This is a genomic window from Asanoa sp. NPDC049475 (assembly GCF_040676915.1).
GTDB lineage: Bacteria > Actinomycetota > Actinomycetes > Mycobacteriales > Micromonosporaceae > Asanoa.
This window is the reverse complement of record NZ_JBFAPY010000004.1, coordinates 56,332-114,002: the sequence shown is the minus strand read 5'-3', so window position 1 is coordinate 114,002 and position 57,671 is coordinate 56,332. Positions and strand designations below refer to the sequence as shown.

Genomic DNA, 57,671 nt, shown 5'->3' with positions numbered 1-57,671 from the left:
ATCAGCATCGCGGCCCGGGCGGTCGCCGTCATCACCGTGGTGTGGACGATGCCCGCCAGGGTCGCCGGGTTGTGCTGGAACTGGTTGTTGCCGATGTGGACGGCCATCAGCTCGCCACCGGCACGAACCTGCGCCGACACACCACCGTCGGCCGAGCGCGCGGTCGCGGTGAGGTCGGCGAGCTCGGCACGCAGCTGTGCGTACCCGGCGAGCTGCCGTTGAGATTCCTCGCTGACCCGCCGGAGCACCTGGTCGGCGCGCCGGGCGTCGTCGTCGGCGGGGCCGTCGCTCGGCATGTCGTCGAACGTCGGTCGGTCGAGCTGGGGCACCTCGGGCAGCGTCCCGCCGAGCAGGCCGGGCAGGTCGGGCGGACCGGAAAGGTCGGACCGGCCGCGCCGCCGGTGGAGGCTCGGACCGCGGTGGTCGCCGTCGCCGCTATCACCGTCGCGCCAGCGGTCACCGGGTGTGTGACCGCTTTGGACGTAGCCGCTGTGGCCGTGGTGGCTTTGGTCCTGGCGACCGTGGCCGCCCTCGCCGCTGCGGCGGTGGTCGAGACCGCTATGCCCGTGGTCGCTCCGGCCGTGGCCGCCCTGGCCGTACTGGCCATGGTCGCCCTGGCCGCTCTGGCCGGGGCCGTCGTGGTTGCGGCCGTTGGCGCTGTGGCGGCCTTGGCGGACCGTGCGGACCGCTTCGGTAATCGAGCCGGTGGCCTGCGCGGTCGCCTCGCGCGCCGTGTCGACGACGAGCGCGCCGAGCCGTTCGGGGCTGTAGCGGTAGGCCGCCCGCCCGAAACCAAGCCCGACGATGGCGTTGCCGGGACCGGCGGTGACTTCGACGGCACCGTCCGGTGTGGAGACGGTCGCGGTCGAGGCGGTCACAGCCTGCCGGAGCGCGTCGACCGCGTCCTTGAGCTCCGCCGGTGGCATTGGCTTAGGCATCGCGTCGAAGGCGCTCATCAGACCCCCCCATATTCCGAGCGCGCCGGAAGGCCAGACCCTAGCACCGATGGCGATTGTTGTTCAGCTTCCGTGCGCCCGTTGCGCGCCCTCCCTTTCCGCGAAGGCCCGCAGGTCATGCCGCTGGATCGCGGCGGCCATCAACTCCGGGAACATGTCCGGTGTGCACGCGAAGGCCGGAACACCGAGCGAGCCGAGCGCGGCCGCGTTGTCGTGGTCGTAGCTCGGTGCGCCGTCGTCGGACAACGCCAGCAGAGCGACCACCTGCACCCCGGCACCGACCAGATCGGCGACCCCGCGCAGCATCTCGTCGCGTACGCCACCTTCGTAAAGGTCGCTGACCAGCACGAAGATGGTCTCCCGGGGCCGCGTGACGAGCCGCTGGCTGTAGGCGATGGCGCGGTTGATGTCGGTGCCGCCGCCGAGCTGGGTCCCGAACAGCACGTCGACGGGGTCGCTGAGGTGCTCGGTCAGGTCCACCACCGAGGTGTCGAAGACGACGAGCGAGGTCCGCAGCGTACGCAAGGAAGCGAGCACGGACGCGAACACTCCGGAGTAGACAACCGAGGAGGCCATCGACCCGGACTGGTCGACACAGAGGATCACGTCCCGCTGTACGGCGTTGCCGCGCCGCCCGTACCCGATGAGCCTTTCGGGCACGACCGTCCGGTAGGCCGGTTGGTAGTGGCGCAGGTTCGCACGGATGGTGCGGTTCCAGTCGATGTCGCCGTGCCGTGGCCGCTCGATCCGGCTGGCGCGGTTGAGCGCGCCGGTGACCGCGGCGCGGGCCTTCTGCGCGATCCGTTTCTCCAGGTCGTCGACCACCCGGCGGACCACCTGGCGGGCCAGGTCGCGGGTCTTGTCGGGCATCACCGAGTTGAGCGAGAGCAGCGTGCCGACCAGGTGGACGTCGGGCTCGACCGCCGAGAGCATCTCCGGCTCGAGCAGGAGGCGGGTGAGGTTGAGCCGCTCGATCGCGTCGGTCTGCATGACCCGGACGACGCTCTGGGGGAAGTACTCGCGGATGTCGCCGAGCCAGCGCGCCACCCGTGGTGCGGAGGCGCCCAGGCCGGCGCTGCGGTTCCTGCCCTCCTTGGCTTCGCCGTTGCCTTCACCGTCCGGCCCGCGGTCGTAGAGCGCGGCCATCGCGGCGTCCATGGCGGCGTCGCGCCCGTTGGGCTGCCCCAGCGACTCGTCGGCGGGCTCACCGAGCGCCAGACGCCATCGCCGGCGCCGTTCGTCGTCGGCGGTCATTCGATCCTCCTTCCCAGGAGCGCACTCAAGGTCGGCAGCGACAGCGCCGCGGTCTCGTGGTCGAGGACCGCGGTGGTGCTTCTCGCGCTGGTGCCGCCACCGGCGACCCGCTCGCCGATGCCGCGGCGCTCGCCGGTCGCGAAGGTGCCGAAGGTGCGGCGGAGCAGGGGGAGCACCTCGGTGAAGGCGTCCGGCGGGATGCCCGCGAGCCAGTCGTCGACGAGGGACAGCAGGCCTTCGTCGTGCATCAGGAGCAGCCCGCCCCCGGCGAGGAAGCCTTCGACCCAAGCGGCCCCGGTCGTCGCCGGTACGCCGGCGGTCAGCGCGCGACCGAGCCGGAGCGCCGCGTCGCCGGTCGACAGCCGGCCGGCGTCGTGCAGCAGGCGCGTCAGCCGGCCGGCGAGCAGGCCGTGCAGGTCGTCGCGGGTGGTCAGGGCGGTGAGAGTGTCCAGCCACCTGGTGCGCTCGGCTTCGTCGCCGAGCAGCGCGACCGCGGTGTGCACGGCGTCGATGTGGTCGCGCAGACCGGCTGCGGCCTCGTCGGAGAGGCCCGAGGCGGCGGGCGGCAACGCGGCGTAGACGCGGGCCAGCAGGCCGCGAACCACGGCGGCGACGGCGGCGACGTCGGAGCGACGGACGTCGCCGTAGCGGACCGTACGGGCTAGGGCCGGGATCGCGGCCATCAGGTGGGTGACGTCGGCGTCCTCCGCGGCCCGGGCGTCGAGAGCGCGCAGCACCGCCGACCGGGCGCCCGGCAGGTCGGCGAGCAGGCAGGTCTCGAGCAGCGCGGTCACCTCGGCCAGGGTCGTCGCCTTGGCCGCCGCGGCCGAGACCTGCGCGGTGGCGGCCGCGACCACGGTGGTGCCGTACCCGCTGGCCTCCACCAACCGGATCGAGAACTCGGGCTGCCAGCGCAGCGCCCACTCCTCGCGGAAGGTGCCGGTGCTGCCGCGTCGCTCCTCGGGCTCGCCCCAGGGCACGTCCAGGCAGCGGAGTTGGTGCAGCAGGTGGCTCCGCGCGAGGTCGGTGTCCTTGCGCAGGTCGAGGTCGAGCGCCCGGTCGAGCGCCGACGGCTTCAGGCGCGCGGCCCGCTGGCGGGCCTCCAGATCGCGGGCGAGGGGGACGGTCGGGACACCCTCGGGTACCTCGCCGAGTCGCTCGCCGACGACCAGCTTGCGCCCGATCAGTTGTAGCCGGAGGTCGTCGCCCTCGCAGAGCACGGCGCCTGCCGCGTCGGTGACCTCGGCCAGGCCGGCGAGCGGACGCCCGCGCATGGTGGCCAAAGCTTCGGCCAGCCGGGTGGCCTCGATGACATGGGCGGGGGAGGTGTCGACACCTTCGTCGCGAAGCACCCCGGCCGCGCCGACGAGCCAGCGCGGCACGACCTCGTCCGTGGTGGTGAAGAGGTGGTGGTACCAGCCCGGCGAGTCGACCCCGGCCCCGTAGCCCTGCCACGAGGCCAGCCGCCCGTACGTCCAGGGCACCCAGGTGAACCGGACCTTCCCGCGTCGCCTGCCGCCCTTGAGCAGCGCGGTGTCGTGGGCAGCGGTGACTTTCGCGCGCAGCGCGGGCACGTGCCACGCGCCGCAGACGACCGCGATCTCGTTGTGGGTCCGGCGCACCTGGCGCAGGACGGTGCGCATGTGCGCCTCGCGCACGAGGTCGTACGGGTCCTCGAGCGCACCAGCTCGGACCTCGGTCATGGCCTCTTCGATCGCTTCGAAGGCCGGGGCTTGACGGTGCTCGACGACGTCTTCCCACCAGCGCTCGGGGTCGTCGTAGCCGGCGGCGGCGGCGAGCTCGCCGATCGGGTCGACCGGTCGCAACTCGGGAGCGGGCGGCCCCGGCATCGGCCCGTCGTCGTCCAACCCATCCGTCTGTGCGGAGTCCGCGCCGGGTCCGTCCGCACCAGAACGATTCGAGTCGCCTCGTCCGACGGTGGAAGGTCTCTGGGCGCTCGGACCGTCCGCGTCGGATCCGTTCTCGCCCGCGGCGCCGCCGCTCGGTCCGGCTGGGTCTGGCGTTTCGGCGGGGGGCTCGAACTCGTTCGCCTGGTCCAATGTGGGCTTGTCGGTCGGCTCGTCGCCGTTGGTGGCCGGTTTGCGGGCGGTCAGGCGGTGGGCGAACGGTAGGTCGAAGAAGCGGACCGGCACGCCATTGGCTACCGCCCACTTGATGGCCTGCCACTCCGGGGAGAAGACGGCGAACGGCCAGAAGGCCGCGCGGCGCGGGTTGTCGGCGGCGTAACCGAGCAGGGCCACCGGCGGCTGCAGCCGGTCGTCGGCCACCCACTGGATCAGCTCGTCGGCCTCGGGCGGGCCTTCGACCAGCAGGATGTCGGGTCGCTGCTCTTCGAGGGCGCGGAGGACCGCACGGGCGGAGCCTGGCCCGTGGTGGCGGATGCCGTAGTAGCGCTCAGGCATCGCGGGCGGCGCGGTAGAAGTCGGCCCAGCCGGGGCGTTCGCGGACTACCGTCTCCAGGTATTCGCGCCACACCACGCGGTCGGAGACCGGGTCTTTGATGACGGCACCGACGATGCCGGAGGCTACGTCGCCGGCGCGGAGCACGCCGTCGCCGAAGTGCGCGGCCAGCGCCATGCCGTTGGTGACGACCGAGATCGCCTCGGCGGTCGACATCGTGCCGGTCGGTGACTTGAGCTTGGTGCGGGCGTCGTCGGTCTGGCCGTCGCGTAGCTCGCGGAACACCGTGACCACCCGGCGGATCTCGTCGAGCGCCGTGGTGGTCTCGGGCAGGTCGAGGGAGCGGCCGAGTTGCGCGACCCGGCGCGTGACGATGTCGATTTCTTCGTCGAAGGTCGCCGGCACTGGCAGGACGACCGTGTTGAACCGGCGCCGCAGCGCGCTGGACAGCTCGTTGACGCCGCGGTCACGGTCGTTGGCGGTCGCGATCACGTTGAAGCCTCGCTGCGCCTGGACTTCCGTGTTGAGCTCGGGCACCGGCAGCGTCTTCTCGGACAGGATGGTGATCAGCGCGTCCTGGACGTCCGAGGGAACCCGGGTGAGCTCCTCGACCCGGGCGATCGCACCGGTCTCCATGGCCCTCAGCACCGGGCTCGGCACCAGCGCCGCCGGCGACGGGCCTTCGGCCAGCAGCCGGGCGTAGTTCCAGCCGTAGCGGATCGCCTCCTCCGGAGTGCCGGCGGTGCCCTGGACGAGCAGCGTCGAGTCGCCCGAGATCGCGGCGGCGAGGTGCTCGGAGACCCAGGTCTTGGCCGTGCCCGGCACACCGAGCAGGAGCAGCGCGCGGTCGGTGGCGAGGGTGGCGACCGCCACCTCCATGAGCCGCCGGGACCCGACGTACTTCGGTGTGATCTTGCGGCCGTCGCCGAGCAGGTAGGTGACCACCGCCTGCGGTGACAACCGCCAGCCGGGCGGGCGCGGCCGGTCGTCCTCGGCGGCCAGCGCGGCCAGCTCTTCCGCGTAGAAGTCTTCCGCGTGCGGACGCAGGGCGGTCATGCGAACTCCTCGATCATGTCGTGGCGGAAGCTGAGTACGGCGGCTAGTTGCGCGAGGTAGCGGGCGGAGCGGCGACCTTCCGGCAGCCCCTCGAGGGAACGGATCAACGTCTCGACCCGGCCGACGAACGACGTGGGCATGGCAGGCATCGCGAGCCGACACAGTTCGGAGAGCTGCCAGGCGTTGTCGGGCGCGAGCACGGCCATCGCCCGCAATGCCGCCAGGGCCAGGTCCTCTGACCAGTCGCCCGCGCAGAAGTGCAGCAACCGGATGCCGGCCGCGGTGTCGCGCCGCAGTGCGGCGGCGACGCGGCGGCCCCGCTCGCCAGCGGGCATCACCTCGAGCAGGGGCCAGGTCAGCCGGTCGCCGAGCCCGTCGCCCGCCAGTTCGGGAGACGCCGCGTCGGCGAAGTCGAGCAGGGCGGCGGCCCACGCAGGCTCGTGCTGGGCGGCGGTCGCCCGGGCGAGCCCGCGGAGCAGGACCGGCTGCCATCCGTCGGCTACGGGTGAAGCGAGCACACCGCCGGGGTCGCGGCCGGTCAGCGTGGTCCAGAACTCCAACGGTGTCGCCGAGACGATCTCTTCCAGAAGCCAGGCGCCGAGACCGACACCGCGTGGCGGCGACGGATCGATGTCATCGCGAAGCATCGCCGCGTCGATAGTGGACGGTGCCGTGACCACCAGGGCACTGTCGGCGAAGTGGACGCTGGCGGCGGCGCGGGTCGCCATCCGCCGGCCCAGCGCGGAGCCGGGCAGCTTGCGCAGCAACTCGGCCGCGACCTGGCGAATCTCGCGCCGTCGGTCGTCGAGCGCGTGCTCGATCAGCGCCTCGTCCCGCAGGTCGAGACCGGTCTCGAGTGCGCCGAGCAGCAGGACCCGGTCGTGGGGCGGCTCGGCGTCGAAGGTCTCGGTGAGCAGTTCGAGCCCTTTGGCGGGATCGCTGGCCCGCAGCGCGACGAGGTAGGCGAGCCGTTCGCCCGGCGTGCCGGTCAACCAGTCCTGCGCGTCTGCGGCGGCCGCTTCACCCCCCACGTCGCGGAAGTAGCGCCAGTCCGCCTGCCGCTGCGCCAGCCAGTGGCCGCGCCGCCCGGCGACCGCGCCGAGCGCCGGCCGCAGCCCGGTGTCGCGCCGGCCGAGGTCGAGCAGAATCGGCAGGGTCTCCGGCGGCGCCAGTAGTTGGCGCTTGCCCGCCTCGACCAGCCACTGCCCGAGAACGGCGCGCTGCGCCGGCCCGCCCCACCCGGTAGCGCCCTCGGTGAGCAGCATGTCGAGCCGCTCGGCGGCCGGTGGCGGCACCACCGGACGGATCTCGTCGGGCGCCGGAGCGATCGTGGGTCGACCGGGCAACGGCGTCTCCGCCGCACGCCGATAGGTGAGGGCGACAGCCGCCGCTTCGAGCAGTGCCCGCGCCGACCCACCCGAACCACCACCGAGCCCGTCCCCAGAAGCCCCACCGATCGAAGCAGCGACCGCCGGGTCGCCGATCGAGGCCTGGTCGACCCCGCCGCCGTTCGACGCCCGGCCGGCCACGTCGCCGCGCACGGGCTGGTCGGCCGCGCCGCCGTTCGACGCCCGGCCGGCCACGTCGCCGCCCACGGGCTGGTCGGCCGCGCCGCCGCTTCCAGCCCGGGGACCGGTCGTGGCGTTCACGTCGGGCGACGCGTCGGCCGCTTCGGTGTGGAGGCTCCCGGGGATCGACAGGGAGAGGCGGTGACCACCGCCCATGTCGAGCCGGTCCGCCGACCAGGGGCGACGGGCCGTGCCCACCAGCGCGGCCGACAAGAGATCCGGCGGTAGCTCGGGACCGCCGCCCAGGGCCGCCCGTGGCTCGCCCGGCGTCGCCGGAACGTGGCGTCCCTCGGGCCACGCGGCAAGAGGCCGGAAGCCCGTGTGGCCGTATTCGCCGGCCACCACTACCGGGCGCGCGCCCGCGGCCGCGATGAGCCACCACGGCTGGTGGTCGTCGGGATGCAGGGCGACCGCGTCGCCGGCCGGGTCGACCAGGTGGCCGTCGTCGGTCGGGGTGACGTCGGCGAGCAGCATCGGGGTCGACTCGCGCCACGGCTCGGCGGCGACCGCGCGGGCGTGCTCGGCCACCGCGGCACGCACCGGGACCGCGCCGGACGGTGTGGTGTAGGCGGGTTCCGGCTCGCCGTAGCGGGCCTTGACCAGTGCCCGGCGGGGGACCGCGGCCGGATAGAAGCAGAGGCCCGCGTCGACAACGGTGCCGGGCTCGAGGTCGGTCGGCAGCGTCTGGCCGCCGGCCGCGAAGGCCAGGACCAGCGCGAACCGCCCGCTCCGCTCGCCGCGTAGCCAGGTGCGCCGGCTGGTCAGCCGGTCGTCGGCGGTGTCGAAACGGCCCAGCACCTCCCACCGGTCGCGGACCTCGGGCTCGGCCAGCACGTCGTCGGTGGCCACGGGGTAGCCGACCCGGGTGCGTACGGTGGCCGCCAGACCCGGTGGCAGCACCGCCAGCCGGCCGTGGGCGACGATCAGCAGACGGAGCAGGGCCAGCTCGCCGAGCAGCCGGTCGGCCCAGTTCGTGCCGACGCCGACGACCCAGCCGAGCCGGCGGACCGCGCCGGCGATGCCGGGCGCCTGGGCGTCGACCAGTCGGGCGGCCATGGTCTGGAAGGGCCGGTAACCCGCCTGCTCGGCCGCCGCGAGACCCTGCTCGACCTGGTCGGTCAGCCAGCGATCGAGCTCGATCAGGCCCGCCTCGACCCGGTCGGCCCGTTGTTGGGCCCGCCTCGCCGCGGCCGCGGGATCGGCCAGACCCTCGCCTGGGGCGCGTGGTGCCCGCGCCGCGGTCGAGACCCGTTGGGCGCGTGTCGCCTGCCACTCGGTCGCCCACTCGGGTGGCGAAGCGTCCTCGGGAACGCCGCCGTTGGCCCAGCGCAGCAGCAACCCGAGGGTGTGTTTGCAGGGGATCTTGCGGCTCGGGCAGGTGCACCGATAGGCCGGACCGGTCAAATCGACACAGACCTGATAGGGCCGGCTGCCTGAACCCCGACACAAACCCCACAGCATGTCGTCGAAGTGGCCCTGACCAGCCCAGTGGGCAGCGGTGATCAGACCACGGCCGCTCTTGGCCGCGCCCTGGTCGGGCGCGAGCGAGAGCACCTTGTCGGGAGACCAGCGTTCGACGGACACGCGCAAACCTTAGAACTCATGTACGACGAATTTCGGCGGCCTGTGGATAACCGCGAGACACCAAACCTTATCCACAGGCTGGGGGTGCGGGCTTCCGCCACCAACCAGCCCTGCGAGAATCGACCGCGCAACGCCGTACCCAATGTCGAGGAGAGCGACCGTCGTGATCCGTACCCATGATGCCGGAAGCCTGCGTGCCACGGACGCGGGCAGCGCGGTGACCTTGGCCGGGTGGGTGGCCCGCCGCCGTGATCATGGTGGGGTCATCTTCGTCGACCTCCGTGACGCGTCCGGTGTGGTCCAGGTGGTCTTCCGCGAGGAAGACGCACACCACCTCCGCAACGAATACTGCGTCCGGGTCGAGGGTGAGGTCGCCGCGCGCCCCGCCGGCAACGAGAACCCCGACCTGCCGACCGGTGAGATCGAGGTCAACGCGACCGTCCTCGAGGTGCTGTCGGAGGCCGCGCCGCTGCCGCTGCCGGTCGACGACAACATCGACGCGGGCGACGACATCCGGCTTCGCCACCGCTACCTCGACCTGCGCCGCAGCGGGCCGTCCAACGCGCTCAAGCTACGCAGCAAGGCCAACCAGATCGCGCGCCGCGTGCTGCACGACCGCGACTTCAACGAGATCGAGACGCCGACCCTGACCCGGTCGACGCCCGAGGGTGCCCGCGACTTCCTGGTTCCGGTGCGGTTGCAACCAGGCAGCTGGTACGCGTTGCCGCAGTCGCCGCAGCTCTTCAAGCAGCTGCTGATGGTGGCGGGCATGGAGCGCTACTACCAGATCGCGCGCTGCTACCGAGACGAGGACTTCCGCGCCGACCGCCAGCCCGAGTTCACCCAGCTCGACATCGAGATGTCGTTCATCACCCAGGACGACGTGATCGACCTGGGCGAGGCGATCGTCGGTGCGCTGTGGGAGGAGCTGGCCGGCCACCGCATCGACCGCCCGATCCCGCGGATCACCTGGCACGACGCGATGGCGCGTTACGGCTCCGACAAGCCTGACCTGCGCTACGGGGTCGAGCTGACCGAGCTGACCGACTACCTGCGTGGCACCGAGTTCCGGGTGTTCGCCGGTGCGATCGAGGCCGGCGGCTACGTCGGCGCGGTCGTCATGCCCGGCGGCGCGGCGCAGAGTCGCAAGGAGCTCGACGGCTGGCAGGACTGGGCCAAGGCGCGCGGTGCGCGTGGCCTGGCCTACGTCGTGCTCGACGCCGAGACCGGCGAGGCGCGTGGCCCGGTCGCCAAGAACCTCAACGCCGCGCACCTCGGCGGGCTGGCCGACGCCGTCGGCGCGAAGCCCGGCGACGCCATCTTCTTCGCGGCGGCCGCCGAGGCGCGCGAGGCGCAGGAGCTGCTCGGCGCCGCCCGCATCGAGATCGCCAAGCGGGCCGGCCTGGCCGACCCCGACGCGTGGGCGTTCTGCTGGGTGACCGACGCACCGATGTTCGAGAAGGACGACGAGGGCGGCTGGACGGCCGTCCACCACCCGTTCACGTCGCCCAACGCGGAGTGGATGGACAAGTTCGAGGAGGCGCCGGACCGGGCGCTCGCCTACGCCTACGACATCGTCTGCAACGGCAACGAGATCGGCGGCGGTTCCGTCCGTATCCACCGGGGTGACGTGCAGCGCCGGGTCTTCACGCTGCTCGGCATCAGCGACGACGAGGCGGCCGACAAGTTCGGCTTCCTGCTCGAAGCCTTCAAGTACGGCCCGCCCCCGCACGGCGGCATCGCGTTCGGCTGGGACCGGGTCTGCATGCTGCTCGCCGGCGCCGACTCGATCCGGGAGGTGATCGCGTTCCCGAAGACGCGTGGTGGCTACGACCCGCTGACCGGCGCGCCGACGCCGATCACCGGGCAGCAGCGGCTGGAGGCCGGCGTCGACGCCAAGCCGAAGCCCGCTCCGGCCGCACACGTCGGCACGGCCGGGGTCGCGCTACCGGTCGAGCACACGCCATGACCGGGCGGGGGCCGGCGGAGCGATGACGCTGCTGGTCTTCGGCGGGAGCGGCTACCTCGGCGGTGAGGTGTGCCGCCAGGCGGTCACGGCGGGGTTCGACGTCGCGGCGACCTACCACCGCGAGCCCGGTGCGGTCCCGGGCACGCGATGGCACCGGGTCGACGTGCGCGACCGCGCCGCCGTAGACCGGCTCGTCGACGAGGTGCGGCCGCGGGTTGTGGTGGTGACGGCCTACGCGTACGCCGAGTGGGCCGTCACCGCGACCGGCGCCGCACACGTGGCGGCCGCGGCCGCCCGGATCGGCGCGCGGCTGGTGCACGTGTCCAGCGACGCCGTCCATGGTGGACGGCCGGAGGCCTACGGTGACGAGGTCGACCCGACACCGATCTACGCCTACGGGGCGGCCAAGGCGGCGGCCGAGACCGCGGTCCGGCTCGTCGCGCCTCAGGCGGCGGTGGTCCGCTGCTCGCTGATCATCGGGTCGGACGCCCGGTCGAAGCAGGTGGCGCTCTGCCTCGACGCCCTGGCACCGGATTCCGGCATGCGCCTGTTCACCGACGAGATCCGCGTCCCGGTCGGAGCCAGCGACCTGGCGGCGGCGCTGCTGGAGCTGGCGGAAGGCGACTACGCGGGCGTGCTCAACGTGGCCGGTCCCGAGGCACTGAGCCGGCTCGAGCTCGGCGAGATCGTCGCCCGTGCGCACGGCCTCGACCCGGCGGCCCTGCGCAGCTCGACGATCGCCGAGTCGGGCCTGACCCGCCCGGCGACGGTCGTGCTCGACACGACCCGAGCACGCGAGATCCTGAAGACCAGGTTCCGACCGGCCACCGAGATCCTCGCCGCCGCGAGGCGTTGAACAACAGCCAGCCCCAGGTGGTGCTAGGCCAGACCGACGCTCGTGCGCGGGAGCGAGGAGGTGTAGCCCAAGCGCGCGTACATCGTGTTCGCCGGGACGTTGTCCGTCATCACGCCGAGGGCGGCGATGCCGAACTCCTTTACCAGATTTCGGGTCAGGGCCGCCGTCAGCGCCGCTCCGAACCCGCGGCCGCGGGCCGAAGGGTGGACCGCGATGCCGGACAGGAAACCGACGCCACCACGACTGCGGTCGGCCGCGCACGCGACCACCTCGGCGCCGTCGCGGATGGCCCACCAGGCGCGTACCCGGGGGTCGCCCGGCCTCGTCGTCGTGCTCGGGAACGCGACGTCGAGCAATGCCGCGATCGCGGCGTCGTCGTCCAGCCGTGCCGCGTGACTCTCACCTTCCCGGCGCGGCGGCGGTGCTGACGTCCAGCGGAAGTCCCATTCGTCGCGGACCTCGACCTCGACCGGCAGCGCCCCGACCACCCGTGGCAGGTGCCACCAGCGCGTGTTCTCGGCGGCGACCAACGGAACCGCCGCTGCGGCCATGGCGCCGTCGCCCAGGGCGCACACCGTGGTGGCACCCCGCGTGACCCAGACCACAGTGGACCCGACCCGTACACCGTTGATGTCGTTGCTGTCGCCGGTGGTCAGGCGGGCGTATGGATGCGCACCCACCGCCGCCAGCACGGCGTCGCGGCCGACGAGGGGTTCAGCCATGCCGGCAACGTAGCCGATCGATCATCGGGATTGCGTGTTGACCCGAGTGGGTATTGACCCGGCCACCCGCTCGAACCCCTCGGGCGGAGCCCCTTTCAGGAGGATAGAGATGCTCGCCATCGCCGCGGCCATCGTCTTCGGTTTCGCCTTGCTGCTCGACCTCTTCGACACCGATCTCAACGCGCCTGACCTGTTCAACTGGAACACCCTCGTGCTCATCGGTCTGACGCTGCTCGCGCTCTACCTCGCCGGGATCGGCAGCGGCCCGCGGGCCGGCACCGGTTCGGGCCGTCGCTTCTACGGTCGCCGGCCGGGTCGCGGCTGACCGCACGCACCGGATCATTGCGAAGAACCCTCCGCCCGTACCAGGGGCGCAGGGTTCTTCGCATTTCCGGCACCCAATACCCGGCCGGTACTGTCTTCCTGATGGAGCCCGACGCCCTTTTCACGTTCGCTGACGGCGGTGGGGTGCGCACCGCACCCGCGCATACCGCCGGCGCTGACGGCTTCGCGGCGCCCGGTGCCGACGCCCCGCTGCCCGTGCGCATGCGGCCCCAGACCGTCGACGAGCTGGTGGGGCAGGATCACCTGCTCGCGCCCGGTGCGCCGCTGCGCCAGTTGGTCACCGGGGCGACGCCGCTGTCGGTGATCCTGTGGGGTCCGCCCGGCACCGGCAAGACCACGATCGCGCACCTTGTCGCCCAGGCGAGTGACCGCCGGTTTGTCGCGATGTCGGCCCTCAACGCGGGCGTCAAGGACGTGCGGGCGGTGATCGAGACCGCGCGGCGGCAGCGGCGGGCCGGTGGGCCGCCGACCGTGCTGTTCATCGACGAGGTGCACCGCTTCTCCAAGACCCAGCAGGACTCCCTGCTCGCGGCCGTCGAGGACCGGACCGTGACGCTGCTGGCGGCCACGACCGAGAACCCGTACTTCTCGGTGATTTCGCCGCTTCTGTCCCGGTGTGTGCTTTTGACCCTCCAGTCGCTGGACGAGGCGGCCGTGCGCGGGCTCGTGCGCCGCGCGGTCACCGACGAGCGCGGCCTCGGTGGCGCGGTCACCCTCACCCAGGAAGCAGAAGATCACCTGGTACGCCTCGCGTCCGGTGACGTCCGCAAGGCCCTGACCGCACTCGAGGCGGCTGCCGGGTCGGCGCTGGCCCGCGGGGCCAAGGAGATCGACCTCGAGACCGCCGAGCAGGCCGTGGACGTCGCCGCGGTGCGCTACGACCGGGACGGCGACGAGCACTACGACGTGATCAGCGCGTTCATCAAGAGCATGCGCGGGTCCGATGTGGACGCTTCCCTGCACTACCTGGCACGGATGCTGGTGGCCGGCGAGGATGCCCGGTTCATCGCCCGGCGGATCGTCATCTTCGCCAGCGAGGACATCGGCATGGCGGACCCGACGGCCCTGTCGGTGGCGACGGCGACCGCGCACGCGGTGGAGTACGTGGGGCTGCCCGAGGTGCAGCTCAACCTCGCGCAAGCGGTGATCCACATGGCCACCGCGCCCAAGTCCAACAGCGCGACCACGGCGATCTCTGCGGCGCTGAGCGACGTGCGCGCGGGCAAGGGCGGCCGGGTGCCGCAACACTTGCGGGACGCGCACTACCAGGGCGCGAAAGGGCTCGGGCACGGCAAGGGCTACCGCTACCCGCACGACGACCCGCGCGGTGTGCTCACCCAGCAGTACCCGCCGGACGGGTTGGTCGGCGTCGACTACTACGAGCCCGGCGACCACGGCGACGAGCGTGCGGTGGGGATGCGGCTGCCGACGATCCGGCGGATCGTGCGTGGCGAGCGCGGGCGGCGGGCGGCTTCTTCTTCGGACCAGAACGGAACTGCTCCCGCGGGTACGGATGGTGCGGATTCGGTCGTTCCCACGGATGCGCGGTTTGGCCGCACCGGGGTCGCGGAGGAACGCCCGATGGGTGACGCTGTTGCGGCGGAAGGCGATGCCCGCCCGGCGGGCGGCGCGGGCAACGACGACGAGGGCGAGGTTGGGTGAACCGGGTTCGCGGGTTTGGTCGCGATCTCGATCCAGCAACACCGCAGGTGTCCCATTGGCGCGGTATGTGGCGACGAACGGCGCCGTCATCAGGCGCCCTGACCAGTGAGGTGGGCGCGTGAGCGACGATCGGCGCGATCAGCCGGCGAAGGGCCGGCGATGGGGCCGCGGTCGCGAGAGCGCCGCCGAGGGGGCCGAGGAGATCCCCGGCGAGGAGCTCGGCTGGCTCGATGACCTGCGCACCGCGAAGGCAGAGCGCGCGGACATCGGCCCGGGCGGCGCGGACGCGCCGCCGCCCCCGCCTGCTCCGGACGGCCCAGGCTTTCCCGCCGGCCCGCAGGCGCCTGGTCCCGGCGTGGTGCCGGGCGGGCGTGGGGCCGGGCCGGGTGGTCCCGGCGCACCAGCCGGCCGGCCGGCCGAGACGGCGCCCGGTCAGTTCGGTGGTCAACGTGGCGCTCCAGGGCGGCCGGGGGAGGCCCCGACGGGTCAGTTCGGCGCTGAGGGCCCTGGGCGTGGCGGCCGAGGTGGGCGTCCCGCCGACCTTCCGACGGGTCAGTTTGGTGCTGAGGGGCCGGGGCGTGGTGCTCCGGCACGTCCTGGCGAGCCGCCGGCGGGTCAGTTTGGTGCTGAGGGACCGGGGCGTGGTGCTCCGGGGCGGTCTGGTGAGCCCCCGACGGGTCAGTTCAGCGCAGAAGGTCGTGGTGGCCGCGGTGGGCGGCCAATAGAGCCTCCGACCGGATCGTTTGGCCCGGAAGGACCCGGACGTGGTGCTCCTGGCGGGGGAACGGCCGAGGCCGCGCCAGGGCGTTTCGGTCGTGGCCGGGCTGGTGCCGAGGATGGGCGGGCGCCGGCCGGCGGGCCGGTGCCGACCGAGGAACAGACGCGTTTTGGCAGCGGACCCGCAGGCGGGCCGCCTGGAGCTCCGGGCAACGGGCCTCGCGGCGCTGCCGCGCCGGTGCCCCCGGGCGCCGCGCCTGGTCGTGGCGGCGCACAGGTGCCGCCCGGCGGACCGCCGCGCGGCGACGGCAGGCCGGTGCCGCCCGGTGGGCCTCAACGGGGTGACGGTGGGCCGGGCGTCGTGCTGCCTGGCCGGCCACAGCGGGGTGGTGGAGCGCCGGTGCCGCCGCGTTCCGGCGGAGCGCCCGATGGCGCGGGGCAGTTCCCGGGCGGTCGCCCAGGCATGCCACCGGGTCAGGACACCGGCCAGTGGGCCGCACGCGACCAGCGCGCCGAGGGGACCGGCGGGCTGCCCGCGGCTCCCGTGTCCGCGCCGCGTGGCCGCGGTGGTTCCGCGCGGAGTCGGTTCTCCGCACCACCGGACCAGTCGACGAGCGTGCCGCAGTCGGGTAACGCGCCGCCCGTGCCACCCACTGCGGGCGGTGAGCCCGGATGGCGAGCTGGCCGCGGCGACACGGGTGCCCACGGTCCGGCGGCTGCCGCGCCTGGCCGCCGCGACGCCGAGCCCGGCACCGGATCGGTGCGGCCGGCCGCTGACGGCGGCGGTGGCCGCCGGCGTGCGCCCGAACCAGAGGGCGCGGACCAGGGCGGCCAGACGTCCGACTGGGCGCAGCGCAACCAGCCGGGCCGCCCACCTGAGCCCGGTGCACCGGCCGCCGGCGGCGGGCCGGCCCGCAGCCGGTTCGGTGGCGATGCGGCGACGAACGAGCGCGACAACTCCGGTGGCTGGAAGGTGCCGGGTGCCGTGCCGCCCGGGCGAGGTGGTCCGCCGCCGGGCGGCCCGACCGCCACCGGCGGTCTGCCCCCGGTGATCACACCCCCGGTGGTACCGGGCCGCGAGCCGGGAGCGGGACGTCGTGCCGCGCCCGAGCCCCCGGCCGGTGCGCCGGAGACGTTCGGTGGCCGCGGTCGCGGCGCCGCTGGTTCGGATGTTCCGTCCGGGGACGTTGCCGGTGGGTCGTTCGCCGGTCGCGGTCGGCCCGGTGCGCCGGCCGGCCGTGGCGGCGCCGGAGGCCCGGAGATACCGGGCGGCGGCATCCCCGGCCAGCGGCCGGAGGGTACGGCCGGCCGTGGGCGACCGGGTGGCCCGGCGGGCCGCGGCGGCGTCCCGGGCGAGCCCCCGGTGGGCGACGGCGTTGCCGGGTCAGGCCCGGCATTCAGCGGACGCGGACGAGGCGGCGGCCCAGGTGTGCCGCCGGCTGACGGTGCAGGTCAGCCCGGCCCGGCCGAGGCGGTCGGTCGTCGTGGCCGTCCTGCCGGCCCGGGTGACGGTGCCGCGGGGCCAGCTCGGGCGGAGTCGTTCGGTGGTCGTGGCCGGCCTGCTGGTACGGGCGCGCCCGCCGGCGACGTAGCCGCGGGTGACGGTCTCACCGGGCCGTCGTTCGACGGTTTCGCGCGGCCCAGCGGCCCACCGGTGCCCAGCGGTGACAACGCCCAGGCCGCGCGACCCGTCAGCGGTGCGCGCAGTCGGTTCAGCGGCGGTGCGGCGGGCGGGCAGCCTCCCGCCGGGCGGCGGGCCGCTGCCGAGGACGTGCCGGACCCGGCCGCCGGTCCACGCGGACGGCATGGCGGTGCGGCCGACGTCGCCGGTGCGCCATCGGGCCAGGACGGCACCGGGCGGGTCAGCCGGCACGGTGCGGCGAACGACGAAGCGCACAACAACACCGGCGACGTGACCGCGGCCGGTGGGCGGCGCCGGCGGGCCGGCGACACCGAAGCCGGCACGCCGGCCGGTGCGCGCGGCAGGTTCAGCGACGACGCAGACCAGACGCCGCGTGGCGCTCGGCGTGCCGCCCCGGACAGTCCGGCGGACGGACCGGGTGGGGCGTCCCGCCTACGCGCGCCGGGTGGGCTGGACCGTCCGGGCCCCGCTGACGGGCCTGGCGGCAACCGCCCTCCCGCCGGGGGTCCGCACAGCACGGGTGAGGTGCGTCCACCTCAAGGTCCGGACAACGGCAGCAGGGGTCGTCGAGCCGCTCCAGACGGTCCGGACGGCACCGGAGCGGTGCGTCCGCCGCTCGGCCCGGATCAGTCCGGCCCACGCAGACCTGGCGGCCCGGACGGCACGGGCACGGTGCGTCCGCCGCTCGGCCCGGACCAGTCCGGCCCACGCAGACCAGGCGGCCCGGACGGCACGGGCACGGTGCGTCCGCCGCTCGGCCCGGAGGCCGGCGGTCGAGGCCGGCGCGGCCGACCGGACGCTCCCACGGGCCTGGACGGCCCGGCAGCGGTCCGTCCTGACCAGGCCGGCATGCCCGGCAACCGGGCCGGTCGTCCCGACGGCCCGGACGGCACGGGAGCGTTGCGTCCTCCGTTGGGAGCTGACCAGGTCGGCATGCCTGGCGGCCGCGGTGGTCGCCGTGGCGCGCCGGATGCGGCCGACGGGACCGGGGCCGTGCGTCCTCCGTCGGGATCCGACCAGGTCGGCATGCCGAACGGCCCTGGTGGTCGCCGAGGCGCGGCCGACGGAACCGCCGCCGTGCGTCCCGGCTCGGACCAGCCCGGCCCGCCCCGTGGCCCGGGCAACCCTCGCCGTGGCGGCCCGGAAGCGACCGGCACTGTCCGCCCGCCGGCCGGTCCAGGCGGCCAAGCCGCGCCCCCCGGAGCCATCCCCGGCATCCCCGCGGGTCCCGGCGCGCCGCCATCCGGACCGGCGGCCCGCGCCGCGGTGCGCCCCGGTGGCCGGCCCCCGCAGGCCGGCACCCCGGACGCCACCGGCTCCGTTCGCCCGCCTGTCACTGCCAACCAGCCCGGCCCCGACGGACCGACGTCAGGACCGCCCGGCCGGCCCGGCCGCGCCGGCGTGCCCGGCCCGACCGAGCCCCCGGACGCCCCGGGCATGCGCCCGCCGTCGCCACCCGTCCGGGCGGCAGCGGCCGCGGCCGTCGTCCCGCCGCCCGGCGCCCGCCCACCGGCCGCTGCCGGCACGGCTCGTCCACCGGCCCAGGGCGTACCCCAGGCAGACCCGGTCCGTCGTTCGGCGTCGGTCCCGGTCACCCCGGAGACCAGCCAGCCGATCGAGCCCGAAGGCCAGCTGGAGGGCCCGCGAAAGAGCACCCGGGTGACCCCGGCCCAGCTCAAGGAGCAGTTCCGGGAGCCACGCAACATCCGGCTCGGCGTGCTCGTACTCGGAATCCTGCTGGTCCTGGTCGCTCTGCCGCTCTATTCGTGGTCCAAGGCCGAGTCACGCGACCCTGTCTTCGCCTCGCTGGACAGCCTGTCGGTGCCTGACTGGGCCAACACGAAACCGGTCGACCAGATCGACGGCAACCGCTGGTGTCTGGAGGAGTGCCGGTTCCGGGAGCGGACCACCCACTCGGACAACGCGCCGGAGGAGACCGCGGCGGCGTACCAGGACGCCTTGAAGGCCAGCGGTTGGCAGAGCTGGAAGCCGGCGAAGTGTCCGGAGACCAAGGTCGACGGCAGCTATACGTGCTGGACGCGGGACGAGCTGACCCTGGACCTGTGGGTACGCGCCCCGGCCTGCGGCAACGTGCCGATCGGCGTCGAGCCCGAGCCGGGAGCCAGCCAGCCGGGTGCGCCGGTCGGGCTGAATCCCGAGGACTGCAAGGGCTCCGACGTGTCCATCAAGGTCCGCAACGCCATCGCGGACGAGCGCACCGGGCCGCAGCCCGACGTCAAGCCCGGAGATGTGGGAGAGACGCCTTACGGGCTCCTACCCACGGCCGCACCGTCGTGAGGCCGTAGGGCGTTACGGACGGTAGGGTCTGCACGTTGGCGCACGGGGTACGTCGTGGAGGAGGTTCGGGTGGACGGTGGAGAAGTCGCGTGGCTCGTCGTGGCCGGCGCGTTCCTGATGCTGGTGCTGGTGCTCGCGGTGCCCATCCTGCGGCTCCGTAAGACGATCGACGCCGCGACCAACGCGATCAACGATCTCAACGACCGGACCGCGCCGATCCTGGCCAACGCCAACACGACGATCGAAGGCGTCAACGTGGCGCTGAGCCAGGTGCACACCTCGCTCGACGGGGTCAACGTGCAGCTCGCCAAGATCGACACGATGACCGGGCACGCCCAGAACGTCACCGCGAACGTCGCCAACCTCGCCACGGTGGTCTCGGCCGCCGCGGCAAACCCCCTGGTCAAGGTCGCTGCCTTCGGTTACGGCGTGCGTCGGGCCGCGTCCGCCCGCCGCAACGCGGAGGAGGAGCGCGAGGTCCGCACCACCCTCAAGCAGCAGCGCCGCGCGGCCAAACGGGCCACTACGCGCTGATCATCGCGCCGCGAGGAAGGATGGAACCATGAAGCGGTTGCTCTGGCTGGGCGTCGGCCTCGCGGTAGGCGCCCTGGTCGTGCGCAAGCTGACCCAGAAGGCCAACGAGTTCACCCCGAGCGGCATCGCCGGCTCGGTGAGTCAGAGCGCCGGCGGCCTGGTCGAGTCCGTGCGGGCCTTCGTCGACGACGTGCGCGTCAACATGGCCGAGCGCGAGCAGCAGATCCACGAGGCGTTCGCCAACGGCGTCGCGTTCGAGGACCAGTTCGAAGACCTCCGGGGCGACGACCTCGAGGTCGAGTTCGACGAGCCGATCAACGGCCCGCACCAGCGCCAGCGCCACAACTGAAACGCCAGAACGCCATAACTGAGGAAGGCACCTGATGAAGACGGCGGAGATCAAGCGGCGGTTCCTCGCGCATTTCGAGGCCAACGGTCATGCCGTGGTCCCGAGCGCCCCGCTGCCCGCCATCGACGACCCGAACCTGCTGTTCATCAACGCCGGCATGGTTCAGTTCGTGCCCTACTTCCTGGGTCAGCGCACCCCGCCGTGGGACCGCGCGACGAGCGTGCAGAAGTGCATCCGCACGCCGGACATCGACGAGGTCGGCAAGACCAGCCGGCACGGCACGTTCTTCCAGATGAACGGCAACTTCTCGTTCGGTGACTACTTCAAGGCCGGCGCGATCCCGCTGGCGTGGGACCTCGTCACCAAGCCGATCGGCGAGGGCGGGTTCGGGCTCGACCCGGAGCGCATCTGGGCGACGGTCTACCTCGACGACGACGAGGCGATCGAGATCTGGAAGCAGACGGGCATCCCGTCTGAGCGCCTGGTCCGCCGGGGCAAGAAGGACAACTACTGGTCGATGGGCATCCCGGGCCCGGCGGGTCCGTGCTCCGAGCTCTACTACGACCGCGGCCCCGCGTACGGCCCCGACGGCGGCCCCGAGGTCGACGAGGACCGCTTCCTCGAGTTCTGGAACCTCGTGTTCATGCAGTACGAGATCACCAACGTGAAGAGCAAGGAAATCTTCGACACCGTCGGTGAGCTCCCGGCCAAGAACATCGACACCGGCATGGGCCTCGAGCGGATGGCCTCGCTGCTGCAGGGCGTCGACAACCTCTACGAGATCGACGAGGTCAAGCCGATCCTCGACCGCGCGGCCGAGCTGACCGGCAAGCGCTACGGCGCCGGCAGCGGGCACGTGGCCGCCGAGTCGCACCCCGACGACGTGCGGCTGCGGGTGATCGCCGACCACGTGCGCACCTCGCTGATGCTGATCGGCGACGGGGTCACCCCCTCCAACGAGGGCCGCGGCTACGTGCTGCGCCGGATCATGCGCCGCGCGATCCGGTCGATGCGGCTGCTGGGCTGGCAGGAGCGCTCGCTGCCGGAGCTGCTGCCGGTCGCGCGGGACTGCATGGCGCCGTCCTATCCCGAGCTGGCCGAGGACTTCGGCCGCATCGCCGACTACGCGTACGCGGAGGAGGACGCGTTCCTGTCGACCCTGCGGGCCGGCACGACGATCCTGGACACCGCGGTCACCGAGACCAAGCAGTCCGGCGGCACGACGCTCTCCGGCGACAAGGCGTTCCAGCTGCACGACACGTACGGCTTCCCGATCGACCTCACCCTGGAGATCGCGGCCGAGCAGGGCCTGAAGGTCGACGCCGACGGCTTCCGCCGGCTGATGGCCGAGCAGCGCTCGCGCGCCAAGGCCGACGCCCAGGCCCGCAAGACCGGCCACGTCGACCTGTCCGCCTATCGCTCGGTGCTCGACGCGGGCGGCCCGGTCGAGTTCACCGGGTACGCCGAGGTGAGCCGCGAGTCGCGGGTCCGGGCGGTGCTCGACGGTGGCGGCCGCGCCGTCGAGGTGGCCGGCGAGGGCGACACCATCGAACTCGTGCTCGACGCGACGCCGTTCTACGCCGAGGGCGGTGGCCAGCAGCCCGACATGGGCCTGGTCACGGTCGGCAGCGGCCAGGTCGAGGTGTTCGACGTGCAGTCGCCGGTCCCCGGGCTGGTGATCCACCGCGCCAAGGTGGTGCGCGGCGAGGTGCGGGTCGGCGAGGCCGGCTTCGCTGAGATCGACATCACCCGGCGCAAGGCCATCTCGCGCTCGCACACGGCGACGCACCTCGTGCACCAGACCATGCGTAACTTCCTCGGCGAGTCGGCGACCCAGGCGGGCTCGCTCAACGCGCCGGGCCGGCTGCGGTTCGACTTCAACACGCCCGCGGCGGTCCCGCCGAGCGTGCTTCAGGACGTCGAGCAGCAGATCAACGAGGTGCTGCTGGGCGACCTGGAGGTCCACGCCTTCATCACCTCGCAGGCGGAGGCCCGACGGCTGGGCGCGATGGCGCTGTTCGGCGAGAAGTACGGCGACGAGGTCCGGGTCGTCGAGGTCGGCGACTACGCCCGCGAGCTGTGCGGTGGCACCCACGTGGCGCGCTCCGGCCAGCTCGGCCTGGTCAAGATCCTTTCAGAGGCGTCGATCGGGTCCGGCGTACGTCGGGTCGAGGCGCTGGTCGGCATCGACGCGTTCCAGCACCTCGCCCGCGAGCACCTCATGGTGGCTCGGCTGGCCGAGCTCTACCGCGTGCCGGGCGACCAGGTCGCCGAGCGGGTCGCGCAGACGATCAGCCAGCTCCGCGACGCGGAGAAGGAGCTCGAGAAGCTCCGCGGCCAGCTCGTGCTCGGTGGTGCGGCGGCGCTGGCGGCCGGTGCGGTCGACATCCGCGGCGTCGCGTTCGTCGGCACCGAGGCGCCCGAGGGTGCCGCTGGCAACGACGTGCGTACGCTCGCGCAGGAGATCCGTGGCAAGATCGACCCGGCGCGGGCCGCGATCGTCGCGGTGGCAGCCAGGTCCGGAGGCAAGGCCTCGCTCGTCGTGGCGGCGAACGCCGCAGCGAAGGCGCGCGGTCTGTCGGCCGGCGACCTGGTCAAGGGCGCGCTGTCCGGGCGGGGTGGCGGCAACGCCGACCTTGCCCAGGGTGGCGGCGTGCCGGCGTCCGAAGCGGCCAACCTCCTGGCCGCGGTGGAAAAGGCTATTGACGGAGCGTGACTTTCTGAATGCCTTTCACCGGGGTGTACGACTCGGTGTCGATGTAGGTAACGTGCGTGTCGGGGTCGCGATGTGCGACCCCGACGGCATTCTCGCTACGCCGTTGGTCACCCTGCGTCGTGACATGGATGCCGGAGAAGAAGCTATTCCTGCAGATATCGCCGAACTTGCTCGACTTGTCGAGGAGCACGCGATCATCGAAGTGGTGGTCGGTCTCCCCGTCACGTTGGGTGGCAAGGACGGACCTGCGGCGGTCGGTGCGAGGGCTTATGCTCACCGGTTGGCGACGGTCATCGATCCGGTGCCTGTTCGCTTGTCGGACGAGCGGCTGTCCACAGTCGTCGCGACCCGTAGGCTCGCCGAGCGTGGCGTGCGGGGCCGGCGTCAGCGCGCGGTGGTCGACCAGGCCGCCGCCGTGGAGATCCTGCAGGGCTGGCTGGACGCACAGCGGAGGCGAACGTGACGATCGACGATCTTGACCTCGCGTTCGAGGACAGGGCCGACAAAGGTCGCCATCGACGCGGCTACCGAGAGCGAGCCGCCGGCAACGGCAAGAAGAAGCGCAAGGGTGGCGGCGGCAAGACCGCAATAGCCTTCTTCATGGCCTTCGTGCTTTTGGGCGCACTCGGCGCGGGTGCCTGGTACGGCTTCGACCGGGTGCAGGGCTACTTCACCACCCCCGACTACGACGGCAGCGGCACGGCCGAGAAGGTCAACATCGAGGTCAAGCAGGCGCAGACCGCGACCGACATCGCCAACACGCTGGTGCAGGTCGACGTCGTGAAGAGCGCCAAGGCCTTCGTGGAGGCGGCCGACGCCGAGCCGCGGAGCAAGAACATCCAGCCGGGCGTCTACGGGCTCAACAAGCAGATGAGCGCCAAGGCGGCCCTGGCGGTGCTGCTCGACCCGTCGAAGAAGATCGTCAACGGCGTCACCGTGCCCGAGGGTTTGACGGTGCTGAGCACGTACAAGCGCCTGTCCGAGCAGACCAAGATCCCGGTCAAGGACTTCCAGACGGCCGCGAAGAACGTCGACGCCTTCGACATTCCGCCGTTCTGGTTCGAGCGCCGCGACGGCAAGAAGGTCACCAAGTCGATCGAGGGCTTCCTCTTCCCGGACACGTACGAGTTCCCGCCGAAGCCCACCGCCAAGCAGGTGCTCGACATCATGGTCAACCGCTTCCTGACCGTGACCGGCGATCTCAAGTTCGCCGACAACGTGCAGAAGAACCGGGGCGGGATCTCGCCGTACGAGGCGCTGATCGTCGCGTCTCTGGCCCAGGCCGAGGCCGGCAACAAGGACGACCTCGGGAAGATCGCCCGGGTCGCCTACAACCGGGTGTACGTCAAGGACATGCCGCTCCAGTTCGACGTGACGCTCAACTACGGTCTCGAGATCGCCGGCAAGAAGACCAAGGCGTCCAAGGACATGGATGAGAACGACTACGCCGACGAGAGCAACAAGTACAACAGCCATCTTTACAAGGGGCTGACCCCGACGCCGATCAACAATCCCGGGAAGCAGGCGCTGGAAGGCGCGATGAACCCGCCGGCCGGCAACTGGTTGTTCTTCGTCGCGATCGACAAGGAAGGTCACTCGGCGTTCGCCGTGACCGACGCCGAGCACGAGGCGAACAAGGTCAAGGCGCGCGAGGCCGGGATCATCAATTGACGCGTGCGGCAGTCCTGGGCAAGCCCATCGCCCACTCGCTCTCACCGGTGATCCACAATGCCGGCTACGCGGCGCTTGGCCTGACCGACTGGTCGTACACCGCGATCGAATGTGACGAGGCCGGGCTGCCCGGCCTCGTCGCCGATCTAGGCCCGGAGTGGGCGGGCCTGTCGCTCACGATGCCGCTGAAGGAAACGGCCCTGACGGTGGCGACGTCGGTGTCGCGGCTGGCGGCAACGGTCGGCGCGGCCAACACCCTGGTCCGCCGGCCGGACGGCTGGTTCGCCACGAACACGGACGTCGACGGCATGGCCGACCTGCTCACCTCGGCGGGCGTCGACGGCGGCGCGCGCTTCACGATCCTCGGCGCGGGCGGCACGGCCCGCGCGGCCCTGGCCGCCGCCTCCCGGCTGGCGGCGTCGTCGGTCACGGTGGTGGCCCGCCGCCAGTTCGCGATCGAAGAGTTGGCCGCCGCGGCGGCGGAGCTAGGTCTGCCGCTGGTGCCGGCCCTGTGGCCGGACGCCCACGCCGCCCTCGACGCCGACGTAGTCATCTCCACGGTCCCGAAAGGAGTCGCAGACCCGCTGGCGGTCTCGGCCACCTGGCGCCCGGAGACGGTGTTCTTCGACGCCCTCTACGACCCGTGGCCGACGCCGCTGGCCGACTCGGCCGCCCGGGCAGGCTGCCACATCCTGTCGGGACTCGACCTCCTGCTGGCCCAGGCCCTGGGCCAGTTCCGCCTCTTCACAGGCGAAGAGCCCCCGGTCGGAGCGATGCGCGAAGCCCTGACCCAAGCCAGATCCTGAACCCCACCTGGGACAGCATTCGTTTACCTAGATCTCGTGGCGTGACCGTCGCGGGCCTGGCAGTGGAGCGGAGCGGAACGGTCTCTGGCGGGAGCGACGGTCGCGCCCACGGCGGACCCGAGTCAAGATCTAGCCCTTGATCTGTCTGGGTTGATGCCCGCCTTCTGGGACTGGGTGGCCGGATGGTGGGCGGTCGACGGGCGCGTGTCAGACTTGGGCCGTGTTGCGCTGGTTGACCGCAGGGGAATCGCACGGGCCCGCGTTGGTTGCTGTGCTCGAAGGGGTGCCGGCCGGGGTCGAGGTGACCACCGCGGAGATCGGCCGTCAGCTTGCCCGCCGGCGGCTCGGTTATGGCCGCGGCGCGCGGATGTCGTTCGAGCAGGATGTCGTCGAGATCTTGGGCGGCGTGCGGCACGGGGTGACGCTCGGCAGTCCCGTGGCGGTCAAGGTGGGCAACTCCGAGTGGCCCAAGTGGGAGACCGTCATGGCGGCCGACCCGGTGGATCCGGAGATCCTCGCCAAGCTCGCCCGCAACGCGCCGTTGACGCGGCCTCGGCCCGGGCATGCCGATCTCGCGGGCATGCAGAAGTACGGGCACACCGACGCGCGGCCGATTCTCGAGCGGGCCAGTGCGCGGGAGACCGCCGCCCGGGTCGCGGTCGGCACCGTCGCTCGGGAGCTGGTGCGGCAGGCGCTCGGCATCGAGATCGTGTCCCACGTCGTCGAGCTCGGCAGTGTCGCGGCCAAGCCCGGGTTGCACCCGCGGCCCGAGGACGCCGAGCGGATCGACGCGGACCCGCTGCGGTGCCTCGACCCGGACGCCAGCGCGCGGATGGTGGCCGAGGTCGACGCCGCCAAGAAGGACGCCGACACGCTCGGGGGGATCGTGGAGGTGCTGGCCTACGGCGTCCCGCCGGGGCTCGGCAGCCACGTGCAGTGGGACCGCAAGCTCGACGCTCGCCTGGCCACCGCGCTGATGTCGATTCAGGCGATCAAGGGTGTGGAGATCGGTGACGCTTGGACGCAGGCCCGGTCCCGCGGGTCCCAGGCCCACGACGAGATCATCCCTACCGCCAACGGGGTCAAGCGGGTCACCGACCGGGCCGGCGGCCTGGAAGGCGGCATCACCACCGGCGAGCCCCTGCGGGTCAAGGCCGCGATGAAGCCGATCTCCTCGCTCAACCGGGCACTGTCCACGGTGGACGTGACTACCGGCGAGGCCGCTACTGCGATCAACCAGCGGTCCGATGTCGCCGCGGTGCCGGCCGCCGCGATCGTGGCCGAGTCGATGGTCGCGCTGGTGCTGGCCGAGGCGGCCACCGAGAAGTTCGGCGGCGACTCGGTCGCGGAGATCCGGCGCAACCTGGCCGGCTACCTGGAAAACCTGGTGATCCGATGACCGGCCAGCCGCGGGCGATCCTGGTCGGCGCGCCCGGCTCGGGCAAGACCAGCACGGGACAGGCCCTGGCCGCACTGCTCGGCGTGGCCTTCCGGGATACCGATGCCGACATCGAGGCGACGGCGGGCAAGCCGATTCCCGAGATCTTCCTCGACGAGGGCGAGCAGCACTTCCGCGCCCTCGAACGGGCCGCCGTCGCTGCCGCGGCGAGCGACTTCGACGGCGTGCTCGCCCTCGGCGGTGGTGCGATCATGGCCGAGGAGAACCGCGCCGCGCTCGCCGGGCACCAGGTCGTGCATCTGGTGGTGAGCCTCGGCGAGGCGGTCAAGCGGGTCGGGCTCAACTCCGGGCGCCCGCTGCTGGAGATCAACCCGCGGGCGACCCTGAGGTTCCTGCTGGACCAGCGGATGCCACTCTACGAGTCGGTCGCGACGATCACGGTCGAGACCGACGGGCGTACGCCGGAGGAAGTGGCCCAGGAGATCGCCGGGCTGCTCAAGCCCTGAGCAGGTCGGCCAGTTCGACGGGGGCCGACAGCATCGGCCAGTGCCCGGTCGGAAGGCTCCGGATCACCACGTCGTCGGCCACCGCGGCGAAGAACGGGTGGCCGGCGGCCCGCATCTCGGCGATCTGCTCCGGCGAGAACGTGCAGGCGATCAGTGTCGCGGGCGGGTTGAGCGTGCCGCCTCGGTGCAGGGGCTGGGCCACCGACGCGTACGGGTGAGTGGTGGATCGCTTGCGCAGCAACGACAGTGCCTCGTCGTCCAACCCCGCGAGCAGCACCGGGTCGTCGGCCGGCTCCCAAGGGCGGGGCGGCACGGGCTCCGTGGAGGCGGGCGGAGGCCCCATGTCGAGCTGGCGCGTCCCGTCCGGCAGCGGGCCACTGTCCACATAGACCACCCGGGACACCGGAATCCGGGCGGCGGCCGCCGTGACCGGAAGCCCGCCGTAGCTGTGTCCAACCAGGACGACGTTCTCACGGCCCGTTGCCGCTTCGATGATGTCGGCCACGTGGCGCTCCAGGTCGGCGTCCTCGCCGGCCCGGTCGCCCACCCCGGTCAGCGTCACCGGGACCACCTCGTCACCGGCCTCCCGCAACCTCGCGGCCACGCCGTCCCACACCCAACCGCCGAGCCACATACCCGGCACCAACACGAAGGTCTCCGTCATGTGGTGAAGCGTAAAGTGGTATCCGGACAGTTTCGGTCCGGATAAGGAGCGTGACGGGTGTCACATCTAGCCTCCCGGGTCCTGGGCATGCTCGAGCTGCTTCAGACCCACCATCACCTGACCGGAGCCGACCTCGGCGCCCGGCTCGGGGTCGACGAGCGCACCGTCCGCCGTTACGCCACGACGCTGGCGGACCTCGGCATTCCGGTGGCGGCGGCCCGCGGCCGCTACGGCGGCTACCGGCTGAGCCCGGGTTACAAGTTGCCGCCGCTGATGCTCACCGACGACGAGGCCGCCGCGGTGGTGCTCGGGCTGATCGCGGCCGAGCACCTCGGGCTGACCACCGAGGCGCCCGCGACCGGGCCGGCGCTCGCGAAGATCCGTCGCGTGCTGCCGACGAGCCTGGCCGAGCGGCTCGCGGGCGTACAGGAGAGCCTCGGTTTCACCGTCGATCGCCGGGAGACCGCGGTGCGGCCGGCGACCACGACGTTGCTGACCCTCGGTGCCGCCGCCCGGTCGACGCGGCGGGTGAGCATCACCTACCGGTCGTGGAAGGGTGTCACCTCGTTGCGCGAGGTCGACCCCTATGGGCTGGTCTTTCATGCCGGTCGCTGGTACGTCACGGGGTTCGACCACCGGCGCGGTGAGATCCGGACCTTTCGGCTCGATCGGATCACCGCCGTGGACATCGGCGAGGCCACGTTCGAGGTTCCGGACGGGTTCGACGCGGTCGGGCACGTCACCCGATCGTTGGCCGGGGTGCCGTACACGTGGGAGGTCGAAGTGTTGTTCGAGGCGGATCTCGCCGCGGTGCGCCGCCGCGTTCCGGCGACTGTCGCGGAGATCACCGAGACCAGCGACGGCGTACTCCTGAGAGGTCGTGCCCAAAGTCTGCCCGGAATGGCGCAAATGTTGGCCGGTCTGGGGTGGCCGTTCCGGATCGTCGGCCCGCCGGAGCTGCGGGATGCGGTGCGGGAGCACGCGGAGCGACTGACCGAGCACGCGGCGCGGTGAATCTCCACAGAGGACACCCTTGACCCGATTGGGATCGAGCAAACGGGCGATCGGACGCCCACGGGACGGGTGTTAAAATCTTTGGAGATTGGCGTAAAGCGGGCGCCTCCGACAATTCGGACAGGTGCTCTCTCATTCGAGGATCGAGGCGCATGGGCAACCAGCGGTCCATCACCGTCAACGGTGACCTGGGAAGTGGCAAGAGCACCGTGTCGGTCGGGTTGGCGGAGCGGCTGCAGCTGCGCCGGATCAGCGTCGGAGATCTCTACCGGGAGATGGCCCGGGAGCGGGGGATGACCGCGCTCCAGCTCAACCTGCACGCCGAGCTCGACGACGTCATCGACGGCACGGTCGACCAGATGCAGCGGGAGATCGCCGAGTCGGGCCAGCGGGTCATCATGGACAGCCGCCTGGCCTGGTTCTTCTTCACCGACGGCTTCAAGGTGCACCTGATCACCGACCCGACCGTGGCGGCCCGCCGCGTGCTCGGGCGGCCGGCCAACGACGTGGAGAACTACGCGAGCCTCGAAGAGGCCAAGGACCAGCTGCGCAGCCGCAGTGAGAGCGAGCGCCAGCGGTTCCTCACCCGCTACCACGCCGACAAGCACGCGCTGCGCAACTACGACCTGGTCCTCGACACCACCCGGGCGCGGCCCGACGAGGTGACCGACCTGGCGGTCGCGGCGATCGAGGGGCGGATCGGCGCCGAGACCACGCCGCTGCTGCTGCTCGACCCCGAGCGGATCTACCCGACGGGTGACATCAGTGCCCTGCGTGGGATGGACGACGCCGAGGCCGCTGCGCTGTCCGGGCCGGAAGCTCTCGAGCCGATCTCCATCGGGTACGCGGACTCGCGTTTCTTCGTCGTCGACGGTCACCGCCGGCTCAGCGCGGCGTTGCGGGCGGGCTTCCGGCTCGTGCCCGGCACGCTGCTGGCGCAGGACAACGACCAGGTGGTCGGGGGGCTCACGGCCCGCGAGTTCTTCGCGTCGACGGTGACCATGAGCAAGGTGTACGACTGGCAGGAGACGCACGGCACGTCCCTCGAGATGCCGGCGCACGCCCTGGTCGATCCGGCGCCGGTGCACTCCTGATTTCTGTCGTACCCACCACCTAAGGTCCATGGCATGACTGAGCGTGCCGATCTGCTGGCCTCCCTCCAGCGTCACCGTGGGTTCCTGCTCTACACCGTTCGTGGGCTGACCGACGAGCAGGCGCGGTCGACGCCGACGGCGAGTGCGCTCTGCCTAGGCGGCCTGGTGCGCCACGTCGCCAACATGCAGCGCAACTGGTGCGCGTTCGCGACGGAGGGTGCCGAGGGGATGGCGGCGGTGCCGCAGGTCGACTGGGCTGACGCCTTCGCGATGCCGGCCGACATGACCCTGGCCGACGTGATCGCCGACTTCGAGGCCGTGTCGGCGGAGACCGACCTGCTGGTGGAAAAGCTCGACCTCGACCAGGCGCACGAGCTACCCAAGGCGCCCTGGTTCGAGTCGGGCGTGTCCTGGTCGGTCCGGCGGGTGTTCCTGCACCTGATCGCCGAGATCTCCCAGCACGCCGGCCACGCCGACATCATCCGCGAGACGATCGACGGCCAGAAGACGATGGGCTGAGCCGTTTGGACCGTGAGGTGTTCGCGGCGCGCTTCGTCGAGGCGGCCGCCTCCGCCCGGGCCTTCGCGCAGCGCCATGTCGTGGAGGACCTGCCGGAGGCGCTGGTCTTCCGGTTGCGGCTCAACCAGTCCTATGACGGTCATCCGCCCCGGCCTGGTGAGGTGCGGTTCCCGGCCGACAGCGGGATCGACCGTGCGACCGCGCTGCTTCGCTGCGACGCGGAGACGGTCGTGGCCGAGCTGTGGCGCGACGGTCGCGTTCCCGAGTGGGTCAACCTGAGCGTCGTCAGTGAGACCGGCGCCGCGACGGTGGTCGAGGTGGTCTGCTGTGGCCGGTTCACCGCTGATGAGGCCGTGCTCTACCACGCCCGCGAGGGGTGGCCGCCTTTTCACGTGCTCGGGCCGTCGCTCCCGGCGGCGCACGACGGGAGCCCGTTCAGCATTCATGATCGCTTCGAATGCGCGGACCGCGTCGATCTGGAGCGGTTGGCGGCTGTACGCGACCGGGTGTCCTTCCTGACCGTGGGGACACCCGCGGTGGGTGCGGAGACGCTGCCGGGGCTGCCCGGCCTGACGGTCCTCGAACATGACGCCTTCGCTGACGAGCTGCCGGCATACAGCCGTTTTCCGAGGCTGAGCCACCTGCGTCTCCGGCTCGCGGCGCCGGAGGAGTTCCGGGTCGTCGACTCGGGCGACCCGCTGCGGTCGCTGGAATCGTTGACGATCTCCAATCTGCCCGCGGACGACTGGGGGCATGGGGCGCTGGCCGCGATCGTCCCGGCGGTGAGCCGCGTCGAGCTGCACGCTGCGGGGCGGCTGTGGCTCGGTGCCTTCGGTGCGGCGGTCCGGTCGATCACCCTGCACGGCGACACGGTCGACGGCCCGGTCGCCGTGCCGCCGCATCTCGAGCGCCTCAGCCTGCGGCTGCGCGAGGCCGCCGACCGCGAGGTGATCGCGTTGCTCCAAGGGGAGATCGACTACCTGACGCTGACCGGCACCACGGTCAGCGAGGCGATCCTGACCGCGGCGGGGCGATCCGCGCGGCGACAGGTCGACCTCTTCAGGACCGGGCTCGGCCCGGAGGCCCTGGCTCGGTTCCGTGCCGAACACCCGGCGATCGACGTCTTCCCGACGGCTGTCCAACACGACGCGACTATGCTCAGCGCCGATGGATGAGATCACCCGCATTCCGGTCGGTGGTGAGCAGGCCTACGACGTGGTCGTCGGTCGCGGGCTCACCGACCAGGTCAGTGCCCTGTTGCCGGGCGCCGACCGGGTCGCATTGCTTGCCTCCGCGCCGCTGTCCGGGCGTGCCGACGCGGTCGAGGCCGCGCTGTCGGCGGCTGGGCGGCAGATCACGCGCATCGAGATACCCGACGCGGAGAGCGGCAAGACCGTGGAGACCGCGGCCGAGTGCTGGGACCAGCTCGGCGCGGCCGGGTTCACCCGGTCCGACGCGGTGGTGGCCGTGGGCGGCGGTGCTGCCACCGACCTCGGGGGCTACGTCGCGGCCGCCTGGCTGCGCGGGGTGCGCTGGGTGCCCGTGCCGACGTCGCTGCTCGGCATGGTCGACGCGGCGGTCGGCGGCAAGACCGGCATCAACACGGCCGCGGGCAAGAACCTGGTGGGCGCGTTCCACCCGCCGGTCGGGGTGCTGTGCGACCTCGACACGCTCGACACGCTGCCGCGCAAGGACCTGACCGCCGGCCTCGCCGAGGTGGTCAAGTGCGGCTTCATCGCGGAGCCGGCGATCCTCGACCTGATCGAGCGCGACCCGGATGCCGCGGCCGACCCGACAAGCCCGACGGTCCGGAGCCTGATCGAGTACGCCGTGCGGGTGAAAGCCGACGTCGTCGGCGGCGACCTGAAGGAGTCGGGCCGCCGCGAGATCCTCAACTACGGGCACACGCTGGCGCACGCGATCGAGAAGGTCGAGTTCTACACCTGGCGCCACGGCGACGCCGTCTCGGTCGGGCTGGTCTACGCGGCCGAGCTCAGCCGGTTGGCCGGCCGCCTCGACGCGGCCACCGCCGCCCGACATGGCGAGATCCTGTCGGCGCTGGGGCTGCCGACGAAGTACGCTGCCGGCGCGTGGCCCGACCTGCTCGCGGCCATGCGGGTGGACAAGAAGGCGCGGGGCTCGCGGTTGAGGTTCGTGGTGCTCGACCGGCTCGCCGAGACTGACCTGCTCGAAGGCCCGTCCGACGACCTGCTCGCCGAGGCCTACGCCGCCGTCGCAGGCTGAAGCGCTAGCGGGGTTCAGCCAGGTTCGCCAGCCCGGTGATCTCCGCCTGCCGGGCGAGTCTCGGTGGCGCGGCGTGCCGGCCGCGGTCCGTTGGGCCAAATCTCCGCGTGCAGCGCGGGTGGTGGGGCTGCGGCTTCTGGCGGCAGTCGGTTGGGCCATCGGGCCGGGGTCTTTGTGCCAGACGGGTCGCAGGAGCGTGGCCTCTGGCAGCGGGTTCGTCGCGTAGAGCCCGCCCAGCTCGCCGAAACGATCCGGATCATCGCGCTATGTGCAACCCGCAGTCAGCCGGCGACGAGGTCTGCTGCCCGCGGTTGTTGCCGTTCGACGGGCTGTGCGGGGTCGGCCACGCTGATCGGCAGGAAAGCCAGCAGCCCCAACGCGATCCAGACGTAGAGGTTGCCGCCCACGACCGCTGGCAGGGAGCGGCCGCCCTCCGACCACAGCCACACCGCGCTCGTGCACAGCAGGACATAGGCCGCCAAAACCAGCACCCGTCCGGGGCCGTGCCGCCGGGTCCGTTGCCACGACAGGTACAGAGCGGGCAGGAGCCATACCAGGTGGTGGACCCACGTCACCGGGCTGATCAGGCACGTCGCGACTCCGGTCAGGGCGAAGCCCGCCACGTGGTCGCCCGAAGAGGCTGCCCGGCGAGCCCGGGCGATCCACAGTGCGCAGACCAGCAGCACCGCCGCGGCCCACCACCAGCCCGGCAGGTCAGCCCGCGCCAGGACGCCTCGCAGCGACTGGTTCGACACGTAGGCCAGGTCGCCCACCCGGCCCGTGTTCCACAGCGCCTCGGTCCAGAACGTGCGCGATGCCGAAGGGGCGATCGCCGCCGCCAGCAGGATCGCTCCCGCCACCGCGCCCACCGCCACCAGGAAGGCTTGCCACCGCCGGGCCAGCGCCAGGTAGAGGATGAACAACCCCGGCGTCAGCTTGACCGCCGTCGCGATGCCCACGCCGACACCCGCACGCGGACCCCGGCGCAGGTCCCACCAGACTAGGGCCAGCAGCACCAGGTTGACCTGCCCGAAGCTCACCGTGTCGCGGACCGGCGCGAGGAAGACACAGAGCAGCGCGACCAGCAGCCACGCGCGCCCCCACGAGCCGACCAGCCAGCGGATGACCAACCCGCCGGCCATCACGTTGACCACGATGCTCGCCGCGATCGCCGTGTGCCAGGTCAGTGGGGCCAGCGGAGTCAGCAGAACCGCCGCGAACGGGGGATAGGTGAACCCGTACACGGTGCCGGGTCGCAGATAGTCGTAGAGGTCTCCGCCGCCGATCCAGTGTTGGACCGCGCCGTAGTAGACGCCCACGTCGAAGAAGCCCCGCCGCCCCGGCACGAGCAGCACCCATAGGAAAGCGAGCACAGCCAGCACGGTCAGGGTGCGGCGGGCCACGGTCATCCCGCCAGCCCCGGCGCCAGGTCGTCGTCCGGGGCGGTGGCGAACGCCGCCATCACCAGCAGGGCGACCGCCAGGAGACCGCCGGCCACGGCGAAGCCCAGCGGGCCGGCCCCGTGGGGCGCGAAGCCGTCCGGCAGCACCACCAACGCCAGCACCGCGGTCGCGGCCGCCGCGAGCCGGCCCGCCCGGCCGAACGGCGCCGTGGCGGCCAGCGGCACGACGGCCCAGAGCAGGTACCACGGCCGCACCGCCGGTCCGAACGCCACGACGCCGCCGAGCACCAGGCCCACACCCTGCACCGGGCCGACGGAACGCCGTCGGTGCCAGACCAGCAGCGCGGCAGCCACCGCGGCGAGAAGACCGGCCAGCCGCCAACCCGTCGTCGGTGCCGTGCCCAACGACGCGTCCAACGCCGAGAGCCACGCGCTCGTCGCCCGGCCGAGCGCGCTGGTCAGCGACCAGCTGTCCGCGGTCACCGGGGTGCGCAACGCTCCCACCCAGCCGAAACCGGTGCCGGCGAGCCAGGTCACGCCGACGGCCGTACCCCCGGCGACCAGGATCGTGCCCCCGAGAGCGCGCCCCCGCCCGGCCGACGATGCCCACACCAGGGCGACCGCCGCGAGCCCGACCGCGGCCGGCACCTTCACCAGCGCGGCCAAGGTGACGGCGACCGTGCCGAGCACGGGCCGCCCGGCGACCGCCAGCGCCAGCCCGAAAGCCAGCAGGCCGACCAGCACCGCGTCGTTGTGCGCGCCACCGACCAGATGCAGCAGGACCAGCGGGTTGAGCACCGCGAGCCAGAGCGCGGCCGCCGGCGAGACACCGAACCGCCGGGCCAGCGGTGGCAGGGAGAAGGCGAGCAACGTCACGCCACCGAGGGCGACGAGCCGCATCAGGAGTACGCCCAGCGTCACGTGCCCGCCGACCAGCGTGGCCACGGCGGTGGCCAGGAGCAGGAACGCCGGCCCGTACGGCGTGGCCGTGTGCTGCCAGATCGCCGGCACCTCGGCCGCGAACGGGCCGCCGAGCGCAGCCGGGCCGTCGCGGTAGACGTCGAGCCCCGCGCCGACCATCGCTCCCTGGGCCAGGTAGCTGTAGACGTCGCGGCTGAACACCGGCGGCGCGATCAACAGCGGCGCTGTCCACATCAGCAGCGTGGCCAGCAGCTCGTCAGATCGAGGCGGTCGCTGCCGCACCAGCCGACCCAGCCGCCACCACGCGACCACCAGCAGCACCAGGCCGAAATAAGCGACGGCGATCCCGGCGGTGAACAGGTCGACGGGCAGATCCGGCCGGGCCAACGGCCCGGAAGCCGGACCGGCTCCGGCGCCCAGCCCGCCCAGGGCCACGCACATCGTGCCGGCCACTCCCCATGCGCGGCACCGCCCTAGCTGGCCGGCGTCGGGGTTGGCGAGGACCGGCGCGGACACCCGACGAGGATGGCAGTCGTTGATGGCCGGTAGACTCGTCTGGTCTGTCCGCCGAGTGAAGATCAAGGCAGGAAATGGCCACCACCAACGACCTGAAGAACGGTCTGGTTCTCAACCTCGACGGCGAGCTTTGGTCCGTCGTTGAGTTCCAGCACGTCAAGCCCGGCAAGGGCGGTGCGTTCGTGCGCACCACGCTCAAGAACGTGCTGTCCGGGAAGGTCGTCGACAAGACCTTCAACGCGGGCACCAAGGTCGATACCGCGACCGTCGACAAGCGCACGATGCAGTACCTCTACGCCGACGGCGAAGACTTCGTCTTCATGGATCTGGACACCTACGACCAGATCAACGTCAACGGCGGCACGGTTGGCGAGGCGTCCAACTACCTGCTGCCCGAGGCCGAGGCGATGGTCGCCACCCACGAGGGCGTCCCGCTGTACGTCGAGCTGCCGACCAGCGTCGTGCTCGAGGTCACGTACACCGAGCCGGGTCTGCAGGGCGACCGCTCGACCGGCGGCAACAAGCCGGCCACGGTCGAGACCGGCGCGACCGTCCAGGTCCCGCTGTTCATCACCACCGGTGAGAAGATCAAGGTCGACACCCGCGACGGCCGTTACCTCGGCCGCGCCTGATGGCGGAGGGCCCCAAGACCTCGATGCCCGCGCGCCGCAAGGCGCGCAAGCGGGCCCTCGACGTGCTGTTCGAAGCCGACCTTCGGGACCGGCCGCCGGCTGACGTTCTCACGGACTACGTCGCGCGGCTGGAACGCCCGTTGCCCGGTCACCTCGACTACGCGATCGGCCTGGTCAACGGCGTCGCCGCGCAGCTGGACCGGATCGACGAGCTGATCGCCAGCTACGCCGAGGGGTGGACGATCGACCGGATGCCGGTGGTCGACCGCAACCTCGCCCGGATCGCGGTCTACGAGCTGCTCTACGTCGACGAGATCGACGACGCCGTCGCGATCACCGAGGCGGTCGAGCTGGCCCGGCAGATGTCGACCGACGACAGCCCGAGATATCTGAACGGCCTGATCGGCCGCATCGCCGAGTACGCATCGCGCTAAAACTCCCTTTCATCGACAAGGGCCCCTTCCGTCGCTCGTGGCAACGGGAAAGGGGCCCTTGTCGGCTGAACGGGTCAGGAGGCGAAGAACGCCCGCGGGTCGGCGACCAGCACGCCGTGCTCGTTGAGGCGCTCGATCAGGCCCGACGGTGACGAGTCGTAGACGATCGCGAGCGCGCGGAGGTCGTCCGCGCGGATCGAGAGGACCCGGCCGTTGTAGTCGCCGCGCTGCTGCTGGATGGCACGCGCGTAGCGGGCGACGTAGGCGAGCTCCTCCGAGGCCTCGTCGTAGAGGCGCTCGAGGTCGAGCACGATCTTGTTGGTGGGCTCGTGCCGGACACCGCTGCCGTCGGGCAGCAGCTCCGAGACGGGCACCCGGTAGAAGTCGGCGAGCTCGGCGAGGCGGGAGACCGTCACGGCCCGGTCGCCGCGCTCGTAGGAGCCGACGACGACGGCCTTCCAGCGACCGTTCGACTTCTCCTCCACACCTTGCAGGGACAGGCCCTGCTGCTGGCGGATGGAGCGCAGACGCGCGCCCAACGACTTGGCGTACTCAGAAGGCATTGACGACTCTCCCAGTGCTGGCACCCGGGGTTCTCCCCAGCTATCGCTACGGAGCGTGACGGTACGGGGAATGAGAGAACTGGTCAAGTGCTCATTACCCATTACTTGGGATGACTGTCGTGTCTTGTCCGAATTTTCCTGCACCATGCATCAACGACTCGCGACAGTGTTACGCACGGCACGCTGCGCTTACCCGCACCGTCCCCGCTGGTAACGTGATCGACGGTTCGCCGAAGACATCCTTTAACGACCCGTCCCGTGAGGCGGGGAAGGAGGTCCGCCGTGGCCTATCCTCAGGCCGCTTCATCCTCGACGACGTCCGGTTCACCACCGACTGTGAAGGTCATCCTCACAGAGACGGATCTGCAACGGGTCGTCGACCGCATCGCGCACCAGATCCTCGAGAAGACCGACGGTGCTGACGGCACCGTCCTGCTCGGCATCCCGACCCGCGGTGTCCCCCTGGCCCGCCGGTTGGCCAGCCGGATCGCCGCTTTCGAGTCGGTCGACGTGCCGGTCGGTGTGCTCGACGTCACTCTCTACCGCGACGACCTTCGGCTCAAGGCCACCCGCGCGATCGGCCCGACCGACCTGCCGCCCGGCGGCATCGACGGCCGGCGGGTCATCCTCGTCGACGACGTGCTGTTCTCCGGCCGCACCGTGCGGGCCGCCCTCGACGCCCTCTCCGACCTCGGCCGGCCCAGCTCCGTGCAACTCGCCGTGATCGTCGACCGGGGGCACCGGGAGCTGCCGATCCGGGCCGACTACGTCGGCAAGAACATCCCCACGGCGCGCTCCGAGATCGTCAAGGTGACGCTGGCCGAGACCGACGGCGTCGACGAGGTCAAGCTGCTCGGCGAGGAGAAGAAATGATCAAGCACCTGCTGTCCGCCGCCGACCTCGACGCGCAGCACGCCACGCTCGTCCTCGACACCGCCGCCGAGCTCGCCGCCGTGTCCGGCCGTGAGGTGAAGAAGCTGCCGACGCTGCGTGGCCGCACCGTGGTCAACCTGTTCTACGAGGACTCGACCCGCACGCGGATCTCGTTCGAGGCCGCGGCCAAGCGGCTGTCGGCCGACGTCATCAACTTCTCCGCCAAGGGCTCCAGCGTCTCCAAGGGCGAGAGCCTCAAGGACACCGCGCTGACCCTGCAGGCGATGGGCGCCGACGCGGTGGTCGTCCGGCACCCGGCCTCCGGCGCCCCGCACCGGCTGGCCAGCTGGGTCGACGGTTCGGTGGTCAACGCCGGCGACGGCACCCACGAGCACCCGACCCAGGCGCTGCTCGACGCGTACACGATGCGGTCCCGGCTCGGCAGGGTCGACGGCCTGCACGTGGCGATCGTCGGCGACGTGCTGCACAGCCGGGTCGCCCGGTCCAACGTCCTGCTGCTGACCACGCTCGGTGCCAAGGTCACGGTGGTCGGCCCGCCGACGCTGATCCCGGTCGACGTCGGCCCGGCGTTGTCGCCCGACCTGAGCGTCTCCTACGACCTCGACGCGGTGCTGCCGGACGTCGACGTGGTGATGATGCTGCGCGTCCAGCGGGAGCGGATGAACGACTCCTTCTTCCCGTCGACCCGGGAGTACGCGCGCCGCTACGGGCTCGACGCGGCCCGGATGCGCCGGCTGCCCGAGCACGCGATCGTCATGCACCCCGGCCCGATGGTCCGCGGCATGGAGATCACTCCGGAGGTGGCCGACTCGGCCCGCTCCACGATCGTCGAACAGGTCGCCAACGGCGTCTCCGTCCGGATGGCCGTCCTCTACCTGCTCCTGGGGGGCAAATGAGCAGCACCACGTACCTGGTCAAGGGCGTCAGCGTCCTCGGCGCCGAGCCGACCGACCTGCTGGTCCGCGATGGTGTGGTCCTGGAGGCCGGAAGCGCCCGAAACGCCCACGTGGTCGACGCCGACGGCCTCGTTGCGCTGCCCGGCCTGGTCGACCTGCACACCCACCTGCGTGAGCCAGGCCGCGAGGACGCCGAGACCGTCGAGTCCGGCTCGCGGGCCGCGGCCCTGGGCGGCTACACCGCCGTCTGCGCGATGGCCAACACCTCGCCGGTCGCCGACACCGCCGGCGTGGTCGAGCAGGTCTGGCGGCTCGGCCGCGAGGCCGGCCTGGTCGACGTGCAGCCGATCGGCGCCGTGACGGTCGGCCTGGCCGGCCAGCACCTCGCGGAGCTCGGCGCGATGGCCACCTCCGCCGCCAAGGTGCGGATCTTCTCGGACGACGGGCACTGCGTCTCCGACCCGCGCCTGATGCGCCGCGCACTGGAATACGTGAAGGCGTTCGACGGCGTGATCGCCCAGCACGCCGAGGAGCCCCGGCTGACCGAGGGCGCCCAGATGCACGAGGGCGAGGTCTCGGCGCGGCTCGGGCTGACCGGCTGGCCGGCGGTCGCCGAGGAGGCGATCATCGCCCGGGACGCGCTGCTCGCCGGCCATGTCGGCGCCCGCCTGCACGTGTGTCACGTGAGCACGGCCGGCTCGGTCGACGTGCTTCGCCAGGCCAAGGCCGCGGGGGTACGGGTGACCGCCGAGGTGACGCCGCACCACCTGCTGCTCACCGACGAGCGGGCCAGCTCGTACGACCCGGTGTTCAAGGTCAACCCGCCGCTGCGTACGCAGACGGACGTCGCCGCGCTGCGGAAGGCACTGGCCGAGGGCCTGATCGACATCGTGGCCACCGACCACGCTCCGCACGCGGTGGAGGACAAGGAATGCGAGTGGGGCTACGCGCGCCCGGGCATGCTCGGCCTGGAGACCGCGCTGTCCATCGTGCTCGACGTGCTCGGGCCGGACTGGCCGGTCATCGCCGAGCGGATGTCGCGGACGCCGGCCCGGATCGCCGGGCTGACCGACCACGGCCACGTGCCCGCGCCCGGCGCGCCGGCGACCTTCACCCTGGTCGACCCGGCGGCCCGCTGGGAGGTCGACCCCACGGCGTCGGCATCCCGCTCACGTAACACCCCGTACGCGGGGATGACCCTGCCCGGCCGGGTCGTCGCGACGTTCCTGCGCGGCGAACCGACGGTGCTGGACGGAAAGGCAACGAAATGAGGCGCCCCGCGCTGCTCGTCCTGGAGGACGGGCGGACGTTTCACGGTGAGTCCTACGGCAGCGTGGGCGAGACCTTCGGCGAGGCGGTGTTCACCACCGCGATGACCGGCTACCAGGAGACGCTGACCGACCCGTCGTACCACCGGCAGGTCGTGGTGCAGACCGCGCCGCACATCGGCAACACCGGCGTCAACGACGAGGACGACGAGTCGTCCAAGATCTGGGTCGCCGGGTACGTGGTGCGCGACCCCGCCCGCCTCGCCTCCAACTGGCGGCGCACCGGCGACCTGGAGGACCGGCTCGCCGCGGAGGGCGTGGTCGGCATCTCCGGTGTGGACACTCGCGCACTGACCCGCCACCTGCGCGACCGGGGTGCCATGCGGGTGGGCGTGTCCAGCGTGACCGACGACCCGGCCGCGCTGCTGCGCAAGGTCCAGGAAGCGCCCGAGATGGTCGGCGCGGACCTGTCGGCCCAGGTGACCACCGCGAAGCCCTACACCGTGCAGGCGGTCGGCACGCACGAGTTCACCGTCGCGGCCGTCGACCTCGGCATCAAGCGCAACGTCGCCCGGCGGCTGGCCGCCCGCGGCGTGACCACGCACGTGATGCCGGCCGGCTCGACCATCGACGACCTGCTCGCCACCGGCGCCGACGCGGTGTTCTTCTCGCCCGGCCCGGGCGACCCGGCCACCGCCGACGGTCCCGTCGAGCTCGCCCGCGAGGTGATGCGGCGGCAGATCCCACTGTTCGGCATCTGCTTCGGCTCGCAGATCCTCGGCCGCGCGCTCGGATTCGGCACCTACAAGCTGGCCTTCGGCCACCGGGGCAGCAACCAGCCGGTGCTCGACCGCACGACCGGCAAGGTCGAGGTCACCGCGCACAACCACGGGTTCGCCGTGGACGCGCCGCTCGACGGCACGGTCTCGACCGACTTCGGCGACGTCGCGGTGTCGCACGTCTGCCTCAACGACAACGTGGTGGAGGGACTGCGGGCGCACGACGTCCCCGCCTTCACCGTCCAGTACCACCCGGAGGCGGCCGCCGGTCCGCACGACGCCGATTACCTCTTTGATCGGTTCCGGGAGCTCATCGCGGGGGAGAAGGTCAGTGCCTAAGCGGACCGATCTGCAACACGTGCTCGTGATCGGCTCCGGGCCGATCGTGATCGGGCAGGCGTGCGAGTTCGACTACTCGGGCACGCAGGCGTGCCGGGTGCTGCGGGCGGAGGGGCTGCGGGTCAGCCTGGTCAACTCCAACCCGGCCACGATCATGACGGACCCGGAGTTCGCCGACGCCACGTACGTCGAGCCGATCACGCCGGAGTTCCTGGAGCTGGTGATCGCCAAGGAGCGGCCGGACGCGATCCTGCCGACCCTGGGTGGTCAGACCGCCCTGAACGCCGCGGTCGCACTGCACGAGATGGGCATCCTCGACAAGTACGGCGTCGAGCTCATCGGTGCCGACATCGAGGCGATCCAGCGGGGCGAGGACCGGCAGAAGTTCAAGGAGATCGTGGCGAAGGCCGGCGCCGAGACGCCCCGCTCGCGGGTCTGCGACTCGATGGAGTCCGTCCGGGCCGCCGTCGCGGAGCTCGGCCTGCCCGTGGTCGTCCGGCCGTCGTTCACGATGGGCGGCCTCGGCTCCGGCATGGCGCACACCGCCGAGGACCTCGAGCGGATCGCCGGCGCCGGGCTCACCGAGTCGCCGGTGCACTCGGTGCTGATCGAGGAGAGCGTGCTCGGCTGGAAGGAGTACGAGCTCGAGCTGATGCGCGACAAGCACGACAACGTCGTGGTCGTCTGCTCGATCGAGAACCTCGACCCGATGGGCGTGCACACCGGCGACAGCGTGACCGTCGCGCCGGCCATGACCTTGACCGACCGGGAGTACCAGACACTGCGTGACGTGGGCATCGCGGTGCTCCGCGAGGTCGGCGTCGACACCGGCGGCTGCAACATCCAGTTCGCGGTCAACCCGCGCGACGGCCGCCTGGTGGTCATCGAGATGAACCCGCGGGTGTCCCGGTCGTCGGCCCTGGCCTCGAAGGCCACCGGCTTCCCGATCGCGAAGATCGCGGCCAAGCTGGCCATCGGCTACACGCTCGACGAGATCCCGAACGACATCACCCTGGAGACGCCGGCCGCGTTCGAGCCGGCGCTCGACTATGTGGTGGTGAAGATCCCGCGGTTCGCGTTCGAGAAGTTCCCGGGCGCCGACCCGGAGCTGACCACCACGATGAAGTCGGTCGGCGAGGCGATGAGCCTGGGCCGCAACTTCACCGAGGCGCTCAACAAGGCGATGCGCTCGATGGAGACCACCGCCGCCGGCTTCTGGACCACGCCGGACCCGGCGGGGGCGACGCTGACCTCCACGTTGGACGATCTGCGTACGCCGCACGACGGCCGGCTCTACACGGTCGAGCGCGCGCTGCGCCTCGGTGCCACGGTGGCCGAGGTGTCGGCGGCGTCCGGTGGGATCGACCCGTGGTTCCTCGACCAGATCGCCGAGCTCGTCGACCTGCGCGCCGAGATCGTCGCCGCCCCGGTGCTCGACCTGCCGCTGCTGCGCCGGGCCAAGCGGGCCGGCCTGTCCGACCGCCAGCTCGCCGCCCTGCGGCCCGAGTTCGCGGGCGAGGACGGGGTGCGCCGACTGCGGCACAGCCTGGAGCTGCGGCCGGTCTACAAGACGGTCGACACCTGTGCGGCGGAGTTCGCCGCTCGGACGCCCTATCACTACTCGTCCTATGACGAGGAGACCGAGGTCGCTCCGTCCGACCGGCCCAAGGTGCTGATCCTGGGCTCCGGGCCGAACCGGATCGGGCAGGGCATCGAGTTCGACTACTCGTGCGTGCACGCGGTGATGGCGTTGCGGTCGGCGGGCTACGAGACCGTGATGGTCAACTGCAACCCCGAGACCGTGTCGACCGACTACGACACCGCGGACCGGCTCTACTTCGAGCCGCTCACCTTCGAGGACGTGCTCGAGGTCGTCCACGCCGAGAACGAGTCCGGCCGGGCCGCCGGTGGGCCGGGCGTCATCGGTGTCGTGGTGCAGCTCGGCGGGCAGACCCCGCTCGGGCTGGCGCAGCGGCTCAAGGACGCGGGCGTGCCGATCGTCGGCACGACGCCCGAGTCCATCAACCTGGCCGAGGACCGGGGCGCGTTCGGTGCGGTGCTCGCTCGGGCGGGCTTGAACGCCCCGGCACACGGCACGGCCACCTCGTACGAGGACGCCAAGGCGATCGCCGACGAGATCGGCTACCCGGTGCTGGTGCGGCCGTCGTACGTACTCGGTGGTCGGGGCATGGAGATCGTCTACGACGACCCGACGCTGTCCGCCTACATCGGCCGGGCCACCCAGATCTCGCCGGCCCACCCGGTGCTGGTCGACCGGTTCCTGGACGACGCGATCGAGATCGACGTGGACGCGCTCTGCGATGCCACCGGCGAGGTCTTCCTCGGCGGCGTGATGGAGCACATCGAGGAGGCCGGCATCCACTCCGGCGACTCGGCCTGCGCCCTGCCGCCGATCACCTTGGCCGCCTCGCACCTGGCCGAGGTCCGCCGCTACACGACGGAGCTCGCCCGGGGCATCGGGGTGCGCGGCCTGATGAACGTGCAGTACGCGCTCAAGGACGACACGCTCTACGTGCTGGAGGCCAACCCGCGCGCGTCGCGGACGGTGCCGTTCGTGTCCAAGGCGACCGCTGTGCCGCTGGCCAAGGCGGCCGCCCGGATCATGCTCGGTGCGACGATCGCCGAGCTGCGCGGTGAGGGACTGCTCCCGGCCGTCGGCGACGGGGGCGACCTGCCGGCCGACGGTCCGACCGCGGTCAAGGAGGCGGTGCTGCCGTTCAAGCGGTTCCGCACGCCGGCCGGGCGGGGCGTGGACTCGCTGCTCGGCCCCGAGATGAAGTCGACCGGCGAGGTGATGGGCATCGACCCCGCCTTCGGCAACGCGTACGCGAAGTCGCAGGCCGCCGCGTACGGCTCGCTCCCGACCTCGGGTCGGATCTTCGTCTCGGTCGGCAACCGCGACAAGCGCAGCATGATCTTCCCGATCAAGCGGCTGGCCGACCTGGGCTTCCAGATCGTGGCGACCGAGGGCACGGGCCAGGTGCTGCGCCGGCACGGGATCACCTGCGAGATCATCCGCAAGCACTGGGAAGAGGCGGGCTCCGGGCCGGACGCGGTGACGCTGATCCGCAACGGCGAGGTGGCGCTGGTCGTCAACACGCCGCAGGGCTCGGGCGCCTCGGCGCGCTCGGACGGCTACGAGATCCGCAGCGCGGCGGTCACCGCCGACATCCCGTGCATCACGACGGTGCCGGGCGCGGCCGCCGCGGTGATGGGCATCGAGTCGGTGATCCGCGGCGAGATGACCGTGCGGCCGCTGCAGGACCTGCACCGGGCGCTGCGGGCGGGTGGCGGGCGTGCTGTTTGAGCGGGTCGTCCGCCCCGCCCTCTTTCGGATCGGTGCCGGTGACGCCGAGACCGCACACGAGTGGACGCTGAAGCGGCTGGCGGACCTCCCGCCGGCCGCGCGGCGGCTGATGGCTCTGCGGTACGCGGTCCGTCAGCCGACCACGATCTTCGGGGTCGAGTTCCCTAATCCGGTCGGGCTGGCGGCGGGCGTCGACAAGAACGGCGTGGCCCTGGCGGCATGGCCGGCGCTGGGCTTCGGCTTCGTCGAGGTCGGCACGGTGACGGCCCACGCGCAGCCGGGCAACCCGAAGCCCCGCCTGTTCCGCCTGCGCGGCAGCGACGCGATCGTGAACCGGATGGGCTTCAACAACGAGGGCGCGGCCGCCCTCGCCGCCCGCCTCGCGGCGGCCTCGGGCGCCGGCGATTCGTCGGACGGGTCCGGCTCTTCCCCGCGCAATCACGCCGCGACGCGCGGCGAGGGGTCGCCGGCCGGGTCCGAGCGCGAGGCGGCGGCCGGTGGCGGTTGGTCTGCGGGGTCTGGCTCTTCGGCCGGCGGTCGCTCCGTGACGCCGTTCGGCGTGCCGTTGGGGATCTCGCTCGGCAAGTCGAAGGTCACGCCGCTCGAGGATGCGGTCGACGACTACCTCGCGTCCTACAAGCTGCTCCGGGACTACGGCGACTATTTCGCCGTCAACGTGTCCTCGCCCAACACCCCGGGGCTGCGGTCCCTCCAGGATCGGGACTCGATCGACGCGCTGCTGGGCGCGTTGGTGGGGGAGAAGCCCATCCTCGTGAAGATCGCTCCGGACCTCACCCAGGCCGCCGTCGCGGAGCTCCTGGAGGTCTGTCTGGCCCGCGGCGCCGCCGGGGTCATCGCCACCAACACCACCCTCTCCCGCGACGGCCTGGCGCCCGCCGACGTGGCCCTGGGGGCCGAGGCCGGCGGGTTGTCGGGAGCACCTCTCACCCAGAAGGCCCGCGACGTCGTGCGGTTCGTGCACAGCGAGACCGGCGGCCAGTTGCCGGTGATCGGGGTCGGCGGCCTGATGACGGCCGACGACGCCGAGAAGATGTTCGATGCCGGGGCGAGCCTCGTGCAGGTCTACAGCGGGTTCATCTATCACGGGCCGGCGCTGGTCCGGCGGATCGCGTCTGTGAAGAAAGGACAATCGTGACAAAAGCCTTTGGAGCGAGGCTGTACGAGGCCCTCGCGACCCGCGGTCCGCTCTGCGTTGGCATCGATCCCCATCCAAGTCTGCTGGCGTCCTGGGGGCTGCCGGACGACGCCGACGGGCTGGCCCGATTCTCTGCGACCGTGATCGAGGCGCTCGGCGACCAGGTCGCGGTGTTCAAGCCGCAGTCCGCGTTCTTCGAGCGACACGGCTCCCGAGGGGTCGCCGTGCTTGAGTCGGCTATCCGACAGTTACGCGATGCGGGCGCACTGGTACTTCTCGATGTGAAGCGCGGCGACATCGGATCGACGGTCGCCGCTTACGCGTCCGCTTATCTCGACCCGGCGAGTCCGCTGCGTGCTGACGCGATCACCGCGAGCCCGTACCTCGGCGTCGGATCGCTGGCCCCGATGTTCGACGCGGCGCGTGCGCATGATGGCGGCGTGTTCGTCCTCGCGCTCACGTCGAACCCGGAAGGCGCTGAGGTGCAACGCGCCGTCGGTCCCGGCGGTCGGACTGTCGCACAGACTGTGATTGACGAGATTTCCCAGCTCAACGCCGGTGCGGAGCCACTCGGAAGTTTCGGATTGGTCGTCGGGGCGACGATCGGGGATACCGGCCACGATCTCTCGCGCGTCAACGGCCCGATTCTCGCGCCCGGGCTCGGTGCGCAGGGAGCGACCGCCGCCGACCTGCGTACAGTTTTCGGCAATGATCTTGCTTGGGTGGTTCCGTCCTACTCGCGGGAGATCCTCGCCCGGGGGCCGTCGGTGTCCGATTTGCGGGCCGCGACGGCCGACGTCCTGGCCCAGTGCCGGGCAGTTTTGGCCCCCCGATCGAGGTGACACGCCGGATCAAGATTTCGTGATCAAGGCGCGCCGACGTTGCCGAAAACCAATCGGGCCGCTAGTTTTCCCGGCGCTGGGAACCACATGCCCCTTTGGTTCACGGCCACCCCACGTTTCACGACCGCGGCGGAATTTCCCGATCGCGGTAGGACCTGAGGAGAACTGGTGCCGCTCCCGTCACTGAGCCCCGAACAGCGCGCGGCAGCGCTGGAAAAGGCAGCGGAGATCCGCAAAGCCCGTGCTGACCTGAAAGAGCAGCTCAAGCAGGGCAAGACCACCCTCGCCGCGGTGCTCGACCGGGCCGAGGGCGACGATGTCGTCGGCAAGCTCAAGGTTTCGGCCGTGCTGCAGGCGATGCCGGGCATCGGCAAGATCCGGGCGACCCAGATCATGGAGAAGCTCAAGATCGCCGACAGCCGCCGGCTGCGCGGTCTGGGCGACCAGCAGCGCAAGGCGCTCCTTGGAGAGTTCGCCGGCAGCTGACCCGGCACCCGGGTACAAACAAGTTGTGACCATGCATGACGAGGCGCGCCCGGCGGCTCGGCTCACGGTCCTGACCGGTCCTTCGGAAGCCGGTCGGGCGGCCGTGGTCCGGCTGGTCCGGGCGCGCTCGCCATGGGTGCGCATGCCCGTCCTGGTCACCACTCGCCGGCGGCGCGACCACGAGGTCGACGGCGTGCACTACACGTTCGTCGACGAGGCCGCGTACGACCGGATGGTCGACGAGCAGGGCCTGCTCGAGTCCGCGGCGATCCGGCACCACCGGTACGGCACCCCCCGCCGTCCGGTGGAGGACTGGCTCGCCGCCGGTGAGCCGGTCCTGCTCTCCATCGATCGGCGCGGCGCCGAGCTCGTGAGCCGGGCCGTCCCCGACGCCCGGTTGGTCCTCCTGCTGACCCCGACCGATCGTGTCTTGGCAGGCGGCGGCATCTCCGGCGCGATCATCAACCACGCAGCCGGGCGCGCCGCCGATGAGCTGGTAGGATTGCTCGGTTCGACCTTCCTGACCCCGGCCCGACCGCCGCGCGGCGGTTGAGAACTTTGAGGTTTGTTTTCCGTGGGATCCATCGCCACCAACCCTGAGGGCATCACCAACCCGCCGATCGACGAGCTGCTCGAGAAGACCACGTCGAAGTACGCGCTGGTCATCTTCGCGGCCAAGCGCGCCCGCCAGGTCAACGCCTACTACAGCCAGCTCGGCGAGGGCCTCCTCGAATACGTCGGCCCCCTCGTGGAGACCACTCCGCAGGAGAAGCCGCTCTCGATCGCGATGCGCGAGATCAACGCCGGCCTGCTCACGGCCGAGCCGACCGACCAGCCCTGAGGTCATGACCACCCGGGTCGTCCTTGGCGTCGGTGGCGGGATCGCCGCCTACAAGGCTGCCGAGCTGCTCCGCCTGTTCACCGAGTCGGGGCATTCGGTCCGGGTGATACCGACCGCGTCCGCGCTGCGCTTCGTCGGCGCTCCGACCTGGGCCGCCCTGTCCGGCCAGCCGGTCGCCGACGACGTGTGGTCGGACGCGCACGAGGTGCCGCACGTACGCCTCGGCAAGGAAGCCGATCTGGTGGTGGTGGCTCCGGCCACCGCCGACCTGATCGCCAAGACCGCACACGGTCTCGCCGACGACCTGCTCACCAACACGCTGCTCACCGCGCGCTGCCCGGTCGTGCTGGCGCCGGCGATGCACACCGAGATGTGGGAGCACCCGGCGACCCAGGCCAACGTGGCGCTGCTGCGCTCCCGCGGCGTGCTGGTGATCGAGCCGGCGAGCGGGCGGCTGACCGGCTCCGACACCGGCAAGGGCCGACTGCCGGACCCCACCGAGATCTTCGCGTACGCCCGCCGGGTCCTGGCCCGTGGCGCCGACGCACCCCTCGACCTGAGCGGCCGGCATGTCGTCGTCACCGCCGGCGGCACGCGTGAGCCGCTCGACCCGGTGCGCTTCCTCGGCAACCGCTCGTCCGGCAAGCAGGGCTACGCGTTCGCCCGCACCGCCGCGGCTCGCGGCGCCCGGGTCACCCTGGTCAGCGCCAACCCGACCCTCCCGGCCCCGGCAGGCGTCGACGTCGTCGTGGTGGGCACGACCGAGGAGCTGCGCAAGGCGACCGTCGAGGCCGCCGCCGACGCCGACGCCGTGGTGATGGCCGCGGCCCCCGCCGACTTCCGCCCGGCCGTCTACGCCGCGCAGAAAATCAAGAAGGTGCCCGGCGTCGGTCCGGAGCCCATCGCCCTGGCGCTCAACCCCGACATCGCCGCCGAGCTCGGCGAGCGCAAGCCGGCCGGCCAGGTGCTGGTGGTCTTCGCCGCCGAGACGGTGGACACCGAGGACGCGCTGGCCAACGCGCGACAAAAACTAACTGTCAAGAACGCCGACCTGATCGTCGTCAACCAGGTCGGCACCGATAAAGTCTTCGGGTCCGACGCCAACACCGCGACGGTGCTGGGTGCCGACGGCACGGAGACGGTTTTCCAGCAGCAACCCAAGGAAGACCTCGCCGACGCCGTCTGGGATCTGATAACAACACGCTTGACCAGTACGTCTTAACCAGGGCGAGGCCGCCGGAGGCTTGCGGCGCGGCAGGCCTGGGGCCGGACCCGAGATTTTGTGAGGAGCACCGTGGCACGTCGCCTGTTCACGTCCGAGTCGGTTACGGAGGGCCACCCGGACAAGATCGCTGACCAGATCAGCGATGGCATCCTCGACGCGCTCCTGGCGCAGGACCCGCGCAGCCGGGTCGCGGTCGAGACCCTGATCACGACCGGCCAGGTCCACGTCGCCGGCGAGGTGACCACCCAGGCCTACGCGGACATCCCGACGATCGTCCGCGAGACGATCCTCGGCATCGGCTACGACTCGTCGAAGAAGGGCTTCGACGGCGCGTCCTGTGGCGTCAGCATCTCGATCGGCTCGCAGTCGCCCGACATCGCGCAGGGCGTCGACACCGCGATCGAGCTTCGCGACGGCGAGAGCGCGGGCGACGCGCTCGACCGCCAGGGCGCCGGCGACCAGGGCATGATGTTCGGCTTCGCGTGCTCCGAGACGCCCGAGCTCATGCCGCTGCCGATCGCGCTGGCCCACCGCCTGGCCCGCCGGCTGTCGGCGGTCCGCAAGGACGGCACGGTGCCCTACCTGCGCCCGGACGGCAAGACCCAGGTCACCATCGAGTACGACGGCCTGCGCCCGGTCCGCCTCGACACCGTCGTGGTCTCGTCGCAGCACGCCGCCGACATCTCGCTCGAGTCGCTGCTCACCCCGGACGTCCGCGAGCACGTGATCGCGCCGGAGCTCGACAGCCTCGGCCTCGACACCGACGGCTACCGCCTCCTGGTCAACCCGACCGGCCGCTTCGAGATCGGCGGCCCGATGGGCGACGCGGGCCTGACCGGCCGCAAGATCATCGTCGACACCTACGGCGGCTACGCCCGCCACGGCGGCGGCGCGTTCTCCGGCAAGGACCCGTCCAAGGTGGACCGTTCCGCGGCGTACGCGATGCGCTGGGTCGCCAAGAACGTCGTTGCCGCCGGCCTGGCCGAGCGCTGCGAGGCCCAGGTCGCCTACGCGATCGGCAAGGCCCACCCGGTCAGCCTCTTCGTCGAGACGTTCGGCACCGAGAACGTCCCGGTCGACCGGATCGAGAAGGCCATCGGCGAGGTCTTCGACCTGCGCCCGGCCGCCATCATCCGCGACCTCGACCTGCTGCGCCCGATCTACCAGCAGACCGCCGCGTACGGCCACTTCGGCCGCGAGCTGCCGGATCTGACCTGGGAGAACACCGACCGCGCGGCCGACCTGAAGAACGCCGCCGGCCTCTGAGCCTGTTCTGACGCGAAAGCGGCCCGCTTCGGCGGGCCGCTTTCGCGTTTGTCGATGCGGCCGCCGGGGGTACCCGTCGTTCGCATGGGGACATCACGGGGACGGTCGGTGACGGGACGCGACGTGGCACGGTACGCGATCGGTGGGCTCCTCGGGTGGCTCGCCGCCGCGCTGGTGGGGGTGGCACTCACAGACGAGTCGTTCGGCACGTCGCTGATCCGCTCCCTGCCGACGATCGTGCTCGTCGTGCTGCTCATGATCGTCGTCGAGCGGCTCGGCCTCTTCCAACGCGCCGCCCAGCGGGACGACCGATGAGCCGGCGTTGACGCCGGACAGCTCGCTGCCGCGGATCAGCCACATGTGACGGACGAAAGCGGGTCCCCGTCGTGTCCGGTCTCCTGCTCGGGAGCGGGCCTTGATCGTGTGCGGCTGATCTGGTGTGAGATCGGGCAAGCACATGATCGTGTGCGGCTGGCCTGGTCGCCGCGCGGTGTGTCGCCCAGACCAGCCGCACACGATCATGCGTGGCCTCGTCTCGTGACCAGCTCAGCCGCACACGATCATCTGCAACCGGGATGTTGCGGGCTCGGCGTGGCCTCGGGGGCCAGGCGCCGCCAGCCGGAGAGACGGTGGCCCGGCAGGGCGGTGAAAGGATGGTGCGGTGCCGAACCGAAGCGCCCGCGCCGAGCGCCGGCCAGCAGCCGAGCTGCCGGTCGCGCGCGTGTGCGTGGACGTGCCGTTGCCACACCTCGACCGGCTCTTCGACTACCTGGTGCCGGCCGACCTGCACGATACGGCGCAGCCGGGCACCCGGGTCAAGGTGCGCTTCGCCGGCCAACTCGTCGACGGCTGGCTCGTCGCCCGCGCCGCCGAGTCCGCGGTGCCGAAGCTGGCCTACCTGGAGCGCCTCGTCTCGCCGGAGCGGGTGCTGACGTCGGAGATCGCGGGACTCGCGCGCGCGGTGGCCGACCGCTATGCGGGCAGCCTGGCCGACGTCCTTCGCCTCGCCGTCCCACCACGCCACGCCCGAGCCGAACAGTCACCACCGGCCGAACCCGAACCCCCCGCGGCGTTCGGAGCCGGTCCGCTCCCGGCGGTCGGAGCCGGTCCGCACCCGGCGCCTCTGAACGAACCCCCCGTGGGCGGCTCTGGACCACTCCTGGCAGATGGGACCGAATCACCCTCCGCGGACGCGACCGAACCTGGGCCGGTGGCCGGAGATGAACCTCTGTCGGTGGTCGAGCCTGAACCGATGCCTGCGGCCCGAGACGAACGGCCGCCTGCCGAGGATCCGCACGCCGTCTCGCCGGACCGGCCACCGCCGCCGGTGTCCGGCACGGGATGGTCCGAGTACCAGGCCGGCGAGGGGTTTCTGCGCGCGCTGCGGGACGGCAAGAGTCCCCGAGCCGTGTGGTCGGCGTTGCCGGGGGAGGACTGGCCGGCGCGGATCGCCGAGGCGGCTGCCGTCGCGGCCGCCGCGGGAAAGGGCGTGGTCGCCGTCGTGCCGGACGCCCGTGACCTCGACCGGCTCGACGCCGCGCTGGCCCGCACGCTCGGCAAGGACCGGCACGTCACCCTGGCCGCCGGCCTGGGGCCGGCCAAGCGCTACCGCGCCTTCCTCGCCGCCAGCCGGGGCCAGGTCAAGGTCGTCGCCGGCACCCGCGCCGCCGCCTTCGCCCCCGTCCAGGACATCGGTCTCGTGGTGATCTGGGACGACGGCGACGACCTGCACGCCGAGCCCCGGGCTCCGTACCCGCACGCTCGCGAAGTGCTCCTGACCAGGGCGCAACGTGCCCAAGCGGCGGCCCTCGTCGCCGGCTATGCCCGCACCGCCGAGGCGCAGCTCCTGCTGGAGACCGGCTGGGCGCGCGAGGTCGCCGCCGACCGGGCCACCCTCCGCCGACGCATGCCGACCATCACCCCGACCGGCGACGACCCGCAGCTGGCCCGCGACCCCGGCGCGGCCACCGCACGGTTGCCCAGCCTGGCCTGGGAGGCCGCCAGAGCCGCCCTCAAGGCCGACGCGCCGGTGCTGGTCCAGGTGCCCCGCCGCGGCTACCTCCCGTCCGTCTCGTGCGCCACCTGCCGCGCACCGGCCCGCTGCACCGCCTGCTCCGGACCGCTCGCCCTGCGTTCCTCGCACGCGGTGCCGGCCTGCCGCTGGTGCGGTCGGGTGGCCGGCGACCACGTCTGCCCGCACTGCGGCAGTCGGGGGCTGCGGGCCTCGGTCACCGGCGCCCGCCGGACCGCGGAGGAGCTCGGCCGCGCGTTCCCTGACATCCCGGTGCGCACCTCCGGCCGCGACGAGGTGCTGACCGAGGTGCCGGCCACGGCGGCCGTCGTGGTGGCCACGCCGGGGGCCGAGCCGGTCGCCGAGGGCGGCTACGGGGCCGTGGTGCTGCTCGACACCTGGGCCCTGCTCACCCGGGCCGACCTGCGGGCCGGCGAGGAGGCGCTGCGCCGCTGGATGACCGCGGCGGCCCTCGCCAAGCCGAGCGGGCGGGTCGTCGTGGTCGCCGACGGTGGCGTGCCCGTGGTCCAGGCCTTACTGCGGTGGGACCCCGGCTGGTACGCCGAGCGCGAGCTGGCCGAGCGCCGCGAGCTGCGGTTCCCGCCGGCGGCCCGGATGGCCAGCCTGACCGGGTCGGCTCCGGCGGTGGCCGACCTGCTCGACGCCGTGCACCTGCCGCCGGACGCCGAGCTGCTCGGCCCGGTGCCCGCCGACCAGGGCCAGGAGCGCTATCTGGTCCGCGCACCCAGGGCCAAGGCCGCCGAGGTGGCCGCCGCGCTGCACGCCGCCACCGGCGTACGCAGCGCCCGCAAGGCGCCCGACCCCGTGCGCGTCCAGGTCGATGCCACCGACCTGTTCTGACGTCACATCGGGGGTCCGGGCGGTTCCGGGCGGGGCTCCGTAGACTTGTCGGGATTGCGCCTCGCCCGCCCCCGTGCGAGCGACCCGAACGAGGAGTTCCACGTGACCGTCCAGCCCATCCGTCTGTTCGGCGACCCGGTGCTGCGCACCCCCGCCGACCAGGTCGTCGACTTCGACGCTGAGCTGCGCAAGCTGGTCGCCGACCTGGTCGAGACCATGCAGGAGCAGTCCGGGGCGGGGCTGGCCGCGCCGCAGCTCGGCGTCGGGCTGCGGGTGTTCGCCTTCGACGTCGACGACGTGGTCGGGCACATCGTCAACCCGACGGTCAGCTTCCCCGACGACGAGGAGCAGGACGGGCCGGAGGGCTGCCTGTCGATCCCCGGGATCTACGTCGACACCAAGCGCCGCCAGAACGTCGTCGCCACCGGCTTCAACCAGTTCGGCGACCCGATCAAGCTGGTCGGCAGCGGCCTGATGGCGCGCTGCGTGCAGCACGAGACCGACCACCTCGACGGGGTGCTCTTCCTCGACCGGCTCGACGCCGCCGCGCGCAAGGAAGCGATGAAGGAGATCCGCCAGGCCGAGTGGTACGACGCCGGCGCGCCGCCGGTGATCAAGACCAACCCGCACAGCGGTGCGGTGTTCGGCCTGGGCGGAGCGCGCTGATGCGGCTGGTCTTCGCCGGCACACCGGCCGTCGCGCTGCCCGCGCTCGACGCGATCGCGGCGTCCGGCCACGAGTTGCTGGCCGTGGTCACCCGGCCCGACGCGCCCGCCGGCCGCGGCCGCAACCTGGTCCGCTCGCCCGCCGGGGCGTGGGCCGACGAGCACGGCATCGAGGTGCTGACGCCGGCCAAGCCGCGCGAGCCCGAGTTCCAGGAGCGGCTGCGCGACCTCGCGCCCGACTGCGTGCCGGTGGTCGCCTACGGCGCCCTGGTGCCTCCGTCGGCGCTGGAGATCCCGCGCCACGGCTGGGTCAACCTGCACTTCTCGCTGCTGCCGGCCTGGCGGGGCGCCGCACCGGTGCAGCACGCCGTGCTGCACGGCGACGAGATCACCGGGGCCAGCGTCTTCGAGCTCGAGGCGGGTCTCGACACGGGTCCGGTCTACGGCACGCTGACCGACGAGATCCGACCGACGGACACCTCCGGCGACCTGCTGGAGCGGCTGGCGACCTCCGGCGCCGGGCTCCTGGTGGCCGTGCTCGACGCGATCGAGCAGGGCACGGCGCGGGCGGAGCCGCAGCCCGCCGACGGGGTGAGCCTCGCGCCGAAGCTGAGCGTCGAGGACGCGATGGTCCGGTGGGACGAGCCGTCCTTCGCCGTCGACCGCAGAATCCGGGCCTGCACGCCGGCGCCCGGCGCCTGGACCACGTTCCGCGAGGACCGCGTCAAGCTGGGGCCGGTCCGCCCCGTCGCCAACGGTCCCGCGCTCAAGCCCGGTGACCTGCTGGTCGACCGCACCGGCGTGCTGGTCGGCACGGCCACCACCCCGGTCGCCCTCGGTGAGGTGCGGGCCGCGGGCAAGCGCGCCATGCCCGCCGCCGACTGGGCGCGGGGCGTCCGGGTCGAGTCCAACGAGCGTTTCGCGTGAGCGCCCCGGCACGCGGCCACGACGGCCGCGACGAAGGCGGCCGAGGTGGTCGTGACCAGGGCGGCCGAGGCGGCTACGCCGGCCGAGGCGAAAGGGGCCGAGGCGAAAGGGGCCGAGGCGAAAGGGGCCGAGGCGAAGGGGGCCGCGGTCAGGGCGCCCGGGGCGGCCGGCCGACGGTGGACCCCGCCCGGTTCGCGGCCTACGAGGCGATCGCGGCGGTGCACCGCGACGACGCGTACGCCAACCTGGTCCTGCCGCACATCCTCACCGATCGTGACGTGCGCGGCCGTGACGCGGCGTTCGCCACCGAGCTGACCTACGGCACGCTGCGCTCGCTCGGCACCCTCGACGCGGTGATCGCCCACGCGGCCGGCCGCGAGGTCGACCGGATCGACCCGCCGGCGCGCGACGCGCTGCGGCTGGGCGCCCACCAGATCCTCAACATGCGGGTTCCGGCGCACGCCGCGGTCTCGTCCACCGTGGACCTCGTGCGGATCGTCGCCCCGGGCGCCACGGGCTTCGCCAACGCGGTGCTCCGCGAGATCACCACGAAAGACATCGACACCTGGGTCGAAGAGCTCGCTCCGGCGTACGAGACGGATCCGATCGGCAACCTCGCCCTGACCAACAGCCACCCGCAGTGGATCGTGCGGGCGTTCCAGGAGGCGCTCGGCGGCGATCTCGAAGAGACCAGCCGGCTGCTGATCGAGGACAACCAACCACCGGCGGTCGTGCTCTGCGCCCGGCCCGGCCGGGTCGACGCGGTCGACCTGGCCGAGGAGGTCGGTGGGTCCCCGGGTGCGTTCTCGCCTTACGCCGTCTACCTGTCCGGCGGTGCGCCGGGCGACCTGGCCGCGGTTCGCCACGGACGGGCGCACGTGCAGGACGAGGGCTCGCAACTCGTCGCGGCCGCGCTGGTCGACGCGCCGATCGAGGGCAGCGACACGCGCTGGCTCGACCTGTGCGCCGGCCCCGGCGGCAAGGCCGGCCTGCTCGGCGCGCTCGCCGCGCAACGCGGCGCCGAGCTGACCGCGGTCGAGGTGACCGAGCACCGGGCCGGGCTCGTGTCCAAGGCCGTCGCCGGGTTCCCGGTGACCGTGCTGCACACCGACGGGCGCAACGTGGGCCGCGAGACGGACCTGCCGGAACAGGGCTTCGACCGGGTCCTGGTCGACGCGCCGTGCACGGGCCTCGGCGCGCTGCGCCGCCGTCCCGAGGCGAGGTGGCGCCGCCAGCCGAGTGACCTGCCGCCGCTGACCAAGCTGCAGCGCGAGTTGCTGACCGCGGCACTGCGGGCAGTCCGCCCGGGCGGGGTGGTCGGCTACGTGACCTGCTCGCCGCACACCGTCGAGACGCACGTGTCGGTCACCGAGGGCACGCGCCGCTCGGACATCGAGGTGGACTTCGTCGACGCCCGCCCCCTGCTCCCGGCCGGCATGCCGGGGCTGGGCGCCGGCCCGACGGTGCAGCTCTGGCCGCACCGGCACGGGACGGACGCGATGTTCCTGGCGGTCCTCAAGAGGACTAGTTGACCGGCATCAACGCGGTGCCGCCGGCCTTGATGGACTTCGTGTACGTGCGCCCGCTGTCCCACGAGAAGCACTTGACCCCACGGTTGCCCATGTCCCACTCGGCGGCCGTGGGGTAGTAGTAGATCGTGCCCGTGCGGAACGCCAGGTTGTCGTCCTTCGGCAGCTTGGCGTACGTCGCGACGGTGTTCAGGCACGCCTTGTGGATGGCCTCGCCGTCGTCGATGAACGTTTTGTAGGGCTTGTTCGGCGCCTCGTAGATGCCGACGAACTCGCTGCGGTGCGACTTGGTGCAGGCGATGGCGACCATCTCCTGCACGACCTCCTTGGAGATCTTCGGCGTGAAGCAGCCGTACTGCAGCCCGCCCGCCTTCGACAGCGCGCCCTTCAGCGAGGCGGAGCGGTAGGCGGTGCTGGTGTCGTCGAGCGAGGTCGTCTCGCCGACGTCGCAGCGGTACCAGCGGGAGCCGCCCTGCCACGCCTCCGGACCGGGCAGCGCGAGGCTGAGCGTGAGCCGGGCCGTGCGCCAGTCGCCGCCGACGTAGTCGCTGGCCTTGTCGCTGCAGTCGCCGTACGCGCTCTGGTAGGTCTTCTCGCCCGGTTTCGGGGGTTTGGTGCCGGCGTCCTCGAACGTTCCGACGTGGACCGTCTCGATCATGTGCGGGGAGTCGCAGTCCACCGGCGCGTACGCGGCCAGGTAGCCGGACTCCACCGCGGACGCGTGGCAGACCTCGGCGTCCGGCACGAACGGCTTGGGCTCGCTCATCGGCCGCCAGTCGTCGCTGATGTCGCCGTCGACCCCGGCCGGGTTGCCACCACAGCCCGCGAGGGCCAGGGTCGCCACCAGGCTCGCGAGGCCCACCGCCCACGACCGTCGCATCTGTGCATCCCTCCACAGGGCCGGGTTGAGGGCAACCCTACGGGGAACGGCCTCAGGTTCGTACACTGGCCCGGTGACCCGACCGTCGCCGATCGTCGCCCCCAGCATCCTCGCCGCTGACTTCGCCCATCTCGCCGACGAGGTCCGCCTGGTCGAGCAAGACGCGGACTGGTTGCACATCGACGTCATGGACAACCATTTCGTGCCCAACCTGACGATCGGGTTGCCGGTGGTGCAGAGCCTCCGACCGATCACGCAACTGCCGTTCGACGTGCACCTGATGATCGACGAGCCGCGCCGTTGGGCTCCGGCCTACGCCGACGCCGGCGCCTACAACGTCACCTTCCACGCCGAGGCGTCCGACAACCCGGTCGCGCTGGCCAAGGACCTGCGCTCGGCGGGCGCGAAGGCGGGCCTGGCGATCGACCGCGACACCCCGATCGA

At 72.2% G+C, this 57,671-nt stretch carries 49 protein-coding genes and 1 pseudogene (2 of these 50 only partly in view); 39 read left to right on the top strand and 11 right to left on the bottom strand.

Annotation, left to right across the window (positions count from 1 at the left end):
• From AB0J88_RS16005 to AB0J88_RS15985, 5 genes are all read right to left on the bottom strand, one after another.
• On the bottom strand, positions 1–956 hold the 5' portion of the coding sequence (locus AB0J88_RS16005) for a YbaB/EbfC family nucleoid-associated protein (RefSeq protein ID WP_364344214.1). It extends 97 nt beyond the left edge of the window; the window shows 956 of its 1,053 coding nt (coding positions 1–956); it begins with the start codon at positions 954–956; its stop codon lies off the left edge, out of view.
• 63 nt (positions 957–1,019) lie between these two features.
• Positions 1,020–2,210, bottom strand: coding sequence for a VWA domain-containing protein (locus AB0J88_RS16000; RefSeq protein WP_364344217.1), 1,191 nt, complete (start codon positions 2,208–2,210; stop codon positions 1,020–1,022).
• Entirely contained in the window at positions 2,207–4,633 is a 2,427-nt protein-coding gene (locus tag AB0J88_RS15995) for a DUF5682 family protein (protein WP_364344220.1), read from the bottom strand. The genes AB0J88_RS16000 and AB0J88_RS15995 overlap by 4 nt, the downstream gene beginning before the upstream one ends.
• The gene (locus tag AB0J88_RS15990; RefSeq protein WP_364344223.1) at positions 4,626–5,687 is read right to left on the bottom strand and encodes an AAA family ATPase; all 1,062 of its coding nucleotides are present in this window, start codon (positions 5,685–5,687) and stop codon (positions 4,626–4,628) included. The genes AB0J88_RS15995 and AB0J88_RS15990 overlap by 8 nt, the downstream gene beginning before the upstream one ends.
• Complete coding sequence (locus AB0J88_RS15985; RefSeq protein WP_364344226.1) at positions 5,684–8,839, bottom strand: DUF5691 domain-containing protein; 3,156 nt, start codon at positions 8,837–8,839, stop codon at positions 5,684–5,686. The genes AB0J88_RS15990 and AB0J88_RS15985 overlap by 4 nt, the downstream gene beginning before the upstream one ends.
• Positions 8,840–9,002: 163 nt before the next feature.
• On the opposite strand from AB0J88_RS15985, the gene aspS reads away from it, so the two are divergent.
• Positions 9,003–10,808: an aspartate--tRNA ligase gene (gene aspS, locus AB0J88_RS15980; protein ID WP_364344229.1), complete on the top strand. Its 1,806-nt coding sequence runs from the start codon at positions 9,003–9,005 to the stop codon at positions 10,806–10,808.
• A 22-nt stretch (positions 10,809–10,830) separates the two neighbouring features.
• Positions 10,831–11,664, top strand: coding sequence for a sugar nucleotide-binding protein (locus AB0J88_RS15975; RefSeq protein WP_364344232.1), 834 nt, complete (start codon positions 10,831–10,833; stop codon positions 11,662–11,664).
• A 23-nt stretch (positions 11,665–11,687) separates the two neighbouring features.
• Here the strand turns inward: AB0J88_RS15975 and AB0J88_RS15970 are convergent, their stop codons facing one another.
• Positions 11,688–12,386 (bottom strand): GNAT family N-acetyltransferase, encoded by a 699-nt coding sequence (locus AB0J88_RS15970; RefSeq protein ID WP_364344235.1) that lies wholly within the window; start codon positions 12,384–12,386, stop codon positions 11,688–11,690.
• A gap of 109 nt (positions 12,387–12,495) precedes the next feature.
• Between AB0J88_RS15970 and AB0J88_RS15965 the strand changes: the two genes are divergently transcribed.
• The 12 genes from AB0J88_RS15965 (at position 12,496) to AB0J88_RS15910 (ending at position 27,031) form a co-directional block, all read left to right on the top strand.
• Entirely contained in the window at positions 12,496–12,711 is a 216-nt protein-coding gene (locus tag AB0J88_RS15965) for a hypothetical protein (RefSeq protein WP_364344238.1), read from the top strand.
• Positions 12,712–12,812: 101 nt separating this feature from the next.
• Positions 12,813–14,393 carry a replication-associated recombination protein A gene (locus tag AB0J88_RS15960; RefSeq protein ID WP_364344241.1) on the top strand — a complete coding sequence of 527 codons (1,581 nt, stop codon included), beginning with the start codon at positions 12,813–12,815 and terminating at the stop codon, positions 14,391–14,393.
• Positions 14,394–16,303: 1,910 nt separating this feature from the next.
• Entirely contained in the window at positions 16,304–16,702 is a 399-nt protein-coding gene (locus AB0J88_RS15955; protein WP_364344244.1) for a hypothetical protein, read from the top strand.
• 62 nt (positions 16,703–16,764) lie between these two features.
• Complete coding sequence (locus tag AB0J88_RS15950; protein WP_364344247.1) at positions 16,765–19,050, top strand: hypothetical protein; 2,286 nt, start codon at positions 16,765–16,767, stop codon at positions 19,048–19,050.
• Between the two features lie 69 nt (positions 19,051–19,119).
• Positions 19,120–19,584 carry a DUF948 domain-containing protein gene (locus tag AB0J88_RS15945; protein WP_089255623.1) on the top strand — a complete coding sequence of 155 codons (465 nt, stop codon included), beginning with the start codon at positions 19,120–19,122 and terminating at the stop codon, positions 19,582–19,584.
• A 28-nt stretch (positions 19,585–19,612) separates the two neighbouring features.
• On the top strand, positions 19,613–19,933 hold the full coding sequence (locus AB0J88_RS15940) for a hypothetical protein (protein ID WP_364344251.1): 321 nt from the start codon (positions 19,613–19,615) through the stop codon (positions 19,931–19,933).
• A 34-nt stretch (positions 19,934–19,967) separates the two neighbouring features.
• Positions 19,968–22,649: an alanine--tRNA ligase gene (gene alaS / locus AB0J88_RS15935; RefSeq protein ID WP_364344254.1), complete on the top strand. Its 2,682-nt coding sequence runs from the start codon at positions 19,968–19,970 to the stop codon at positions 22,647–22,649.
• Between the two features lie 4 nt (positions 22,650–22,653).
• Positions 22,654–23,112, top strand: coding sequence for a Holliday junction resolvase RuvX (gene ruvX / locus AB0J88_RS15930; protein ID WP_364344597.1), 459 nt, complete (start codon positions 22,654–22,656; stop codon positions 23,110–23,112).
• On the top strand, positions 23,109–24,320 hold the full coding sequence (gene mltG, locus AB0J88_RS15925; RefSeq protein WP_364344256.1) for an endolytic transglycosylase MltG: 1,212 nt from the start codon (positions 23,109–23,111) through the stop codon (positions 24,318–24,320). The genes ruvX and mltG overlap by 4 nt, the downstream gene beginning before the upstream one ends.
• Positions 24,317–25,126 (top strand): shikimate dehydrogenase, encoded by an 810-nt coding sequence (locus AB0J88_RS15920; RefSeq protein ID WP_364344258.1) that lies wholly within the window; start codon positions 24,317–24,319, stop codon positions 25,124–25,126. The genes mltG and AB0J88_RS15920 overlap by 4 nt, the downstream gene beginning before the upstream one ends.
• Positions 25,127–25,346: 220 nt before the next feature.
• Positions 25,347–26,525 (top strand): chorismate synthase, encoded by a 1,179-nt coding sequence (gene aroC / locus AB0J88_RS15915; protein WP_364344261.1) that lies wholly within the window; start codon positions 25,347–25,349, stop codon positions 26,523–26,525.
• Complete coding sequence (locus AB0J88_RS15910) at positions 26,522–27,031, top strand: shikimate kinase (protein WP_364344264.1); 510 nt, start codon at positions 26,522–26,524, stop codon at positions 27,029–27,031. Before aroC ends, AB0J88_RS15910 begins: the two co-directional genes overlap by 4 nt.
• Here the strand turns inward: AB0J88_RS15910 and AB0J88_RS15905 are convergent.
• The gene (locus AB0J88_RS15905; protein ID WP_364344267.1) at positions 27,021–27,695 is read right to left on the bottom strand and encodes an alpha/beta hydrolase; all 675 of its coding nucleotides are present in this window, start codon (positions 27,693–27,695) and stop codon (positions 27,021–27,023) included. The genes AB0J88_RS15910 and AB0J88_RS15905 overlap by 11 nt on opposite strands.
• Before the next feature lie 57 nt (positions 27,696–27,752).
• Here AB0J88_RS15905 and AB0J88_RS15900 point away from each other — a divergent pair, with 57 nt between their 5' ends.
• The 5 genes from AB0J88_RS15900 to aroB all read left to right on the top strand — a co-directional run bounded on the left by AB0J88_RS15900 (position 27,753) and on the right by aroB (position 32,566).
• On the top strand, positions 27,753–28,709 hold the full coding sequence (locus AB0J88_RS15900) for a YafY family protein (RefSeq protein ID WP_364344269.1): 957 nt from the start codon (positions 27,753–27,755) through the stop codon (positions 28,707–28,709).
• 152 nt (positions 28,710–28,861) lie between these two features.
• The gene (locus AB0J88_RS15895) at positions 28,862–29,803 is read left to right on the top strand and encodes an AAA family ATPase (RefSeq protein ID WP_364344272.1); all 942 of its coding nucleotides are present in this window, start codon (positions 28,862–28,864) and stop codon (positions 29,801–29,803) included.
• Between the two features lie 33 nt (positions 29,804–29,836).
• Positions 29,837–30,322 (top strand): DinB family protein, encoded by a 486-nt coding sequence (locus AB0J88_RS15890; protein ID WP_364344275.1) that lies wholly within the window; start codon positions 29,837–29,839, stop codon positions 30,320–30,322.
• Between the two features lie 5 nt (positions 30,323–30,327).
• Positions 30,328–31,497, top strand: a complete 1,170-nt coding sequence (locus tag AB0J88_RS15885) for a hypothetical protein (RefSeq protein ID WP_364344278.1) — start codon at positions 30,328–30,330, stop codon at positions 31,495–31,497.
• The gene (aroB, locus tag AB0J88_RS15880) at positions 31,490–32,566 is read left to right on the top strand and encodes a 3-dehydroquinate synthase (protein ID WP_364344281.1); all 1,077 of its coding nucleotides are present in this window, start codon (positions 31,490–31,492) and stop codon (positions 32,564–32,566) included. The genes AB0J88_RS15885 and aroB overlap by 8 nt, the downstream gene beginning before the upstream one ends.
• 281 nt (positions 32,567–32,847) lie before the next feature.
• Here aroB and AB0J88_RS15875 read toward each other — a convergent pair whose 3' ends face one another.
• Entirely contained in the window at positions 32,848–33,975 is a 1,128-nt protein-coding gene (locus AB0J88_RS15875) for a glycosyltransferase 87 family protein (RefSeq protein WP_364344284.1), read from the bottom strand.
• Positions 33,972–35,405 (bottom strand): polyprenol phosphomannose-dependent alpha 1,6 mannosyltransferase MptB, encoded by a 1,434-nt coding sequence (mptB, locus tag AB0J88_RS15870; protein WP_364344287.1) that lies wholly within the window; start codon positions 35,403–35,405, stop codon positions 33,972–33,974. Before mptB ends, AB0J88_RS15875 begins: the two co-directional genes overlap by 4 nt.
• Positions 35,406–35,479: 74 nt before the next feature.
• On the opposite strand from mptB, the gene efp reads away from it, so the two are divergent.
• Positions 35,480–36,037 carry an elongation factor P gene (gene efp / locus AB0J88_RS15865; protein WP_364344290.1) on the top strand — a complete coding sequence of 186 codons (558 nt, stop codon included), beginning with the start codon at positions 35,480–35,482 and terminating at the stop codon, positions 36,035–36,037.
• A gap of 23 nt (positions 36,038–36,060) precedes the next feature.
• The gene (gene nusB / locus AB0J88_RS15860) at positions 36,061–36,471 is read left to right on the top strand and encodes a transcription antitermination factor NusB (RefSeq protein WP_364344600.1); all 411 of its coding nucleotides are present in this window, start codon (positions 36,061–36,063) and stop codon (positions 36,469–36,471) included.
• 74 nt (positions 36,472–36,545) lie between these two features.
• Here the strand turns inward: nusB and AB0J88_RS15855 are convergent, their stop codons facing one another.
• Entirely contained in the window at positions 36,546–37,034 is a 489-nt protein-coding gene (locus tag AB0J88_RS15855) for a transcriptional regulator (protein ID WP_089255599.1), read from the bottom strand.
• A 282-nt stretch (positions 37,035–37,316) separates the two neighbouring features.
• On the opposite strand from AB0J88_RS15855, the gene pyrR reads away from it, so the two are divergent.
• The 17 genes and pseudogenes from pyrR to AB0J88_RS15770 form a co-directional block, all read left to right on the top strand.
• Positions 37,317–37,907, top strand: coding sequence for a bifunctional pyr operon transcriptional regulator/uracil phosphoribosyltransferase PyrR (gene pyrR / locus AB0J88_RS15850; RefSeq protein ID WP_364344293.1), 591 nt, complete (start codon positions 37,317–37,319; stop codon positions 37,905–37,907).
• Positions 37,904–38,824: an aspartate carbamoyltransferase catalytic subunit gene (locus tag AB0J88_RS15845; protein ID WP_364344296.1), complete on the top strand. Its 921-nt coding sequence runs from the start codon at positions 37,904–37,906 to the stop codon at positions 38,822–38,824. The genes pyrR and AB0J88_RS15845 overlap by 4 nt, the downstream gene beginning before the upstream one ends.
• Positions 38,821–40,095 (top strand): dihydroorotase, encoded by a 1,275-nt coding sequence (locus tag AB0J88_RS15840; RefSeq protein WP_364344299.1) that lies wholly within the window; start codon positions 38,821–38,823, stop codon positions 40,093–40,095. Before AB0J88_RS15845 ends, AB0J88_RS15840 begins: the two co-directional genes overlap by 4 nt.
• The gene (carA, locus tag AB0J88_RS15835; protein ID WP_364344302.1) at positions 40,092–41,210 is read left to right on the top strand and encodes a glutamine-hydrolyzing carbamoyl-phosphate synthase small subunit; all 1,119 of its coding nucleotides are present in this window, start codon (positions 40,092–40,094) and stop codon (positions 41,208–41,210) included. The genes AB0J88_RS15840 and carA overlap by 4 nt, the downstream gene beginning before the upstream one ends.
• On the top strand, positions 41,203–44,538 hold the full coding sequence (gene carB, locus AB0J88_RS15830) for a carbamoyl-phosphate synthase large subunit (RefSeq protein ID WP_364344305.1): 3,336 nt from the start codon (positions 41,203–41,205) through the stop codon (positions 44,536–44,538). Before carA ends, carB begins: the two co-directional genes overlap by 8 nt.
• On the top strand, positions 44,528–45,694 hold the full coding sequence (gene pyrD, locus AB0J88_RS15825) for a dihydroorotate dehydrogenase (quinone) (protein WP_364344308.1): 1,167 nt from the start codon (positions 44,528–44,530) through the stop codon (positions 45,692–45,694). The genes carB and pyrD overlap by 11 nt, the downstream gene beginning before the upstream one ends.
• The gene (gene pyrF / locus AB0J88_RS15820; protein ID WP_364344311.1) at positions 45,691–46,536 is read left to right on the top strand and encodes an orotidine-5'-phosphate decarboxylase; all 846 of its coding nucleotides are present in this window, start codon (positions 45,691–45,693) and stop codon (positions 46,534–46,536) included. The genes pyrD and pyrF overlap by 4 nt, the downstream gene beginning before the upstream one ends.
• A 168-nt stretch (positions 46,537–46,704) precedes the next feature.
• Positions 46,705–47,022, top strand: a complete 318-nt coding sequence (gene mihF, locus AB0J88_RS15815; RefSeq protein ID WP_089255592.1) for an integration host factor, actinobacterial type — start codon at positions 46,705–46,707, stop codon at positions 47,020–47,022.
• A 25-nt stretch (positions 47,023–47,047) separates the two neighbouring features.
• Complete coding sequence (locus tag AB0J88_RS15810; RefSeq protein ID WP_364344314.1) at positions 47,048–47,575, top strand: guanylate kinase; 528 nt, start codon at positions 47,048–47,050, stop codon at positions 47,573–47,575.
• A gap of 21 nt (positions 47,576–47,596) precedes the next feature.
• Positions 47,597–47,863 (top strand): DNA-directed RNA polymerase subunit omega, encoded by a 267-nt coding sequence (rpoZ, locus tag AB0J88_RS15805; RefSeq protein WP_013285517.1) that lies wholly within the window; start codon positions 47,597–47,599, stop codon positions 47,861–47,863.
• Positions 47,864–47,867: 4 nt separating this feature from the next.
• Positions 47,868–49,085, top strand: coding sequence for a bifunctional phosphopantothenoylcysteine decarboxylase/phosphopantothenate--cysteine ligase CoaBC (gene coaBC, locus AB0J88_RS15800; RefSeq protein WP_364344317.1), 1,218 nt, complete (start codon positions 47,868–47,870; stop codon positions 49,083–49,085).
• Between the two features lie 72 nt (positions 49,086–49,157).
• Entirely contained in the window at positions 49,158–50,354 is a 1,197-nt protein-coding gene (gene metK, locus AB0J88_RS15795) for a methionine adenosyltransferase (protein WP_364344320.1), read from the top strand.
• 108 nt (positions 50,355–50,462) lie between these two features.
• Positions 50,463–50,669: a hypothetical protein gene (locus AB0J88_RS15790; protein WP_364344323.1), complete on the top strand. Its 207-nt coding sequence runs from the start codon at positions 50,463–50,465 to the stop codon at positions 50,667–50,669.
• A 412-nt stretch (positions 50,670–51,081) separates the two neighbouring features.
• Complete coding sequence (locus tag AB0J88_RS15785) at positions 51,082–53,226, top strand: primosomal protein N' (RefSeq protein WP_364344603.1); 2,145 nt, start codon at positions 51,082–51,084, stop codon at positions 53,224–53,226.
• Between the two features lie 102 nt (positions 53,227–53,328).
• Complete coding sequence (def, locus tag AB0J88_RS15780) at positions 53,329–53,892, top strand: peptide deformylase (protein ID WP_364344326.1); 564 nt, start codon at positions 53,329–53,331, stop codon at positions 53,890–53,892.
• Entirely contained in the window at positions 53,892–54,818 is a 927-nt protein-coding gene (fmt, locus tag AB0J88_RS15775) for a methionyl-tRNA formyltransferase (protein WP_364344329.1), read from the top strand. The genes def and fmt overlap by 1 nt, the downstream gene beginning before the upstream one ends.
• 152 nt (positions 54,819–54,970) lie before the next feature.
• Positions 54,971–56,350: pseudogene (locus tag AB0J88_RS15770) on the top strand (transcription antitermination factor NusB); the annotation flags it as partial.
• Here the strand turns inward: AB0J88_RS15770 and AB0J88_RS15765 are convergent.
• Positions 56,343–57,227: a septum formation family protein gene (locus AB0J88_RS15765; RefSeq protein ID WP_364344332.1), complete on the bottom strand. Its 885-nt coding sequence runs from the start codon at positions 57,225–57,227 to the stop codon at positions 56,343–56,345. The pseudogene AB0J88_RS15770 and the gene AB0J88_RS15765 sit on opposite strands and share 8 nt — an antisense overlap.
• Before the next feature lie 73 nt (positions 57,228–57,300).
• On the opposite strand from AB0J88_RS15765, the gene rpe reads away from it, so the two are divergent.
• Positions 57,301–57,671, top strand: the 5' portion of a protein-coding gene (gene rpe, locus AB0J88_RS15760) for a ribulose-phosphate 3-epimerase (RefSeq protein ID WP_364344335.1). It continues 310 nt past the right edge of the window; 371 of the gene's 681 nt are visible here — the first part of the coding sequence; it begins with the start codon at positions 57,301–57,303; its stop codon lies beyond the right edge, outside the window.

Excerpts from the sequence above, each read along its gene's own strand:
- nusB (WP_364344600.1), top strand. The coding sequence starts at position 36,061 with ATGCCCGCGCGCCGCAAGGCGCGCAAGCGGGCCCTCGACGTGCTGTTC.
- coaBC (WP_364344317.1), top strand. The coding sequence starts at position 47,868 with ATGACCACCCGGGTCGTCCTTGGCGTCGGTGGCGGGATCGCCGCCTAC.
- AB0J88_RS15895 (WP_364344272.1), top strand. The coding sequence starts at position 28,862 with ATGGGCAACCAGCGGTCCATCACCGTCAACGGTGACCTGGGAAGTGGC.
- aroB (WP_364344281.1), top strand. The coding sequence starts at position 31,490 with ATGGATGAGATCACCCGCATTCCGGTCGGTGGTGAGCAGGCCTACGAC.
- AB0J88_RS15995 (WP_364344220.1), bottom strand. The coding sequence starts at position 4,633 with ATGCCTGAGCGCTACTACGGCATCCGCCACCACGGGCCAGGCTCCGCC.
- AB0J88_RS15990 (WP_364344223.1), bottom strand. The coding sequence starts at position 5,687 with ATGACCGCCCTGCGTCCGCACGCGGAAGACTTCTACGCGGAAGAGCTG.
- AB0J88_RS15875 (WP_364344284.1), bottom strand. The coding sequence starts at position 33,975 with ATGACCGTGGCCCGCCGCACCCTGACCGTGCTGGCTGTGCTCGCTTTC.
- AB0J88_RS15905 (WP_364344267.1), bottom strand. The coding sequence starts at position 27,695 with ATGACGGAGACCTTCGTGTTGGTGCCGGGTATGTGGCTCGGCGGTTGG.
- AB0J88_RS15940 (WP_364344251.1), top strand. The coding sequence starts at position 19,613 with ATGAAGCGGTTGCTCTGGCTGGGCGTCGGCCTCGCGGTAGGCGCCCTG.
- AB0J88_RS16000 (WP_364344217.1), bottom strand. The coding sequence starts at position 2,210 with ATGACCGCCGACGACGAACGGCGCCGGCGATGGCGTCTGGCGCTCGGT.
- AB0J88_RS15970 (WP_364344235.1), bottom strand. The coding sequence starts at position 12,386 with ATGGCTGAACCCCTCGTCGGCCGCGACGCCGTGCTGGCGGCGGTGGGT.
- AB0J88_RS15960 (WP_364344241.1), top strand. The coding sequence starts at position 12,813 with ATGGAGCCCGACGCCCTTTTCACGTTCGCTGACGGCGGTGGGGTGCGC.
- efp (WP_364344290.1), top strand. The coding sequence starts at position 35,480 with ATGGCCACCACCAACGACCTGAAGAACGGTCTGGTTCTCAACCTCGAC.
- AB0J88_RS15890 (WP_364344275.1), top strand. The coding sequence starts at position 29,837 with ATGACTGAGCGTGCCGATCTGCTGGCCTCCCTCCAGCGTCACCGTGGG.
- AB0J88_RS15840 (WP_364344299.1), top strand. The coding sequence starts at position 38,821 with ATGAGCAGCACCACGTACCTGGTCAAGGGCGTCAGCGTCCTCGGCGCC.
- AB0J88_RS15965 (WP_364344238.1), top strand. The coding sequence starts at position 12,496 with ATGCTCGCCATCGCCGCGGCCATCGTCTTCGGTTTCGCCTTGCTGCTC.
- AB0J88_RS15855 (WP_089255599.1), bottom strand. The coding sequence starts at position 37,034 with ATGCCTTCTGAGTACGCCAAGTCGTTGGGCGCGCGTCTGCGCTCCATC.
- alaS (WP_364344254.1), top strand. The coding sequence starts at position 19,968 with ATGAAGACGGCGGAGATCAAGCGGCGGTTCCTCGCGCATTTCGAGGCC.
- fmt (WP_364344329.1), top strand. The coding sequence starts at position 53,892 with ATGCGGCTGGTCTTCGCCGGCACACCGGCCGTCGCGCTGCCCGCGCTC.
- AB0J88_RS15975 (WP_364344232.1), top strand. The coding sequence starts at position 10,831 with ATGACGCTGCTGGTCTTCGGCGGGAGCGGCTACCTCGGCGGTGAGGTG.
- carA (WP_364344302.1), top strand. The coding sequence starts at position 40,092 with ATGAGGCGCCCCGCGCTGCTCGTCCTGGAGGACGGGCGGACGTTTCAC.
- AB0J88_RS15845 (WP_364344296.1), top strand. The coding sequence starts at position 37,904 with ATGATCAAGCACCTGCTGTCCGCCGCCGACCTCGACGCGCAGCACGCC.
- AB0J88_RS15910 (WP_364344264.1), top strand. The coding sequence starts at position 26,522 with ATGACCGGCCAGCCGCGGGCGATCCTGGTCGGCGCGCCCGGCTCGGGC.
- AB0J88_RS15765 (WP_364344332.1), bottom strand. The coding sequence starts at position 57,227 with ATGCGACGGTCGTGGGCGGTGGGCCTCGCGAGCCTGGTGGCGACCCTG.